Origin of the sequence: Gordonia ajococcus (assembly GCF_012974285.1) — a bacterium.
Taxonomy (GTDB): domain Bacteria; phylum Actinomycetota; class Actinomycetes; order Mycobacteriales; family Mycobacteriaceae; genus Gordonia; species Gordonia amicalis.
Window position 1 is genome coordinate 4603598 of sequence record NZ_CP052884.1, and the last position, 57671, is coordinate 4661268.

General features: G+C 68.3%; 48 protein-coding genes, 1 tRNA gene, 4 pseudogenes and 1 riboswitch (1 of these 54 cut by a window edge). Of the genes and pseudogenes, 33 read left to right on the forward strand and 20 right to left on the reverse strand.

From position 1 onward, the window contains the following. Positions 1-66 precede the first annotated feature (66 nt). The 5 genes from GAA2_RS20785 (at position 67) to GAA2_RS20805 (ending at position 3391) form a co-directional block, all read left to right on the forward strand. Positions 67-140, forward strand: a tRNA-Gly gene (locus GAA2_RS20785). Positions 141-598: 458 nt separating this feature from the next. After that, the gene (locus GAA2_RS20790) at positions 599-1303 is read left to right on the forward strand and encodes a Crp/Fnr family transcriptional regulator (protein ID WP_024497375.1); all 705 of its coding nucleotides are present in this window, start codon (positions 599-601) and stop codon (positions 1301-1303) included. A gap of 79 nt (positions 1304-1382) precedes the next feature. Beyond that, complete coding sequence (locus tag GAA2_RS20795; protein WP_024497376.1) at positions 1383-1952, forward strand: DUF6448 family protein; 570 nt, start codon at positions 1383-1385, stop codon at positions 1950-1952. After that, positions 1952-2371 (forward strand): signal peptidase I, encoded by a 420-nt coding sequence (gene lepB, locus GAA2_RS20800; RefSeq protein ID WP_081712367.1) that lies wholly within the window; start codon positions 1952-1954, stop codon positions 2369-2371. Before GAA2_RS20795 ends, lepB begins: the two co-directional genes overlap by 1 nt. A 249-nt stretch (positions 2372-2620) precedes the next feature. Further along, positions 2621-3391, forward strand: a complete 771-nt coding sequence (locus tag GAA2_RS20805; protein WP_159406000.1) for an NADPH-dependent F420 reductase — start codon at positions 2621-2623, stop codon at positions 3389-3391. A gap of 11 nt (positions 3392-3402) precedes the next feature. Here the strand turns inward: GAA2_RS20805 and GAA2_RS20810 are convergent, their stop codons facing one another. After that, positions 3403-4374: a LysR substrate-binding domain-containing protein gene (locus tag GAA2_RS20810; protein WP_191834545.1), complete on the reverse strand. Its 972-nt coding sequence runs from the start codon at positions 4372-4374 to the stop codon at positions 3403-3405. Positions 4375-4415: 41 nt separating this feature from the next. On the opposite strand from GAA2_RS20810, the gene GAA2_RS20815 reads away from it, so the two are divergent. Then, positions 4416-4802, forward strand: coding sequence for a DUF5997 family protein (locus GAA2_RS20815; RefSeq protein WP_024497380.1), 387 nt, complete (start codon positions 4416-4418; stop codon positions 4800-4802). Positions 4803-4821: 19 nt separating this feature from the next. On the opposite strand, the gene GAA2_RS20820 is transcribed toward GAA2_RS20815, so the two are convergent. The 4 genes from GAA2_RS20820 to GAA2_RS20835 all read right to left on the reverse strand — a co-directional run bounded on the left by GAA2_RS20820 (position 4822) and on the right by GAA2_RS20835 (position 8152). Continuing rightward, positions 4822-4998: a response regulator transcription factor gene (locus GAA2_RS20820; protein WP_375295681.1), complete on the reverse strand. Its 177-nt coding sequence runs from the start codon at positions 4996-4998 to the stop codon at positions 4822-4824. Positions 4999-5187: 189 nt separating this feature from the next. Next, entirely contained in the window at positions 5188-6498 is a 1311-nt protein-coding gene (locus GAA2_RS20825; RefSeq protein WP_191834546.1) for an amidohydrolase family protein, read from the reverse strand. Then, positions 6495-7475 carry a PDR/VanB family oxidoreductase gene (locus tag GAA2_RS20830; protein ID WP_191834547.1) on the reverse strand — a complete coding sequence of 327 codons (981 nt, stop codon included), beginning with the start codon at positions 7473-7475 and terminating at the stop codon, positions 6495-6497. The genes GAA2_RS20825 and GAA2_RS20830 overlap by 4 nt, the downstream gene beginning before the upstream one ends. An 80-nt stretch (positions 7476-7555) precedes the next feature. Next, a complete protein-coding gene (locus GAA2_RS20835) occupies positions 7556-8152 on the reverse strand; it encodes a helix-turn-helix domain-containing protein (RefSeq protein WP_006436689.1) in 597 nt (198 codons plus the stop codon). A gap of 254 nt (positions 8153-8406) precedes the next feature. Here GAA2_RS20835 and GAA2_RS20840 point away from each other — a divergent pair, with 254 nt between their 5' ends. From GAA2_RS20840 to GAA2_RS20900, 13 genes and pseudogenes are all read left to right on the forward strand, one after another. Next, positions 8407-9708, forward strand: coding sequence for an amidohydrolase family protein (locus GAA2_RS20840; protein WP_006436690.1), 1302 nt, complete (start codon positions 8407-8409; stop codon positions 9706-9708). A 14-nt stretch (positions 9709-9722) separates the two neighbouring features. Further along, entirely contained in the window at positions 9723-10517 is a 795-nt protein-coding gene (locus GAA2_RS20845) for an ABC transporter ATP-binding protein (protein ID WP_006436691.1), read from the forward strand. Beyond that, positions 10514-11392 (forward strand): ABC transporter permease, encoded by an 879-nt coding sequence (locus tag GAA2_RS20850; RefSeq protein WP_006436692.1) that lies wholly within the window; start codon positions 10514-10516, stop codon positions 11390-11392. The genes GAA2_RS20845 and GAA2_RS20850 overlap by 4 nt, the downstream gene beginning before the upstream one ends. A gap of 85 nt (positions 11393-11477) precedes the next feature. After that, positions 11478-12656, forward strand: a complete 1179-nt coding sequence (locus GAA2_RS20855; RefSeq protein ID WP_006436693.1) for a hypothetical protein — start codon at positions 11478-11480, stop codon at positions 12654-12656. Next, a complete protein-coding gene (locus GAA2_RS20860; protein WP_006436694.1) occupies positions 12653-13984 on the forward strand; it encodes an FAD-binding oxidoreductase in 1332 nt (443 codons plus the stop codon). Before GAA2_RS20855 ends, GAA2_RS20860 begins: the two co-directional genes overlap by 4 nt. Then, entirely contained in the window at positions 13981-14760 is a 780-nt protein-coding gene (locus tag GAA2_RS20865; RefSeq protein ID WP_006436695.1) for a creatininase family protein, read from the forward strand. The genes GAA2_RS20860 and GAA2_RS20865 overlap by 4 nt, the downstream gene beginning before the upstream one ends. Beyond that, on the forward strand, positions 14757-15368 hold the full coding sequence (locus GAA2_RS20870) for a pyridoxamine 5'-phosphate oxidase family protein (RefSeq protein ID WP_006436696.1): 612 nt from the start codon (positions 14757-14759) through the stop codon (positions 15366-15368). The genes GAA2_RS20865 and GAA2_RS20870 overlap by 4 nt, the downstream gene beginning before the upstream one ends. Then, the gene (locus tag GAA2_RS20875) at positions 15365-16777 is read left to right on the forward strand and encodes an amidohydrolase family protein (RefSeq protein WP_191834548.1); all 1413 of its coding nucleotides are present in this window, start codon (positions 15365-15367) and stop codon (positions 16775-16777) included. The genes GAA2_RS20870 and GAA2_RS20875 overlap by 4 nt, the downstream gene beginning before the upstream one ends. Positions 16778-17086: 309 nt before the next feature. Continuing rightward, on the forward strand, positions 17087-19303 hold the full coding sequence (locus GAA2_RS20880; RefSeq protein WP_006436698.1) for an MMPL family transporter: 2217 nt from the start codon (positions 17087-17089) through the stop codon (positions 19301-19303). 2 nt (positions 19304-19305) lie between these two features. Beyond that, a complete protein-coding gene (locus GAA2_RS20885; RefSeq protein ID WP_006436699.1) occupies positions 19306-19941 on the forward strand; it encodes a TetR family transcriptional regulator in 636 nt (211 codons plus the stop codon). 230 nt (positions 19942-20171) lie between these two features. Then, positions 20172-21452 (forward strand): hypothetical protein, encoded by a 1281-nt coding sequence (locus tag GAA2_RS20890; protein ID WP_191834549.1) that lies wholly within the window; start codon positions 20172-20174, stop codon positions 21450-21452. A gap of 178 nt (positions 21453-21630) precedes the next feature. Continuing rightward, a complete protein-coding gene (locus GAA2_RS20895; protein ID WP_191835032.1) occupies positions 21631-22794 on the forward strand; it encodes a phosphatase PAP2 family protein in 1164 nt (387 codons plus the stop codon). Between the two features lie 341 nt (positions 22795-23135). Further along, positions 23136-24405, forward strand: a pseudogene (locus GAA2_RS20900) (ABC transporter substrate-binding protein). A 180-nt stretch (positions 24406-24585) separates the two neighbouring features. Here the strand turns inward: GAA2_RS20900 and GAA2_RS20905 are convergent. Further along, positions 24586-25604 (reverse strand): annotated as a pseudogene (locus tag GAA2_RS20905) (IS481 family transposase). 129 nt (positions 25605-25733) lie between these two features. On the opposite strand from GAA2_RS20905, the gene GAA2_RS20910 reads away from it, so the two are divergent. The 5 genes and pseudogenes from GAA2_RS20910 (at position 25734) to GAA2_RS20930 (ending at position 30798) form a co-directional block, all read left to right on the forward strand. Continuing rightward, a complete protein-coding gene (locus tag GAA2_RS20910) occupies positions 25734-27692 on the forward strand; it encodes an ABC transporter permease (protein ID WP_191835033.1) in 1959 nt (652 codons plus the stop codon). Then, the gene (locus GAA2_RS20915; protein ID WP_159406014.1) at positions 27685-28578 is read left to right on the forward strand and encodes an ABC transporter ATP-binding protein; all 894 of its coding nucleotides are present in this window, start codon (positions 27685-27687) and stop codon (positions 28576-28578) included. The genes GAA2_RS20910 and GAA2_RS20915 overlap by 8 nt, the downstream gene beginning before the upstream one ends. Continuing rightward, a pseudogene (locus GAA2_RS20920) lies at positions 28575-29223 on the forward strand (ABC transporter ATP-binding protein). Before GAA2_RS20915 ends, GAA2_RS20920 begins: the two are co-directional and overlap by 4 nt. A gap of 44 nt (positions 29224-29267) precedes the next feature. Next, the gene (locus GAA2_RS20925; RefSeq protein WP_006436707.1) at positions 29268-29981 is read left to right on the forward strand and encodes a TetR/AcrR family transcriptional regulator; all 714 of its coding nucleotides are present in this window, start codon (positions 29268-29270) and stop codon (positions 29979-29981) included. A gap of 184 nt (positions 29982-30165) precedes the next feature. Next, complete coding sequence (locus tag GAA2_RS20930; protein ID WP_006436708.1) at positions 30166-30798, forward strand: hypothetical protein; 633 nt, start codon at positions 30166-30168, stop codon at positions 30796-30798. Here the strand turns inward: GAA2_RS20930 and GAA2_RS20935 are convergent. The 4 genes and pseudogenes from GAA2_RS20935 to GAA2_RS20950 all read right to left on the reverse strand — a co-directional run bounded on the left by GAA2_RS20935 (position 30750) and on the right by GAA2_RS20950 (position 35289). Next, positions 30750-32012, reverse strand: a pseudogene (locus GAA2_RS20935) (oxygenase MpaB family protein). The gene GAA2_RS20930 and the pseudogene GAA2_RS20935 overlap by 49 nt on opposite strands. A 54-nt stretch (positions 32013-32066) precedes the next feature. Further along, entirely contained in the window at positions 32067-33647 is a 1581-nt protein-coding gene (locus GAA2_RS20940; RefSeq protein ID WP_040004793.1) for an MFS transporter, read from the reverse strand. A gap of 110 nt (positions 33648-33757) precedes the next feature. Continuing rightward, complete coding sequence (locus GAA2_RS20945; protein WP_006436711.1) at positions 33758-33961, reverse strand: hypothetical protein; 204 nt, start codon at positions 33959-33961, stop codon at positions 33758-33760. A 143-nt stretch (positions 33962-34104) separates the two neighbouring features. Then, complete coding sequence (locus GAA2_RS20950; protein WP_006436712.1) at positions 34105-35289, reverse strand: ATP-grasp domain-containing protein; 1185 nt, start codon at positions 35287-35289, stop codon at positions 34105-34107. 233 nt (positions 35290-35522) lie between these two features. Here GAA2_RS20950 and GAA2_RS20955 point away from each other — a divergent pair, with 233 nt between their 5' ends. The 4 genes from GAA2_RS20955 to GAA2_RS20970 all read left to right on the forward strand — a co-directional run bounded on the left by GAA2_RS20955 (position 35523) and on the right by GAA2_RS20970 (position 38711). Continuing rightward, complete coding sequence (locus tag GAA2_RS20955; RefSeq protein WP_006436713.1) at positions 35523-36647, forward strand: DMT family transporter; 1125 nt, start codon at positions 35523-35525, stop codon at positions 36645-36647. 61 nt (positions 36648-36708) lie between these two features. Beyond that, positions 36709-37575: an SCO6745 family protein gene (locus GAA2_RS20960; protein ID WP_191834551.1), complete on the forward strand. Its 867-nt coding sequence runs from the start codon at positions 36709-36711 to the stop codon at positions 37573-37575. Next, positions 37572-38033 carry a nuclear transport factor 2 family protein gene (locus GAA2_RS20965; RefSeq protein ID WP_006436715.1) on the forward strand — a complete coding sequence of 154 codons (462 nt, stop codon included), beginning with the start codon at positions 37572-37574 and terminating at the stop codon, positions 38031-38033. Before GAA2_RS20960 ends, GAA2_RS20965 begins: the two co-directional genes overlap by 4 nt. Positions 38034-38042: 9 nt before the next feature. After that, positions 38043-38711: a phosphoribosyltransferase gene (locus GAA2_RS20970; RefSeq protein WP_006436716.1), complete on the forward strand. Its 669-nt coding sequence runs from the start codon at positions 38043-38045 to the stop codon at positions 38709-38711. Here the strand turns inward: GAA2_RS20970 and GAA2_RS20975 are convergent. The 6 genes from GAA2_RS20975 to thiO form a co-directional block, all read right to left on the reverse strand. Further along, positions 38653-41292: a LuxR C-terminal-related transcriptional regulator gene (locus GAA2_RS20975; RefSeq protein ID WP_191834552.1), complete on the reverse strand. Its 2640-nt coding sequence runs from the start codon at positions 41290-41292 to the stop codon at positions 38653-38655. The genes GAA2_RS20970 and GAA2_RS20975 overlap by 59 nt on opposite strands. 129 nt (positions 41293-41421) lie before the next feature. After that, positions 41422-42180 carry an ABC transporter permease gene (locus GAA2_RS20980; protein WP_006436718.1) on the reverse strand — a complete coding sequence of 253 codons (759 nt, stop codon included), beginning with the start codon at positions 42178-42180 and terminating at the stop codon, positions 41422-41424. Further along, positions 42177-43145, reverse strand: coding sequence for an ABC transporter ATP-binding protein (locus GAA2_RS20985; protein ID WP_191834553.1), 969 nt, complete (start codon positions 43143-43145; stop codon positions 42177-42179). The genes GAA2_RS20980 and GAA2_RS20985 overlap by 4 nt, the downstream gene beginning before the upstream one ends. A gap of 64 nt (positions 43146-43209) precedes the next feature. After that, positions 43210-44031 (reverse strand): thiazole synthase, encoded by an 822-nt coding sequence (locus GAA2_RS20990; RefSeq protein WP_006436720.1) that lies wholly within the window; start codon positions 44029-44031, stop codon positions 43210-43212. Next, positions 44024-44224: a sulfur carrier protein ThiS gene (gene thiS / locus GAA2_RS20995; protein WP_006436721.1), complete on the reverse strand. Its 201-nt coding sequence runs from the start codon at positions 44222-44224 to the stop codon at positions 44024-44026. The genes GAA2_RS20990 and thiS overlap by 8 nt, the downstream gene beginning before the upstream one ends. 2 nt (positions 44225-44226) lie before the next feature. After that, positions 44227-45303: a glycine oxidase ThiO gene (thiO, locus tag GAA2_RS21000; RefSeq protein ID WP_191834554.1), complete on the reverse strand. Its 1077-nt coding sequence runs from the start codon at positions 45301-45303 to the stop codon at positions 44227-44229. After that, positions 45297-45406: riboswitch (TPP riboswitch) on the reverse strand. It overlaps the preceding gene by 7 nt. Before the next feature lie 47 nt (positions 45407-45453). Between thiO and thiE the strand changes: the two genes are divergently transcribed. Both thiE and GAA2_RS21010 read left to right on the forward strand, forming a co-directional pair. Continuing rightward, positions 45454-46155, forward strand: a complete 702-nt coding sequence (gene thiE, locus GAA2_RS21005) for a thiamine phosphate synthase (RefSeq protein ID WP_248664673.1) — start codon at positions 45454-45456, stop codon at positions 46153-46155. Between the two features lie 452 nt (positions 46156-46607). Beyond that, positions 46608-46985: a hypothetical protein gene (locus tag GAA2_RS21010; RefSeq protein ID WP_191835035.1), complete on the forward strand. Its 378-nt coding sequence runs from the start codon at positions 46608-46610 to the stop codon at positions 46983-46985. Between the two features lie 63 nt (positions 46986-47048). Here GAA2_RS21010 and GAA2_RS21015 read toward each other — a convergent pair whose 3' ends face one another. Then, positions 47049-47531 (reverse strand): NUDIX hydrolase, encoded by a 483-nt coding sequence (locus tag GAA2_RS21015; RefSeq protein ID WP_096275034.1) that lies wholly within the window; start codon positions 47529-47531, stop codon positions 47049-47051. Between the two features lie 406 nt (positions 47532-47937). On the opposite strand from GAA2_RS21015, the gene GAA2_RS21020 reads away from it, so the two are divergent. From GAA2_RS21020 to GAA2_RS21030, 3 genes are read left to right on the forward strand one after another with little or no spacing between them, the layout of a single operon-like run. Further along, positions 47938-49383, forward strand: coding sequence for a hypothetical protein (locus tag GAA2_RS21020; RefSeq protein ID WP_096274764.1), 1446 nt, complete (start codon positions 47938-47940; stop codon positions 49381-49383). Further along, positions 49380-50411, forward strand: coding sequence for a glutamate ABC transporter substrate-binding protein (locus tag GAA2_RS21025; RefSeq protein WP_191834555.1), 1032 nt, complete (start codon positions 49380-49382; stop codon positions 50409-50411). Before GAA2_RS21020 ends, GAA2_RS21025 begins: the two co-directional genes overlap by 4 nt. Positions 50412-50417: 6 nt before the next feature. After that, the gene (locus tag GAA2_RS21030; RefSeq protein WP_191834556.1) at positions 50418-53087 is read left to right on the forward strand and encodes a serine/threonine-protein kinase; all 2670 of its coding nucleotides are present in this window, start codon (positions 50418-50420) and stop codon (positions 53085-53087) included. 100 nt (positions 53088-53187) lie between these two features. Here GAA2_RS21030 and GAA2_RS21035 read toward each other — a convergent pair whose 3' ends face one another. The 3 genes in view from GAA2_RS21035 to GAA2_RS21045 are tightly spaced (at most 15 nt apart) and all read right to left on the reverse strand, a layout consistent with a single transcriptional unit that may run on beyond the window. Further along, a complete protein-coding gene (locus GAA2_RS21035) occupies positions 53188-54405 on the reverse strand; it encodes an acetate kinase (protein ID WP_191834557.1) in 1218 nt (405 codons plus the stop codon). Then, positions 54402-56645 (reverse strand): phosphate acetyltransferase, encoded by a 2244-nt coding sequence (pta, locus tag GAA2_RS21040; RefSeq protein WP_191834558.1) that lies wholly within the window; start codon positions 56643-56645, stop codon positions 54402-54404. The genes GAA2_RS21035 and pta overlap by 4 nt, the downstream gene beginning before the upstream one ends. A 15-nt stretch (positions 56646-56660) precedes the next feature. Continuing rightward, positions 56661-57671 carry the 3' portion of an FAD-binding oxidoreductase gene (locus GAA2_RS21045; protein WP_191834559.1) on the reverse strand. It continues 615 nt past the right edge of the window, so only the last 1011 of its 1626 coding nucleotides appear in the window; its start codon lies off the right edge, out of view; the stop codon is at positions 56661-56663.

Sequence of the window (57671 nt, forward strand, 5' to 3'; positions counted from 1 at the left end):
CGCGCCGCTCGCGAAGACCCCGACGCCGGTTTGCTAGGCTTTCGGACGCGAGCCCAGCGCTCGCACGCCGATGTAGTTCAATGGCAGAACATCAGCTTCCCAAGCTGAATACGCGGGTTCGATTCCCGTCATCGGCTCCACCAGCACCGCCTTGGAGCGATGTTTCGCAAGTCTCGGCCGACACCTCAGAGTCGATCACACCGAGCTCCGCGTTGATCCAGTGGTGTTCGGTGTCGTCGGGTTCGCCTCGGCGTGAACGACTCTCAGCACCGGAACCGCCCCTAAGCACAACCTCCAAGACCTGTTCGAATCCTTTGGGCGTCACGTCCACTTCCACTGCCGTCTTCGCCGAGAGCCCGCGCGATCCAGCGCATCGCGGCGAGCTTCACCGCTGCGGGGGTATCGTCGTCGGTGGCGATACCGACGTTCAAGACCGGTACGTCGCCGAAGGCCCAGCACAAACCTGCCGGTAGTGGGCGGGGTTAGCCAGGTGCCCTTGCGAGGGGCGCAGGCGACGCCTCTCTTGCCGGGCGGGAGGCCATCGGGCCATGCACGACACTCCCACGACCGCTCGCACGCGCACCTACACTGAGCTTCGATGAACCGGCCGCACGAGCACCACCACCACGGTGAATCCTGCGTGGCCAGGGTTCCGCTGTTCTCCCGGCTGAGCCACGACCAGCAGGACGAGGTGGCATCGCTGGCACGACCTGTACGCGTGGGCCGCGGCGAGACTTTCGTGTGGGCGGGCCGGGACACCGCCAAGCTGTTCGTGGTGCACGAGGGCCTGGTCAAAGTCGGGCGCACCGCCGAAGACGGGCGTGAGGTCACGCTGCGCCTGCTGGGGCCCGGCGACGTCGAAGGGGAGGTCGGCTTTCTCACCGGTGCCCGGCCGGAGAACGACTACATGGCCCTCGAGAGCTCCACGATGTGCGTGTTCGACCACAGCATGCTGACCGAGCTCGTGCACCGTTACCCGGACATAGGGGTGGCGATGCTCCACTCGCTGGCGACGCGACTACAGGAGACCGAGCGGCGGCTCGCCGCCCGCACCCTCGTCGACGTCAGCGCCCGCATCGCGTCCTACCTCCTTGACCTGCCGGCGACGCGGAGCCTCGACGGAGCGCTGACCGTTCGGCTGCCCGTGTCCAAGAAAGACGTGGCCACCTATCTCGGCACCATCCCCGAGACGCTCAGCCGACGGCTCGCGGCGCTCGAGCGCGAGGGACTGATCGATGTGCGTGGTGCCGAGGTCGACCTGCTGGATCTCGAGGGCCTCGAGCGGCGGTCCGGCGGCTCTTGACCTAGGTCATGGAGCCAGGACGGACACCGGTCTAGTTTGGTGATTGCACCTGGTAGGCAACCAAGGAAAGGAGCCCGCCATGAGCATCAGCACCGCGGTCCACCGGCTTCTCGCGCTGTTCGCACGCGATGCCTCCGCCCACTGCGACACCGAGAACGGCCCAGCCGCCACCGACGGCCGCCGGGCGCTCGAGAGCGGGAACGTCAACATCGCGCTCAAGTGGGTCCAGCCCAGCGACGAGAACGAGATCCGGGCCGCTTTCGACAAGGTCCTGCGTGTCCGTGCCGCCGGCGGGGAGGCCCGCGAGGTGGCCGACCGGTGGTTCCTCGAGACCCTGGTCAGGGTTCACCGGGCGGGCGAGGGCGCCGGCTTCACCGGTCTCAAGCCCGCCGGCGAAGGCGTCACCGCGCAGGTCGCGGCAGCCGACGAGGCGCTGGACCTCGGCAGCATCGAGCCGCTGCGCGGACTCGTCGCCGACGACCGCTGGGACGAGCTCGAGCGCCGGTTCGATCGGGCCATGGCGCTCAAGGGCTTCGACACCGACGACCTGGACGCCGCTCGCGAGTACATGGACGCCTACGTCCGGTACTTCAAGTACGCCGAGGGTCACGAGCACGAGCACGGGCACGCGCACGCCGGGCACCACTGATGTGCCGGCTCACCAGGGTTCGGTCACACTCGATGGCGCCGACCCTGTCGGACGGGCGCTTCGCACTCACCAGGTCGCTCCGGCGATCGACCCCGATTCACCGGGGAGACCTGGTCGTGGTGGACCATGCCGAGACGGGCGGGCGGATCGTCAAGCGCGTGATCGGCCTACCGGGGGAGACCGTGGAGATCGACGGCGGCGCGGTTCGGATCGACGGCGTGCCGCTCGACGAGCCGTACGCCTCGCCCTCTTACTATCGCGGCATTTTTCACGTCCCCGCCGGGCACTACCTCCTGCTGGGCGACAACCGCGATGCTTCCGACGACAGCCGCACGTGGGAGCAGCCCTACGTCGAGCGGGCGGTGCTGACCGACCGACTGGTCGTAGTCCGCAATCCATTCGTCTCCAGGTCCCGCTGAGTCGATCGCGCTCCTCAACCCTCGCCCTTCGACGGTCCGGCGGGTGGCCGTAGGAGGGGCAGCGTCGGAGATGCCTTTATGCCGCGCGAGGCGTCGCCACGAGCCGTGCCTGCTGCACGTCCGCCAGGATGTTGATCCGCCGCTGCAGATAACGCGAGCTCAGAGTTGATACGGTCGTACCAGACGGAATGGTGAGCGTGCCCAGCACAGACGCCGGATGGTGGCTCACGTGACAGGCCACTGGGCTCGATGACATTCCACCACCTACTCCGCACGAAACCCGCGCACCGGGAATGCTCGGACCGCGACCACTGTTGCGCCCAGAGTCAACGACATCGTCGAAGAAGAGGTGCAGCAGTGAACATCGGGATCATCGGAGCGGGATTCATCGGCGGAACACTCACTCGTCGGCTCACCGAACTGGGACATGAGGTACGTGTTTCGAATTCTCGCTCACCCGAGACCCTTTCGGAACTGGCTGCCGAGACCGGCGCCACGGCGGTGTGGGCCGCCGAAGCCGCACACGACGCCGACCTCGTGATCGTGTCCATCCCGCAGAAGAACACCCCTCACCTGGCCGCCGGCATCGTCGACGCACGCAAATCGGGCGCACCGGTCATCGAGACCAACAACTACTACCCGCAGCAGCGCGACGGGAAGATCGAGGCGATCGAGAACGGCACCCCCGAGAGCGTGTGGGTGTCCGAGCAGATCGGTGCGCCCGTCTACAAGGTCTTCAACGGGATCTACTGGAAGCACCTGCTCACGAAGGGGCGCCCGGCCGGCGCCGAGGGCCGGATCGCACTGCCGATCGCCGGAGATCACCCGGGCGGAAAGAAGATCGTCTTCGGCATCGTCGACGAACTCGGCTTCGACCCGGTCGACGCCGGATCGCTCGCCGAGTCGTGGCGTCAGCAGCCGGGAACACCCGTGTACGGCAAGGACTTCGGCGTCGACGACACCATCACCGCACTGGCTGAGGCCTCGCCCGAGCGCACCGGGGAGTGGCGCGCCGCCTGACGTGCCGTCGGTCACCGCCGCTTCGGACGCACCCCGGGCTTCTTCCGTGCGCTCTTCCCCGGGATCTTCCCCGCGGACTCCCGCGCGGCACGCTTCGCGGCGGCCTTCTCCCTGGCCGATCGTTTCGGCGCCGGTTCGGATTGCCCCCGCGACGAAGTCGCCTTGCGACCGCGGACGATTCCGATGAATTCGTCGGCCAACTCGGTGGTCGGATCGGGCCACAACAGGCCGACGGTGCCGGTCGGCGCGTCGGACACCGGACGGTAGACGAGATCCTTGCGGTGATGTAGTCGCGCCAGGGACTGAGGCACGAGAAGGACACCGATACCGGCGGCCACGAGTTCGATTGCATCCCCGGTGGTTTCCGGACGGTGGTCGATCGCGGTGCCGGGACGACCTCGATACGCGGCGTCCTCGCTCCGCTCGGTCGGCGCTACTCGGCCAGCAGAACCACCCGCGTCCTCGCTCCGCTCGGTCGGCGCTACTCGGCCAGCAGAACCACCCGCGTCCTCGCTCCGCTCGGTCGGCGCTACTCGGCCAGCAGAACCACCCGCATCCTCGCTCCGCTCGGTCGGCGCTACTCGGCCAGCAGGGTCGACGAATCCCGACACCGGTTCGTCGAGTGGCCACAGGAACTGCTCGTCGGCGAGGTCGGCCAGCGTCAACTCGTCACCTGCAGTGAGCACATGATCCTTAGGAACCACGACGACGGTGGTCTCCTCATACAGCTCGATGGTGTGATGCGGTCCGGCCTCGCCGTGACGCAGCGCGTCGGGCAGGCGCGTGATCGCCATCTGCACACTTCCCTGTCCGATGGCGTCCGCGCACTCGGCAACCTCGAGGGCGACCAGCTCCAGCGGGGCGTCGGGTCGCCGCTCCTCCCAGATACGGACCCACTTGCCGGGGGTCACGCCGGGGACGTACGCCAATCGAAAGGCCGGAGACCCGGAAACGCCTGCCCGGTCGGGTGTGGTCACGACCAAAGGCTACCGCCCGATACCCTGGGGCAATGAGCTCGCAGTCGATGAAGCCGGCCACCGCCGCCAAGAAGCTGGACGTCTACCTGCCGGCGACCCCTGCCGAGTTCCGCGACGGTTCCATCACCCGCGCTGAACTCGCCGCCCTGCAGGCCGACCCACCGGAGTGGCTGAAGACCCTCCGCGCGGAGGGACCGCACCCGAAGAACCTGGTCGCGGCCAAGCTCGGCGTCTCCAACTCCGCTCTGGTCCGCAACGGGATCACCGAGGCGCTGACCACCGCGCAGATCAACGAGCTGCTGGCCGAGATGCCCGAGTGGCTGGTCGCCGAGCGCGCCACCCAGGTCGAGGTCCGGCGTGAGGAACGACGCGTCAAGTCGCTCCACGAGGACCAGCGCCGGGACCGCGAGGAAGCCGAGAACCCCGAGGACTGACCAGGCGGATCCCCTCCGGCTACCGCACCGGCCGCCGCCCCGGCACGACGAGTCCGCATTCATACGCCACCACCACCAGCTGTGCGCGGTCCCGCGCACCGAACTTCGTCATCGCCCTGTTCACATGGGTTTTCGCGGTCAGCACACTGATCTGCAGGTGCTCGGTGATCTCGGCGTTGCCGAACCCCTCGGCCATGTGGACGACCAACAACTGGAAAGAGGTTCCGCTCCAGACCAATCCGGGCGGACTCCACATCGTCGCCCTGGTGGGTGCCGCGGCCCCGGTCCCGTTGCGCTGACCTCGATACGCGGCGTCCTCGCCGCGCTGGGTCGTCGCTACTCGGCCGACAGGGGCATGACCCTGCACCCAGTCATGGGGCGCGGGTCATCCCGACAACCGCTCGTCGAGCATCGTCGTGAGGTCGTTCGCCAGCGCTCGCGAGTCCGCGGTCACCAGCACTCCGTCGCGGACCACCCAGCGGCCGCCGACCATCACGTCGCGGGGTCGTCTGCCGGGCCCCGCCCAGAGAAGACCGTCGAGCGCGTCCGGGACGCCGGCGTCAAACACATCGGAGCAGTCCCACACGCACAGATCCGCAGCCGCGCCGGGACGTAGGTGTCCGAGCTCGGGGCGGCCGAGGCCCGTGGCGGACCCCTCGGTCGCCATCGCGAGACAGTCGCGGGCCGACACCGGGTCGCCGATCAGTCCGGAGACCTGCATCGCCAGTCGCGCATCCGCGAGGAGGTGGCCGGCATCGTTGCTCCCGCCGCCGCTGGTACCGAGCCCGATGCGTACGCCGGCGCGGCCGAGGGCGGCCACGCGGGCGACACCCCACCCCATCGGCACATCACACCCCGGCGCGTGGGTGGCGTGGGCACCCGACCGCGCCACCAGATCCAGTTCGTCATCGGTGATCTCGCACAGGTGCGCGACGGTGACATCGGCGGCCAGCCAACCCCAGTCGTCCAGTAGTTCCAGAGGGCGCCGGCCGTACCTCTCGGCGGCGATCTCGACGTCGATCTGTTCGTTGGCCTGAGTTCGACGACGCAGTCCGAGACGTGCTGCAACTTCGGACAGTGCCGCGAAGGTCTCCGGCCCGTCGGCATGGACGCCCGACGGACCGACGGCGAGCTGGGTGAGGCCGTCGGGTGACACACCGTCGGTCGCCCCGTGCAGGTGTGCGTCATGGATGTCGACGACCGACTGTGCGGCCGACTCCGGGTCGTCTCGGGCGGTGCCGCGCACGAAGACCAGCCGTGCGCCGACGCGGCGGGCGGCGCCGATGGTCGCGCCCGCCATCGCGACCGGGTCCTGGTCGCGGGGCCACGTGAGGTGGTGGTCGGCGACCGTGGTCACCCCGCACAACAGGGATTCGGCGACACCGACTCCAGCCGCGGTGGCGGTGAGCTCGGGGTCCACCGCGGCCTCGGTGTAGCGCCGCGCCATCCCCGCGAGCCAGTCCCGCATCGGCCGGAATCGACCGTACGGACGTGAGCGAAAGGCACTCTGCAGCAGGTGATGATGGGCATTCACCAATCCGGGTGTGATCACGCACCCCAAGGTGTCGACGACCTCGGCATCCGATGGCGCCGGACCCGACGCGATGACCGCGCCGTCGACGACGATCGGGCCACGCGTCACGGTACTACCGTCCACCAGCACCGCTTCCGCCCCGGTGAGGACGGTCGGCCTCACAGCTTGAGCACCAGACGCCCGCTGGTACAACGTGATACGCAGATCATCATCGACTCGTTCTCGGAGCGTTCCTCCGGCGAGAGCACCGCGTCCCGATGGTCGACCTCACCGCTCACCACCCCGGTCTCGCAGGTGCCGCACATCCCCTCGCGACACGACGAGGGCGCCACCACCCCGGAGCCGTCGAGGGCTTCGAGGATCGTGCGGTCCTCCGGAACCGTCAGCGTCACACCGGACATCGCCAGCGACAGCTCGAACTCCCGGTTGGGAACACTCTCCGCGACCGCCGCCGTGAACCGCTCGGTGAACGAGTCCACCGCCGGTTGCGGTGCACACGCGTCGGCGATCGCGTCGAGCATCGCCGCCGGACCGCAGCCGTACACCGCGGTTCCCCGGGCCGACCCGGTGAGCGCATCGCTCAGAGTCAGCCGGCCCGACACCCGCGACTCATGCACGGTGACGTGGTCAGGATGAGCCGAGACGAGGTCGTCGGCGTACGCCATCTCCGCCCGCGTTCGCCCGATGTACAGCAGTCGCCACGGCCGGCCGGCCGTACGAGCCTCGTCGACCAGCGCGAGTATGGGGGTGATCCCGATCCCACCCGCGACGAACACGTACTCGAGAGCACGGGTGAGCGCGAAATGGTTCCGCGGCAGACTGATCCACGTCTCATCACCCACCGCGAGATCGTCGTGCACCGACACCGAACCGCCGCGGCCGTCGGCCCGGCGTTCGACCACGACCCGGTAGACCCCGGGATCGGCGGGACACAACGAGTACTGGCGCACCACTCCCGAGGGCGCGACGAGGTCGACGTGGGAACCCGCCGACCAGGCGGGGAGCGGGTCACCGGACGCGGCGGTCAGGACGAACTCCTCGACACGCTCGGCGACCGGCCTGCGCGCGGCGACGCGCACACGTAAGGGTTGCGCACGACCAGGAGAAGACAGTGCAACCCCGGAGGAAGACAGGGACATCGGTGGACTCCTCGATTCGGCGAGGCCCGTCCGGCTCCCAGCCACAGGAACCACACCCTCACCGACAGCCGCGACGATCGCTACGACGACGCCTGCACCACGATCAGATGCGCGACATCAGGGCCGACCAGTCGCCACCGATGAGGAATGCCGCCAGCGTAGTAAAGGCTGTCGCCGGTCCGCAATTCGACGATGCGGCCGTCGGACAGATCCACCTCGATCTCACCGGACACCACATGTAGCCACTCATCCTGCTCGTGCCGGTAGAAGTCGCCGAATTCCCTTGCACCCAAAGCATGTTCCTGGGGATAGAACGCCGCGTCACCGTTCACCAGCAGCCGGGCATGCCCGGCGTCGTCCCCCGTCTGCGGGAGCACGGCACCCTGATCGGCGCGCACGATCTGCGCGCCCGGGGGTGCGTCGGCCGGGGCGTTCCCGGCCCGTCCCGGGTCCGCGGCGAGCATGAGACTCACCTGCGTCGTCCCCAGCGCACGGGCGATGCGCTCCAGCGTCGTCATACTCGGCCGCGCGTACCCGCGTTCCAGCTGCGACAGGAAGGAATGCGAGATGCCAGCCTGCGCAGCTAGATTCGCAAGGGTCGTATCCTGCTGTTTGCGTCGCCGGCGGATCTCGGCACCCAGCGACGCCTGCGCCGCATCCGGCTCCTCCAGTGCCATTCGATGCACCTTTCACACTCCGGCGTTGGTTACACATCCGCAGCCGTGGTTAACAGCGAGGCAACAACACGTTCCTATATTCAGGGGTGTTGACGTGGTCAACAAATATCACGAAACCGCTCCCGCCGATCCCAGCCCCGGCGGAACCACCGAGACCGGCGCACCGAGGCGCCGAGATCGATCTCTGCCGCACAGCCCACGAGCGCAACGTCGCACTCACGTCCAGAACCACCGGCCGCCAACGGAGTTCACTCATGCAGGACACGCCGCACGGACCCGTGCACGGCATCACCGCGTCGTTGACCGACGGCACGCTCGCCGATGTCGAGCTGCTGTCCGGTCCCGACGGAGTGGTGCGCGTGGCGAGGATCGCGCCCGTCTCCGACCGGAACCCACGCGATCACACCGCCCGGGCCGACCCGCAGTGGCTCGATCTGCGCGACTTCGTCCTCACCGCGTCCGCCGCCGAACCGCACGCGCACCTGGACAAGGCCTTTTCGTGGACAGAGCTGAATCCGCCGCTCGGCGACCTCGATACGGCGATCACGGTCTGGCGAGCGGGAAGCGTCCGTCTCGACGAGGAGTCCTTCCGCCGGCGGGCGACGCGGGCGATCACCACCCTGCTTCGCAACGGGATCACTGCCGTCCGAACACATGTCGACGTGCCGCCCGGCCCAGACCCGCTCCGGGCCACCCGGGCGCTGGTCGGCGTCCGGGAGGCCATGCGCGACCTGGTCACGATTCAGATCGTCGCGCTGGCGAATCCGCTCACCCCGACCGAGGTCGTCGTCGAAGCACTCGACGCCGGCGCGGACCTGGTGGGCGGAGCACCGCACATCGCCGACGACCCGCGCGCCGAGGTGGCCCGGCTGGTCGGCCTCGCCGAATCCCGCGGAGTCGGCATCGACCTGCACACCGACGAGTTCCTCGACGGCGACCACCACACCATCGACCACTTCGCCGACCGCGTCGCCGACTGGCCCGCGGATCGTCTCCGAACCGCCGGACACTGCTGCCGTCTCGACACCATGCCTCTCGACGAACTGGAACGGGTCGCCGACGCCCTCGCCCGTGCATCGGTGTCGGTGGTCGCGTTGCCGATCACGAACCTCTATCTCCAAGGACGGCACGGCCCGTCGAAAGGACGGCGCGGTATCACCGCGATCGACGTGCTCCGCGATCGCGGTGTCCTCGTCACCGCCGGGGCCGACAACATCCGCGATCCGTTCAACCCGGTGGGACGCGCGGACCCGCTGGAGACCGCGTCGCTCCTGGTCACCGCCGGTCACCAGAGTCCCTACACGGCAATGTCACTGGTCACCGACGCTGCCCGTACCGCGCTCGGCCTCCCCGCCGGCGGACCCGTCGTCGGGGCACGTGCAGATTTCCTCGCGGTCCGGGGCACCGACGTACTCGACACCATCGCGACCGCCCCCGCGGACCGGGTGGTCCTCGTCAACGGTTCGATCGTGGCCCGCACCGAGACCACCACCTGGACCGCAGTCCCGGCCGAGTCCCGCGCCGGCGCCCCTGATCACGCCACACCGGCTCCCTAGGTCCTGGAGACGTCATGACCCCATCAGCGCCGACCCCCTCAGCGCCGACCCCGTCGGCCACACCCCTCGAACTCGGTCATCCGCTCGTCGGTTTCGAGCACGCCGAACTGACCTATCCAGACGGAACCCACGCTCTGCGGGACGTGAACCTGACCGTCCGGGAAGGCGAGTTCGTCAGCGTCGTCGGCCCCTCGGGATGCGGTAAGTCGACCCTGCTGCGACTGTCCTCCGGCCTGGAGACGATCACCGACGGGTACATGCAGTGCGGTGCGGACCGCATCGGTTACGTGTTCCAGGACGCCACACTCCTCCCCTGGCGGTCGGTCGCCGACAACGTCGCCCTGCTCGGCGAACTCGACGGTGTGCCGAAAGCGGAGCGGCGTCAGAGGATTGCCGCTGCGCTGGAGACAGTGGGCCTCAACGGTTTCGAGGATCATCTGCCGCACATGCTCTCCGGCGGCATGCGCATGCGTGTATCGCTCGCCCGGTCGCTCACCCTCGACCCCGACCTGTTCCTCTTCGACGAGCCGTTCGCCGCGCTCGACGAGCTGACCCGCGAACGGCTCGGGGTCGAGCTCACCGAGCTGTTCGCCGTCAAACGCTTTGCGGGCCTGTTCATCACCCACTCCGTGGCCGAAGCAGCATTCCTGTCCACGCGGGTGCTCGTGATGTCCGGGCGTCCCGGCACGATCGTCGACGAGATCGAGATCCCGTTCGACTTCCCACGCTCTCCGGACCTGCGTTTCGAGCCCGAGTTCGCCGCGATCGCCGGTCGGATCTCCCGCTCGCTGAGGGAGGCACACTCATGACGGTCCCCACGGGCACCACGCCCGCCGCCGACACCACGGCGGTCGTCGACACCGGCTCGACCACGGAGCTCGCCGTCGCAGCCGCACGCAAGCGTCGACCACGTTCCCGATCGTTCGTCTCGATCGCGGCGCCACTCGTCGTGCTGGGCATCGTGATCGGTCTCTGGTACCTCGTCACCTACGCGATCCTCGACGAGGGCAGGCGTTTCCTCATGCCGGCTCCGCACCGCGTGGTCACCGACGGCTTGTTCGGCACTGCCGCGCCGTCGATGTGGGAAGCCCTCGGCCGGACGACGACGGTGGCCCTGACCGGTCTGGCCATCGCCGCCGTCATCGGCATCGTGTGGGCGGTGGTGATGTCCCAGTCGCGCATGATGGAGACCGCGTTGTTCCCCTATGCGGTGGTGTTGCAGTGCATACCGATCCTGGCGCTGGTTCCCCTCGTCGGCTTCTGGTTCGGGTTCGGTTTCAGCGCACGGGTTTTCGTGTGTGTGCTCATCGCACTGTTCCCGATCGTGTCCAACACCCTCTTCGGTCTGCGGTCGGTGGATCGGCAGATGCGCGACCTGTTCGCACTGCATCACCCGAGCCGGCTCACCGTGCTGCGCAAACTCGAGTTCCCCGCGGCGATGCCCGCCATCTTCGCCGGACTGCGCATCTCCGCGGGCCTGTCCGTGGTGGGTGCGATCGTCGGCGACTTCTTCTTCAAACAGGGGAACCCCGGCATCGGCATCCTCATCGACAACTACCGGTCACGACTGCAATCCGAAGAGCTGTTCGCCTCCATCGTGCTCGCGTCGTTGCTCGGGGTCGTCGTCTTCTGGCTCTTCGGCCGGCTCGGCAACCGGATCGTCGGCCGCTGGTACCAGCGCTGACACGCCGGCCCGGCCCCCGCTCTCCCGCTCGTCCCGCTCGTACCTGTCCGTTCCCGACCGTAATCGGCTCTACCGAAAAGGAATCATGAACACACACGTCTGGCGTCGCCTGTCCAAGGCCACCGGGGTGATGGCCGTCGCCGCGGCCGTCGCCTTCACCGCGGCCTGCGGTTCCGACGACACCGCCGAGTCCTCCGGCTACACCGGTCCGATCGGTCCGGTCGACCTCAGCGCGAACTGCCCGGACAAGGTCGTCATCCAGACGGACTGGAACCCCGAGGCCGAACACGGCCACCTGTATCAGCTGCTCGGACCGGACCCGGTGATCAACGCCGGCAACAAGCGGGTGACGGGACCACTGTTCGACCGCGGCCAGTACACCGGCGTCGACGTCGAGATCCGCGCCGGCGGACCGGCGATCGGCTTCCAGTCGGTCACCTCGCAGATGTACTCCGACCCCGAGATCCTGCTGGGCTACGTCGACACCGACCAGGCGATCCAGAACTCCGAGTCGAACCCGACGGTGGCCGTCATGGCTCCGCTGGACATCAGCCCGCAGATGATCATGTGGGACCCGGCCACCTACCCGCAGGTGAAGGGCATCGGCGACCTCAAGCCGGTCGATGCGCGCGTGCTCTACTTCGAGGGCGCCACCTACATGGACTATCTGACCGGTTCCGGCGTCCTGTCACCGGATCAGGTCGACGGCAGCTACGACGGCACACCCGCGAACTTCGTCGCGGCCGGCGGCAAGACGGCCCAGCAGGGCTACGCCAGCTCCGAGCCCCAGCTCTACGAGGAGGAGGTGGAGGGCTGGAAGAAGCCGGTCTCCTACCAGCTCGTCCACGACGTGGGCTTCCCCACGTACAAGTCCGCGATGGCCGTCCGCGCCGGCGCTCTTGAGGAGAACACCGCCTGCCTCGAGCAGCTCGTCCCCGTCCTCCAGCGCGGCGTGGTCGACTACCTCGCGTCGCCCGAGACCGCCAACAAGGTCGTCCTCGACGCCGTCGAGCAGTACGACACCGGGTGGGTCTACACCCAGCGCAACGCCGACTACGCACTGGAGACCATGGCGCAGCTGAAGCTCATCGGCAACGGCCCGAACGGCACGGTCGGCGACTTCGACACCGCACGCGTGCAGCGGGTGATCGACGTGACCACCCCGATCTTCGACAAGCAGGGCACCCCCGTCGTCGAGGGCATCACCCCGGACACGGTCTCGACCAACCGGTTCATCGACACCTCCGTGGGGTTGCCGTCGTGACCTCCCCGGTGATCGCGGTCGGCACCGACGACGGACGACCCGACTTCGGTCCGGGCGACGTCGACGCGCTGGCCGACGATCTCCTGGCACTTCTCGGACCGCGCGGGATCAGCACGCTACCCCGCGCGCTGGAACGCGCAGGCCGGGACGGGTCGGGGATGAGCCCGATCCTGTCCGCGCAGGATCTCGGGACCCCCGACCTCGTGTGCTACCCGCGCACGGCGGAGGTGGTGCCCGCGATCGTCCGCGCGGCGGTCGCCCGGGGCGTTCCGGTCACCACCCGCGGGAAGGGCACCGGCAACTACGGGCAGGTGATCCCCCGGTTCGGCGGTCTCGTCCTGGACATGACCTCGCTCAACGGGATTCACGAGATCACCGATCAGACGATCACGGCCCAGGCAGGCGCGCGGATGATCAACCTGGAGCAGACCGCCTGGGGTTCCGGAAGTCAGCTGTGGATGTACCCGTCGACGGTGCAGTCCACGCTCGGCGGCTTCCTCGGCGGCGGGTCGGCCGGCACCGGCACGATCGTGCACGGTCGCAATCACGAGGGTTTCGTGACGGCGCTCGACGTCGTCTACGGCACCGAGGACGCCGAACTGGTGCACCTGGAAGGTGATGACGCACAGCCTTTCGTCCACACCTACGGGGTGGCGGGTGTCATCGTGAACGCCTCGGTGCGCGTCGAACCACTCCAGGAATGGCGCTGTGTGTACGCCAGTTTCGGGTCGACCCGGGAGGCCTTCGACGCCGCCCACCGGCTCTCGTCGATCGAGCCGAGACCGCGACTGCTGTCGGCGGACGGTCCCACCGTCGTCGAGGCGCTGCCCGCCGACCCCGCCTTCGTGCGGGGTCGCGCGAATGTCCGCGGAATCATCGACGCGAGAGCACTCGAGGAGTCCACCGATCTCATCGCCGGCGCCGGCGGCCGGGTCGAGGCGGTCCGCGAGGGCATCGCCGAGACGATCAAGCTGTCCACGCTGTCCTACAACCATCCGACCTGGTGGCTGCAGAAAGCGCAGCCGGACAGGTGGTTTCACATGGAGGTCCGCGGCGACGCACTGGTCACCCGCCTCGAGGAGGTGGAGAAGGTCTACGAGGGCGGGATGCTCCACCTAGAGGTCGGTCACGGGATGATGTTCGGGATGCTCAACGGGATCTACTGCAACGCACAGCAGGTCATCGACGGGGTCGCCGCCCTCGAGGAACTCGGGGTCGGCGTCCACTCACCTCACCAGTGGTACGTCGATCTCGACGCCGAACGCGTGCAGGCGCTCGCGGCCCGGACCGACCCGAAAGGCCTTCTGAATCCCGGGAGGTGGATGTGACCGCAGCGTTCGGGTCCCGCCGCTACGCCGAACTCACCACCGCCGAGATCGACTCCGCACTCTCCCGGGACTCGATCCTCGTCCTGCCGACCGGGGCGATCGAACCGCACGGCCCGCATCTCCCGCTGGCGACCGACCTCATCGTCGCCGAGGCCGTGTCGGCCGCCGTCGTCGGACGCGGAGCCGCAGCCGGACATGACGTCTGGCTGCTCCCCGCACTCGGTTACACCAAGTCCGACGAGCATGCCGCACTCCCCGGCACGATGTGGCTGCGACCGTCCACTCTGTTCGAGACCATCGTGGACATCGGGTCGTCGATGGCCGCGACCCCCGCACGACGGCTGCTGTTCCTCAATGCGCACGGCGGCAATTCGGCGCTGATCGAGGTGGCGGCACGTGAACTGCGTCGACGCTTCGGCCTGCAGACGTTCTTCACCTCCGGCCCCGGTCGGGCCGGCCCCACCGAACGAGGACTGGGGATCCATGCCGGGTGGGCCGAGACGTCGATGATGCTGCATCTGCGACCGGATCTCGTCCAGATGGACAAAGCCGTCGCCGCGGTGGCCGACGCGGTGGCCGATTCGAACCACGTCGGCTTCACCAAAGCCGTCAAGTTCGGTTGGCTGTCGACCGATTTCGCCGAGTCCGGGGTCATCGGCGACCCCACCGGGGCAGACGCCGCCATCGGGGCGGAACTCTTCGAGGAGCGCGTCATCGCCCTCGTGGATGCGCTCGCCGACATCGCGACCTTCGACCCCGGACGGGTGCGGCGATGATCACCAGCGGGGTGGAGTTCGGAAGCGATTGTCCGCCCGAGGAATACCGCACCATCGATCCCATGGTGTTGCTCCGACGCTGGCTACCGCCCGCCGACGCCGCCCCCGCACTCATGGCGCTCTCGACTCTCGGGCGCGACGGGTATCCGCGCGTGCGCCACGTGCTGCTCAGTGACGCCGACGACGCCGCGGTGTACTTCCACACCGACAGCCGGTCGTCGAAGGTGGCCGAGCTGGCCGAACTGCCACGGGCCGGGATCGCGGTGGCGTGGCCGCAGCGGGGACGCCAGGTGGTCGCGCACGGCATCGTGCGACGGCCGGCGGAAGACTCTCTCCGCGAGACCTTCTCGCGCCGCACCCGCTACCTGCAGCTGCTCGCCTGGTGCAACGATCACGAGATGTCGGCACTCCCCACCCACGGTCGGCATCGACGATGGGCGGAGTTCGACGCCACCCATCCGACACTGAGCCCGCCGGACACGTGGACGGGTTTCGCCATCGACATCCGCGAGATCGCCTTCTGGCGCGGCGATCCGGACGGCCCCTCGCAACGGGTCCGCTTCACCCGCACCGACCATTCCTGGACATCGGAGGTTCTTCCCGGATGACGGCCACGACCTTTCACAATGCGCTGATCCTGCCGGTCGCGGGAGACAAGCCCTGGTTCCGCGGATGGCTGACCGCGGACGCCGGCGGGCGGATCTCCGGCATCGGCGAGGGCGCCCCACCGGCGGATGCGCCGGGAGTGCGACACGACCTCGAGGGATGTTTCCTCGCACCGGGTTTCGTGTCGGGTCACAGCCACATCTACACCGGCGGCATGCGCGGTGTCGCCGCGGACAGCCCGCTCTACGAATGGGTGTCCCGCAACAGCCTGATGCTGCTCGGCGCCGACGCCGACGACCTCTACTGGATGACCCTGGCCGGCGGCCTGGACCACCTGTCGTCGGGTATCACCTCGGTGTACAACTTCACCCAGTCACGGGTGATCGCACTGTTCGACTACGAGAAGTCGGTGCTCCGCGCCGAACGGATCCACCCCGCCGAGTTCGTCAACCGCCAGGTCGACGGGTTGGCGGCGTCGGGTATCCGGTTCGTCACCAGCGTGCGACTCGACGACGAACAGCTCGCCGAGGACGAGGCCTTCCACGGATTCGACGAGGTCATGCGACATCTCGCCACCGTCGACCCGGCCCTGAACCTGGGCGGCTCGGTGTACGGCTCCGTCCAGTGGTCCTCCGCGCCGGTGACCGCCGAACGCGAACGCGCCCTGATGGATCGGTACGGCATCACCAACCAGGCCCACTTCGTCGAGACCGCGGAGCAGATCGACATCCAGCAGGCCAAATTCGACTGGTACGACGCCGCCGGTGTGCTCGGCCCCGATTTCGCGTTCGGTCACTTTGTGCATCCGACGGACCGGATGGTCGCGCGTGCGCGCGACACCGGTTCGTCCGTCGTCTGGCAACCGATGTCCAACGGTCGGCTCGGCTCCGGCATCGCCGACATCCCGCGCCTCCTCTCCGACGCCGTCACGGTCGGCATGGGTGTCGACGACCAGTCCTGCACGGACGTGTCGGATCCGTTCGAGAACATGCGCACCGGGCTGTTCCTGCAGCGCGGTCTGCGCAGCGATGCCGCGGTGCTGTCCCCGGCGGACGTACTCGCCCTGCACACCATCGGATCGGCCACCGCGATCGGGGTCGCCGACCGGGTCGGCTCCCTGGAGGTCGGGAAGTACGCGGATCTGGTCGTCGTCGATCCGTACTCACCGCACACCGGGCCGATCTGGGACCCGGTTGCCACCTACGTTCTCGGATGCGGACTCCGGAACCTGCGTGAGGTCTTCGTCGGCGGTCGGTCGGTATGGGCACGCGGCGTATCGGACCCGATGCGGTCCGAGGCCGATCTCGAACTCACCGAGCGGATGATCCGCTCGGCGGCCCGCTCGGGGATTCGCCCGGCCGTCTCCCCGCCTGCCGATCGCGCCCGGACTCTCGCCATCCGAAGCAGATGACCTGACCTGCACCTTCTGTCACCCCCGCACGGCGCGACACACCTCACAGCCGTTCGCTCACGGTGAGCGTCGACGCCACGGATGCGTCCGAAAAGCGCAATATGTCACAAATTTCCACTTGATACGCGTGACTAACGGAAGCGAGCAGGTCACCCTTGGTTCCGTGCCGGAACCGGGGGCCTGTGCAAAAGTGGTACTCAATAACTACTGTTAGTGACTAACACGTATGGCGGCAGTGCCATATGTCGCACGATCGGTCGGCACTGCCGCCGACCCCTGCGCTCGAAAACCGAAAGGGTTTACCACGCCATGGCGTCGTATCTGTTCAAGCTCGGGAGGTTCTCCTTCCGGCACAAGTGGGCCGTCATAGCGGTCTGGCTGATCGCGATGATCGCGGTCGTCTCGCTCGTCGGCGTGCTGAAGCCGAAGTTCGCCCAGGACTTCAGCCTGCCCGGAACCGATTCGGGCACCGCCACCGAGCAGGTGGAGGAGTACTTCCCGCAGGTCATGAAGGAGCAGGAACGCGCGTCCACGAGCATCGTCGTGGCCGCGAACGACGGCCTGCAGAACCACACCGAGCAGATCAACAAGCTGGCCGAGGATCTCCGCACGCTGCCGGACGTCATCGCCCCGGAGACCGTGGTGAACCCGGTGATGGCTGCTGCCGTCGACCCGGCCATCGCCGCGTCGGTCCTCGGCGACAACGATCGCGTCGGCCTGATCCAGGTCCGTCAGAACATCACGATCATGGACCTGACGACCGAGAACAAGGACCAGCTCGTCAAGATCCTCGACGAGAACCGCGGCAACGGCCTGCAGGTCGAGGCCACCGGCGCGCTGATGCAGGTGATGGAGCAGGGCGGCGCCGCCGAACTGATCGGCTTCGCCATCGCGTTCGTCGTCATGATCGTCGCCTTCGGCGCCCTGATCGCCGCGTTCATCCCGCTCGTAACCGCCATCGTCGGCGTCGCGATCACCATCATGCTGCTCACCCTGTCGGCCGAGCTGCTCTCGATCAACCAGTCGGCGACCGCCATCGTCACCATGCTGGGCATCGCCGTGTCCATCGACTACGCGCTGTTCATCGTGTCCCGGTACCGGGCCGAACTGAGCCGGGGCGGTGATGCGGCCGATGCCGCCGGCCGCGCGGTCGGAACGGCCGGATCGGCTGTCGTGTTCGCCGGCCTCACGGTCATCATCGCGGTCGTCGCCCTCGTGGTCATCGGCATCCCGATCATCACCCAGATGGGTGCCGGCGCCGCCGTCGCCGTCCTGATCGCGGTCGTCGCCGCACTCACGCTCATCCCGGCACTCCTCGGCGCGTTCGGTCGCTTCGCCTTCCGTCCGAAGATCCCGTGGATCAAGCACGCCGAGCAGTCCGAGGACGGCGACACCCTGGGCGTCCGCCTCGGCCGCACCGTCGTCAAGGCTCCGATCCCCTTCATCGTCCTCGGCCTGCTGGCTCTCGCCGCGGCCGCCATCCCGGCCACCAAGATGGAGCTGGGCCTGTCGCTGTCGACCGAGGACGAGGCACCGGCTCAAGCCTTGCTGAGCAAGGGTTTCGGTGAGGGCATCAACGGCCCGCTGCTCGTCATCCTGCACGACGCCGACGCCCCGATCGCGCCGGCCGCGGACGACGCCGTCAAGCACATCGCCACCCTGAAGGACGTCGTCAACCCCGACTCGCTCACCTGGATCGGCAACGAGGGCGGACAGAACGGCAACACCGCACTCATCACCGTGACACCGAAGAGCGCACCGTCCTCGCCGGCGACGCACACGCTGATGGAGAACATCCGCGCGTACGCACCGGTTGTCGACGAGCAGGGCGCCGAACTGCATGTCGGCGGACAGACCGCGATCATGTCGGATCTGTCGCAGAAGCTCGACGACGCGCTGATCCCCTATCTGATCGTCGTCGTCGGCCTGGCGTTCCTGATCATGATCGGTGTCTTCCGCTCCCTGTGGGTGCCGCTGATCGGCACGGTCGGCTTCATCTTCTCCGTGCTCGCGACCTTCGGCATCACAGTTGCGATCTTCCAGGAGGGCTGGTTCGGCATCATCTCGCACACCCAGCCGATCATCTCGTTCCTGCCGATCTTCCTCATCGGCGTGGTCTTCGGACTCGCGATGGACTACCAGGTGTTCCTGGTGACCCGAATGCGCGAGGAGTACATCCACGGCATGACCGCCAAGGAGGCCATCGTCGCGGGCTACCGGCACGGCGCCCGTGTGGTGACGTCGGCGGCGATCATCATGATCAGCGTCTTCGCCGCGTTCATGCTGTCCCCGGAGACGACCGCCAAGATGATGGGCTTCGCCCTCGCCTCGGCAGTCCTGTTCGACGCCTTCGTGATCCGCATGCTGGTCGTCCCGGCCGTGATCGCCCTCCTCGGCGACCGCGCCTGGACCCTGCCGCGCTGGCTCGACAAACTCGTCATCAACTTCGACATCGAGGGCGAGTCGGTCCGCCACCGCGGGCTCGCAGATCCGGACGACACGAAGACGCCGGTACCGGCGGGCTGACCGTGTCCACAGGACGATCCACCCCCGACGCCCCGGGCACCGGCCCGGGGCGTCGGCCCGGCTTGCGCGAGCGGCAGAAGATGCGCACGCGCAACGCCATCCGTGAGGCCGCTCTGCACCTCATCGCCGAGCACGGTTACGCGAAGACGACGGTCGAACAGATCGCCGAGGCCGCCGGTGTCTCCCATATGACGTTCTTCCGCTACTTCCCCACCAAAGAGCAGGTGGTCGTGGGTGGGGAGCATTTCGAGGCGGAGGCTCGTGCGATCGTCGAGTCGATGCCCCGAGGCCTCGGGCACTTCGACCTCATCCGTCGGCTGTTCACCGAACTGGACCGCCTCACCGCCGACGACCCCTGGGTGGGCAATCCCCTACGGATGCAACTGATCCGATCGGAACCACTGCTGCAGAAGACCTTTCACGTCGAGGTCGAGCGAACGATGGCCGGGATGCGACAGCTCCTCGCCGACTATCTCGGCCGCGACGCCGACGACTTCGCGCTCGGAGTGTTCCTCGACGCGGTGGCCGGCGTGACCTTCCGCCTCGCGGCCCAGGCCGAGGAGAGTTCCACGCAGCCGCAGATCGAGACGACCCTGCGGGCCATCGACCTTCTCGAGCAGGGTCTTCCGCTCGACTGAGCGGCCCCGCTGAAGACCCTCCCTGAATACCGCCGCCGGAAACCCCGTGGGATCCGCCCCCGAAATCCTCCCTCAGCAGGAATGTCGGATACACATAGTCGACGGCCGGCCTGGGGAGGGTCGATTCCAGGGGTGCATTTCAGGGACGGCGTTCTCGAGCGTTTCCGAATGTCGCAGTGCGCCGGTGTGACCCGGCCTACGATGAGCTGACCCGCGCAGGAGGGATCAGCATGCGACTCACCCGACGCCTCCAGATCAGGCTCTGGCCATGCACTCTCGCGGTCTCTGCACTGACATTCGCCCTCGCCGCGACATCACTCATCGCGGCCTCGCCGCCGACGGCCCGGGGTTTCGCCGAGGACATCTGCTACACGCCGGGAGCTCCACCGCACAGCTGCGGACCGCTGCCGGTCGTCTGTCCCCCGGACAACCCGAACGACCCGATCTGCGGGGCACGCGCCTTCCTCCGTTACGCCTACACGCTTCGCCAGCCGCTCGGCGGGCGCAGCCTGGTGCACACCGATTCCACGTACATCATCGCGCGCAAGGTCGGGTTCTCCGTGCGCGACGCCTACTGGATCGCCGCGTACAGCGAGGCGACCGACCTGGGCACCTTCGTTCCCCGTGACCTACGCGGAAATCTGCTGCCGAACGGAGCACTCACCACGAAGGACATCGGCGGCCTCGTACGCACCCACTTCGCGACCGGCGGCTTCCTGTTCCACTTCCTGCCGACCATGCGCGGGCCCCGATCCCCCCAGCCGAACGGCTTGCAGCCCAACGTGAACGACCCGCGGCACGAGGTGATGCTCACCCACATCCGCAAGTGGGCGATGGACGGCCCGGGCAGCGCCGCACCCCTGTGCACCGGCGGTTTCACGAACCGCACGGCCACCGGCGACTACGCCACCGGCGCAACTTGTTACGGCGGTGAGCAGCCTGTTCCGATCAACGGTCAGTACAGCCTCGTCGATCCGATGGACATCCCCTTCCAGAACATGACCGGCCGCCAGGTCATCTCCGACGGGGTGACCTCGGACCGCTTCGACTCCTACATCGGCAACCAGTCGGCCAATGCGCGGACCGGCATCTACATCCACGCGCTCGGCGACCGCATCTCGCACCACGTGTGCACCGACGAAGGACGCATCACCCCGCCGACGCCGCGCCAGCGCGCGTTCGACATCGACCTGTTGGTGCCGGGATGCGATCAGGGGCCGCACGCGGTGCGCCACGAGTTCGAAACCGGAGTGGACTTCGGCAAGCTCGAGCGGCAGGACCGCACGACCGAGGCGACGCTGTCCATGGTCTACGACGAGCTGGTGAACTTCGCCCGCCTCCGCGGCACCCTGGACCCGTCGGCGACCACGCCGGCCGCGAAGACCGCGGTCGTGACCAACGGCCTGCTGCCGGCCCTCGAGCGCCGCAACCCGGAAGCCCGTCTCCGCGCGGTCACCTCGGTCGGCTGTCGTCTCGGTGTGCCGGCCTTCCCCGGTAGCCCGGCCTGCTGACACCTCCTCCGTCGGGGGCCGCCTCATCGAGTCCGGCAGGAGGCACCCCGACGCCCCGGCCGTTTGTCCGGCGAACAACCTCTAGGATCGAGGGGTGACCCGCGACAGCGACGCCCGGCCCCGCACCAGTTCCGCACGTCGCCCGCGGCGACGGACCGTCGCGCGGTTGCTGGCGCCGCTGATCGCGACCGCTGCCGCCGTCACCGCCACCGCCGCACTGGTCGCCCCCACCCAGGCCGCACCCGCGAAGCCCGCACCGGCGCCGTTCCCGATCGGCGACCTGGCACGGCTCTACCCGTCGGACGTCTCCTCATTCCCCGGCGGCATCTACCTACAACCGATCGAGACGTTCAGCGCGCTGCGCCGGGACCATCCCGAGATCATGGCGCAGAACCTCGACAAGGTGGTGGCGATCAACCAGGCCGCGGCCGACGACCCCGCCCTGCAGCGACGCGCCCTCACCGACGCCCACGACGATCCGCTCGTGACGATGTCGGATGCGTTCGGGCAACAGCTCGGACGCCACTTCCGGGACGCACTGGCCGCCGGCCGGCTGCCCAAGTCCAAGGCGATCTTCAGCGACTACCTGGCTCGCGGTGGCGGCCTCGCCAACACGACACTCGTCGAGAAGTACGTGTTCGACAACGACCGTCCGTTCGTCGTCGCCCCCACGCGAATCCGGAAGTACACCCGCGCCGGCACGAACGAGTACGACGCCCTCGGAACCAATCCGTCCTTCCCGTCGGGACACGCGGGTATGTTCTTCTGGCGGGGAACCCTTCTCGCGCTGATGCTTCCCGAGTTCGCCCCGCAGTTCCTCACGCGCGCTTCCGAGGGTGGGTATCACCGCATCGTCCTCGGTGTGCACTACCCGCTCGACGTGATCGGGGGCGCGATGGTCGGGCAGGCGGCGGCCGCCGACCGGTGGAACGACCCGGGCTTCAACCGGCTGCTCCGCGCGTCCGCCGCCGAGATCCGTCGTGAACTCGAATGGCGTTGCGGCGCCCCGCTGCCCATCTGCATCGAGCAGGACACCCCGTATCTGACCGACGCCGAGGCCAGGCGCATCTACACCGATCGCATCACGTACGGCTTCGGTCGCGTTGCCTCACCCACCCATCGGATGGTCGTTCCGCAGCAGGCCGTCGACATGATCGCACCGGCCTTCCCGTCGCTGTCGGACGCACAGCGTCGTCAGATCCTCGTCGCGACCGCACATCCCGCCGGGTACCCACTCGACGACCAGCGGCCGGGACGCGCCTCCTGGCAGCGACTCGACCTCGTGCGGGCTTACACCGCGCGCGTGACCGTCGACCGCGACGGCGACGTCACCGTTCACTGACGACCCGCCCACTTTTTCTCACTGAATCGTTTGCCCCACTGCGCGTTGCGAACTCGCCGAACGCACCAGTTCGGCGTGCCGATCGGACCAGTGTGAGTCCAGTTTGCCGGAACAGCTTGACACCACCGTAAGGATACGGCTAATTCTCGGGTGGTCCACGTCACACCCGACGGGGACTCACCGCCCGTGACCAGGGCGGACGGTGCCGAATCTCGGATCCAGTCCGACGACTGGGTTAACGAACTCAATCACCCTCAAGCCCCGCCGGGGCGATGTCGTCATGCCCTCGTTCTCGGGCTGCTTCGTCGTGCCCGGAGATCATCGGGAAAGGCAGTCGAAACATGCGTTTGTCGAACTCTCGAAGAGCCGGTCGGTTGGCGGCGGTCGCTCGTCGCCGCGGCGTGCGTCTTCTCGGTCGTGTCGTGTAGCAGCGACGACGGCGGATCGGATGGCTCCGCCGCGGATTCCAGCGGCGCCAAGGCCTCCGGCGAAGCGATCAAGGTCGGGTTGTTCAACCCTTCGAAGGGCCCGGCCACCCAGCCCGGGGTCACGACCGGCAAGCAGGCGGCCGTCGACTACATCAACAACCAGATCGGCGGCATCAACGGCCGTCCCATCGAGATCGTCGACTGTGGCATCGACCAGACCGCACCCGAGTCGACGGTGTCCTGCGCCAACCAGTTCGTCGAGGCCGGCGTGGTCGCCGCGATCGACGGCTTCAACGCCGAATCCGCCGCCGCCGTACCGATTCTCACCGCCGCGAAACTCCCGCTGGTCGGCCAGATCCCGTTCAGCACCATCACCGGGGCATCGCCGGCGAACCGCGTGTACTTCGGTCCGCCGCCGGCTGCGTTCCTCGTCGGCTTCATGCAGCAGCTCAAAGCCGAGGGCAAGACGTCGCTGACCCTGGCGAACGCGGATCTGCCCCAGGCCCACCAGGTCTTCGACGGGCTCATGAAACCGCTCGGCGCACAGCTCGGCATCGACGTGAAGTCGGTCTACTACCCGCCGACCGGCCCAAACTTCACGCAGCTGGCCAGCCAGCTCGCCGAGGGCAATCCGGCCGCCGCCGGACTCATGACCTCCCCCAACGACAACGTCTGCACCAAGCTCGCACAGTCGCTGCGCTCGGTGAAGTACGAGGGGACCATGTTCATGGCCGCGTGCACCGACTTCATCGACACCCTCGGCGCGCAGGCCGTCGGCGCACAGACGTACTCTCCGTTCTGGCAGCCGCCCGCCCTCGACGCCACCCCAGCGGAGGTCAAGGGCAACCTGGAGACCGCACAGAAGTTCATCGACGATCAGAACGGCACCGCCGGCTTCTACGCCTACGGCACGTTCTCGATCCTCGCGGACTTCGCGACCACGGTCGGCAACGCGAAGCTCACCGAGTACACCGGACCGAGCGTCCTGCGCACCCTCAAGGCGATCAAGGACTACCAGTCCTTCATCGGCCCGAAGCTGACCTGCGGCAAGACGACGAGCCCGAACTGCACCACCGAGATGCTGCTGTTCAACGTCGTCGGTGACAAGAAGACCGAGCCCGCCACCGGCGGTTTCATCACCCCGCTCCCGGCAGCGCTCCAGCGCATCCCGGGCGCCTACTGAGCGATACACCGCGCGGTGGGGCGGGCCTCGACCCGAGGCGCGTCCCACCGCACCCGCTCTCCACGAACCGATCTCCGGGTGGCGCGTCCACCCGTCCGCGCCATCCGACCGCGTGAGATGCACGCGCCGAACGAATGAGTACGCCACATGGGCCAGTTCCTCCAGTTCGCCTTCCTCGGGCTAGCTGTACTGACCCGCCAGGTTGGGTACGCGGTCGGCGGGTGAGTCGCCTCTGAGTGCGGTGTGGCCGCGTTCGTGATTGTAGATGCAGGAACTCGTCGAAGGCGGCCACGCGTTCGGTCTCGCTGTTGTAGGGGCGGGCGGAGGACCCATTCCTCTTGCAGTGTGCGGTTGAATCGTTCCACCTTGCCGTTGGTTTGCGGCCGGTACGGTCGTGTCCATTTGTGTTTGATCCCGTTGTCGGCCAATCGTTTCCGGAACATTCTGGACCGGTAACAGGACCCGTTGTCGGTCATCACCCGTGTGGTCGTGACGCCGATCGAGGCAAAGTGGGCCAAGGCCCGGGTCATGAACGCGGTCGCGGTTTCCTTCTTCTCATCAGCGAGGATCTCCGAATAGGCGTATCGGGAGTGATCATCGACGGCGTGGTGCAGGTAGGCGTATCCCAGGTTGGGGCGGCCATGCACGGTGCGGGGCCGGGACGGATCGCGATGGGCACTGGAATTGCGGCCGCCTCGGGCGCGGCCGTGCACGCGGTGCCCACCACCGTCGGGGATCCTGCCCAGCTTCTTGATGTCGACGTGGATCAAGTCCCCGGCAGCTTCGCGTTCATACCGGCGAACCTCACGTCGTCGTGCACGCACCGGTGCTCCGGTGGCCGGGTCGGTCCACGACAACCGCACACACTGGTACCGGGTGAGGATGCGGTGGACTGTGGACACGTTCAACCCCAGGTGGAACCCGATCCGAGCTGGTCCCCAACGGCGCGACACGCGTAACCCCACCACCCGGCGTTCCCGGCGACGGGTGGTGCGATGCGGGCATGAGCGGGGCCGGCTTGAGCGGTCAACCATCCCTGCGGGCCCGTGGTCGCGGTAGCGGTCGGCCCACCGTTTGGCCGTGGTCACCGAGACATTGAAACGGTCCGCGGCACGCCGCAGCGGCCACCCATCCTCGACAACACACCGAGCCAGACGCAGCCGGCCAGTCGGGGACAACGGTGAATTACGGTGAGACATGAAGACCTCCGGGTTGAGGAGCGGTTCTTAGACAGCTCCACACCTCACTCGGAGGTCTTCCCTATGTCACGCCGACTCGCCGAACCCCGTACCTAACGTCCCGGGTCAGTACAGCTAGCCGCCGGTGCCATCTATTCGGTACTCGCGTCATCCCTGGTCGGCATCTATGCCGCCACCGGCATCATCAACTTCGCCCAGGGGGCCATCGGCCTCTACTCGGTCTATCTCGTCGCGGCGTTACGCGCGGACGGGAGTCTCGTCCTGCCCATCGGCACCGTGAGTCTCGGCAGTGAGGACAACCCCACGTCGATGGAACTGGCACTGATCCTCGGTGTGGTCAGTGCCGTGGTCTGGGCGTTGCTGGCACATGTCCTCGTCTTCCGGCCCCTGCGACACGCGCCCGTGCTGGCGCAGGTGGTCGCGTCGGTCGGTCTCATGTTGTTCCTGCAGGCCCTCGTCCAGTTGCGCTTCGACACGGAAAACCTCTTCGCCCAGTCGATCCTGCCGGAAACCACCGTCGAGATCGGCGGTGCCGTCGTCAACGTCTCCGATCTGATCCTCGCCGGCGTCGCCATCGCGGTGTCCCTGCTGCTGTGGGCCTACTTCCGGCTCACCACCCTCGGTGTCGCGACGCGCGCCGGGTCCGAGGACGAACTCGCCGCCCGCCTGTCCGGCTACTCCCCCGACCGTCTCGCCGCCATCGTGTGGGCGATCACCGGCGCGGCAACGGGTCTGATCGTCGTGCTCGCCTCGTTCACCATCGGGCTGACCGTCACGAGCTACACGTTCTTCGTCATCCCCGCGCTCGCCGTCGCCCTGGTCGGGCGGCTGACGTCCTTCGGGATCGCTTGCGCCGCAGGCCTTGTGCTCGGGGCCTTCCAGTCGGTCATCTCCTGGCTCGCCACCAAGAGCTGGTGGCCGGAATGGGCGCAGTCCGGGCTCGGCGACGCCGTGCCCTTCGTCATCGTCGTCGTCGCACTGTTCCTCCTCGGCGGCCGTATCCCGTCGCGCGGATCGCTCGGCGAGGTGCGCATGCCCGCGGTGCGCATCCCGCGCATCCGGATCATCCCGACCGTCGCGATCATCGCAGCCGTCGTCATCGCGATCCTGCTCACCTCCGGCACCTGGCGGTTCGGCGTGGTCACCTCGGTGATCCTCTCCCTCATCGCCCTGTCGCTGGTTCTGCTGACCGGTTACCTCGGCCAGATCTCGTTGGCGTCCATGGCCTTTGCCGGTGCCGCCGGATTCGCCCTGTCGAAGCTGACCACCAACTGGAACGTGCCGTTCCCGTTCAGCATGCTGTTCGCGGCACTCATCGCGACCGGTCTAGGCGTGTTGGTCGGCGTCCCGGCCCTCCGCATCCGCGGCGCGCAGCTCGCGGTGGTGACCCTGGCAGCGGCACTGGCGATCCAGAGTTTCGTGTTCAACAACCCCGCCATCACGGCATTCGAGGGCAACATGATCGCCGACCCGACGATCTTCGGCATCGACCTCGGGGTACGCGACGGCACCAATCTCGTCACCCTTCGGTTCGCGCTGATGGTCCTCGTCGTCGTCGCGATCGCCACCCTCGTCGTCCTTCGGTTCATGGGCGGCTCGACCGGCCGCGCGTTCCTCGCGGTCCGTTCCAACGAGCGCGCCGCGGCGTCGGTCGGGATCAACGTCGCCGCAACGAAACTCCTCGGCTTCGCCCTGTCGGCCTTCCTCGCCGGCATCGGCGGCTGTCTGATCGGTTACAGCCGCGGGCAGCTCTCGGCCGGTTCGTTCACCGTCATGATCGGCCTGACCCTGCTCGCGATGACCTACGTCGGCGGCATCACCTCGTTCGCCGGCGCCGTCATCGCCGGCATCATCGGTCCGCTCGGCGTCGGCTATGTGTTCCTCACCCAGACCCTCAGTCTCGGTGAGTACTACGAACTCATCGCCGCCGGCAGCCTCCTGCTGATGGCTGTGCTCAACCCCGTCGGCGTGGCCGGGGCGGCGTCGGAACTCGGTGACAAGATCCGGGCCCTGCGGCACCGGAAACCAGACCCCAAAACCGAGGCGCCCGGCGCGGCGCAGAGCACACAGGCAGGTGTCCATGTCTGAGTCGACCGCATCCGATACCGCCGTCCTGGACGGGACCGCGCTGCTCCGAACCGGCGGGCTCTCCGTCCGATATGGCGGAGTCAGCGCCAATTCCGATGTCGACATCACCGTCGGCGCCGGCGAGATCGTCGGACTGATCGGCCCCAACGGCGCGGGCAAGACCACCTTCGTCGACGCCGTCACCGGGTTCACCAAGGCGACCGGCACGGTCTCACTCGCCGGTGAACGCCTGGAGAAGGCGTCGCCGCACCGTCGGCGCCGAGCGGGTATGGCACGCACGTGGCAGGCCGGTGAGCTGTTCACCGACCTCACCGTCTCCCAGAACCTGGCCGTCGCCGTCCAGCCCGTCGGTCTGCGCGCGATGCTGTCCGACGTCGTCAACGGTTCGCGGCCGCCCGCCGAGACCATCGATCGGGCACTCGACCTGGTCGGCCTGCGCGACGCCGCCGATCAGCTGCCCGGCGAACTCACTCTGGGACAACAGAAGTTGGTGGGCGTCGCCCGGGCGCTGGTCGGTGGGACACGGCTCGTCCTGCTCGACGAGCCCGCCGCGGGCCTCGACACCCACGAGAGCCGTGACTTCGGCGCCGAACTGCGGCGCATCGCCGCCACCGGCATCGGCATCCTGCTCATCGACCACGACATGTCGCTGGTCCTGGACGTCTGCGACCGCCTCTACGTGCTCGACTTCGGAAAGGTCATCGCCAGCGGCACACCCGCCGCCATCCAGGACGACCCGGCGGTGATCTCCGCCTACCTGGGAAGCCCGGAGGTCGACCCGGATGTCGTCGCCGAACTCGACGCGGCGGATTCGTCCGGTGCCCCATCCGATCCCGCCACCGGCACCCAACCCTCCCCCACCGACGCGCCCGAGGAGAACCGATGAGCACCGACACCTCCGCCGCGAAGCCCGTCCTCGAACTCGACGACATCACCGTCGGGTACGGCGGTGTGCCGGCGGTACGCGGTCTGAGTGCCTCGGTCCGCCCCGGGGAGATCCTCGCCCTGCTCGGGCCCAACGGTGCCGGCAAGACGACGACCCTGCTCGCCGCCGTCGGCGCACTGCCGCTGATGTCGGGCTCCGTCACCGCGCTGGGCGAGCCGATCGACCACCACATCGAACGCAACGCACGCCGTGGCGTGACCCTGGTCCCCGACACCCGCGGTCTCTTCCACAAGCTGTCGGTCTCGGACAACCTGCGGCTCGCCAAATGCAAGAACGGCACCGACCTCGACACCGTCTTCGAGTACTTCCCGAAACTGAAGACCATGCGTTCGCGGCACTGCGGCAACCTCTCCGGCGGTGAGCAGCAGATGCTCGCCCTCGCCAAGGCCCTGCTCGCGCGTCCGCGGGTGCTGCTCATCGACGAGATGAGTCTCGGCCTGTCGCGCGCTCGGGATCGCCGACTCGGCGATAGTCCTGCATCACGGCCGGGTGGCCCTGTCGGCGAGCGCCGCCGAACTGCGCAGCAGACGAGACAAGGTGGAGGCCGCGTACTTCGGCCGCACCATCGAAGAACAGGCCTCCTGAGACCGGTCGCGACGAACGACACCACCGACGAATCCGGGGACGACGTGGTCATCGCCGACGATCAGAACACCGACGATCGGAACGCGAACGGGACCGACGGGTCCGCTCGCCGGCGCGTCGGGCGTGACCGCCCGGCGCGCAGCACCCGCAACCGCCCGACCGACGAGGAGTTGCTGGACGCCGCCTGCGAGGTGATCGCCGAGGTGGGCGCCGACCGCGCGACCATGACCTCGATCGCTGAACGCGGCAGCACCACGCGGGTGACCCTCTACGCCCATTTCGGGTCCCGCGACGAGCTCGTCTCACGCGTCATCGCCCGCGAACTCGACATCTTCACCTCGTTCATGTTCCGCGTCTACGACGAGAGCGAGGACATGCCCTACGGGGCGCGTGCCCGCCATTCGGTGCGGTGCCTGTTCGATTACGCCCGCAATCACCCCGCGGGCCTCCGCGTGCTGATGGGACGCAGTGAGGGCGGAGGCGGCAACCGGCGCTTGTACGCGGCGCTCGAACCGCGTATCTCCGCCCGGCTCCGAAAGAACTACGCCGAACAAGGCGCCGACATCGCGGCAAGCGCGGACACGCTCGCGTCCCTGCTGCTGGGCATGAGCCTCGACGTCGCGCACCGTGCGCTCATCGTCGACGGCGCCGGCATCGACGAGGCGTGTGACCTCGCGGTCACCGCCACCATGGCCGTACTCCGGGACGTCCGGCCGGAACAACTCCAAGCGCTCGACGCGTCCCTCGAACAGCGCTGACAGCCGGATCACCCGGCGTCGCCCGCACGATCGGCGGCCGGTCCCGGGCCCGTATCCAAGACCCGGACAAGTCGACCCCAAGTTTCCCGCAAGCGGGTCGGGCGATTCTTTCTCCTGTCACACGAACCCCCGCGGTCGAACCGCCCCGGTACCCCGGACCACGGCCGCCCAGGAGAGGAACACCATGTCGCGTCCGCAGAACATCCAGTCCGACACCGATCAGCTCGAGACCGAGGAGATCGGCCCGCTTCCCGGCCCGCGCCGGCCGCTGTGGCAGATCGGTCGCCGCGCCACCGTCATCGTGGCCTGCCTGGGCTTCAGTGCCCTTGCGGCGTGCAGCTTCAGCGTCGGCACCCAGACGGTCGAGGAGGCCTCCGACATCGATGTCGGCGAGTGCCTGCAGATCGGTGAGGAGGAAGGCGACGGCAAGGTGGCCGCCACCAAAGAGGACTGCGAGGGCACCGAGGGGCTGACATTCTACGCCGCCGACAAGGTGAGTTCCGGTGCGGAATGCACCGCCGACTACACCTCGAGCCTCACCTTCAGCGGAGGTGACGAGAAGCTCTGCATGACACCGAATTTCGCGACTGACACCTGCTATCAGATCCCACTCAACGGCGGAGACCTCGCCGACTACCGCGAGGTCGGATGCAGCACCTCGCCGGTGGCGAACACGATCATCGCCAAGACGGTCAGCCGTGGCGACGGATCGATCACCTGCCCCGGGGATCAGACGAGGTGGACCTTCACGCAGCCGGCGTCGATCGGTTACTGCCTGACCGAGGATGTCACCGCCGCAGGCGAATTCGGCGGCTGAGTCGCCGGTTCGGCCATCGGCGGCTGGCCCGACGATGCGGAGTTCGTCGCCGCGTCGACCAGGCCGTGACCGACCCGGTAGTCGGCGCGCATCCGGGCCATCTCCGCATCGCGCACGCGATAGGCCTTCTCGATCCGCGCACGGGCTCGCCGTGCGCCGCCCCGGCGCTGTGCCGAGCCGGCCAATGCGAGGGCCGGACCGACCCGACCGAGAACGTGCTTGATCGTCCCGTCCGGGATACCCAGGGCGTCCGCGTCGTGGTCGCCGATGAACACCCGCTGCAACCCGTACATGACGGTGGTGGCCAACCGGTTTCGCAGGACACGCGGGCCGGGGAGCACGTTGGCGAGTTCCGGGACGAGATAGTCCTCGGTGAGCGCGACCACGAAGTCGTGATCATCGGGTCCGGGTCCCGGCGACGTCAGGCGATACAGCTCCTCGATGCGGACATGATCGGCCTCGCAGCTCGGATTCAGTTCTGGACTCATGCCGACGACATGCCCGACGTAACGCCAGAGATGGTAGATGTCCTCGAGTTCCCGATCGGTGAACCGGACCCCGAGGGTGTGCATGGCGTCGATCGCGATATGCCCGAACTCGGCGATCGTGAAGGCCATGTACGGCTGTGGAATCGGTACACCCCAGGCCTTTTCGTCCCAGTCGCCCCGCTTCCACAGCATCTGCCGCACATGCGCGTGGATCATTCGGACCCGCACGGTGTACGCGAAACCGTCTCCGTCGCGGCGCATCCCGCCCGGCGTGATGACCTGGCTGAGCCACTCCCCGACCTCCACCGACCGCATCGCCGGCTGCGACACGTAGCGCCCGGTGATCGCGAGCGGCTTGGCGGCGATGGTGTTCCCCGCTCCGCGTACCAGTGATGCCGCACCCAGCACGATGCCGAGCGGTGCGGTGTTGACGATGAGCGCATCCGCGGCCCGGGCCATCCGATCGTGGTCGGCCCAGGCCGGCTCGTCGTCGAGGAAGGCGAACAGCGCGCGCATGGAATCGGTGGACTCGTCGAGCGAGGAGATCCCGTGGGCGAGTGCGTTCCGCAGCACGGAGGTCGTCGACCCGCCCGGGTGCGAGTCGGCCGCGACCGCCTCGGCGAGGGGATCGGCGAGCCACATCTGGTCGAGCTAGACCCGCCCGGCCTCGCCATAGCGCTGCACCGCGAGGTCGGCATTCACCAGATCAGACGGGATCGATTCCATGGAGTAATGAGAACACGGGCGTTGCCACTTTCCGAAGACTTTCCGGATGACGGCCTACAGACTTCGCTGCTTCGCATACTCCGCCATCGCCGCGCGCTCGCCGTCGTGCTTCGGGTAGAAGAAGAACACGATCGTGGCGCCCGCCAGCACGATGGCCGCGGCGGCGCCGTAGGCGCGGTTGTCTCCGTGCACGAAGGCGTCCCGGGCGGCGCCGATGATCTGGTCGGCGTACTGCGGATAGCGTTCGGCAAGCACCTCGGCGCTGGAGAAGGACTTGGTGAGTGCGATTTCGGTCTGCTCGGTGATCTGGTCGGCCTGCGGCGACGCCGCGATGGTCTCCCGCAGCTGGTTCGCGTAGCCGGCGGTCAGGATGGCACCGAGTGTCGACTGCAGGATGGCCCCGCCGAGGTCGCGCTGCAGATCCGACATGCTCGACGCCATACCCGCCCGCTGGACGGGAACCGATCCGGTGAGAGATTGCGAGGCCGGGGTCCCGGCCAGTCCCACACCGACACCCACGAGGACGTAGACCAGGCCGACGTGCCAGAAGTGGGCGTGGGAGTCCCAGGTCAGCATCGCGAACACGAGCCCGGCCACGATGAAGGCGTAACCGGACAGCAGGGTGAACCGCGATCCCATGCTCTGCACGAGTTTGGCCGACTGCGGCGCGACGATGACCATCGCACCTGCGGCGGGCAGGATCGTCGCGCCGGCGGCGAGGGTCGAGTAGTCGAGCACGTTCTGCATGTACTGCTGCCCGATGAACATCGCGCCCATCAGCGTGCCGAAGACGATGAGCCCGCCGACCGCGGCGACCCAGAAGGTGCGTCGGGCCGCGATCCGGAGGTCGAAGAGCGGAACACGCACGCGCAGTTGCCGCCACACGAATCCGGCACCGGCGACGACCGCGATCACAGCGAGGATGTAGACCTGGAGCCGCTGATCTCCGTTGGGCGCGAAGTTGATCGCGAGGACCAGCGCGCCGACCATCACGATCGAGACGACACCGCCGAGGTTGTCGACGACCGCCGCCTCGTCACCGGTGTCGGTGGGCACCAGCCGCCACGCCGCCGCCAACGCGAGAACGGCCAGCGGCAGGGTCACCAGGAACACCGCGTGCCAGCTGAACACCTCGAGCAGCGCACCCGACATCAACGGGCCGAGTGCCGAGATCGCCCCGCCGAATGCCGACCAGGCGGCGATCGCCCTGGTGCGCCTGGGTCCCGACCACAGGGCGGTGATCACCGCGAGGGTCGTCGGGAAGGCCAGGCCCGCAGCGATACCGCCGACCAGGCGGGCACCGAAGAGGACCTCGATGGTGGGCGCGAGCCCGGCCACGAGCGACGCCGGGATCGACAGTGCCATGCCGAAGACGAGCATTCGTTTGCGGCCGTGGCGATCTCCCAGCGCACCGAAGTACAACACCGATGCGGCGAGGCCCAGCGAGTACCCGACGGCTATCAGGTTCAGTTGCGTCGAACTGGCGTCGAGATCCTTGCCGATGTCGGGCAGAGCGACGTTGGCGACCGCGAGATTGATGTTGGCCACGCCCGCGACGAGGATCAGCGCGATGAGAATCGCACGCGCGCGTGCCGGTGCCGTGCCTGTTTCGACCTCGGGCGTCGTCGACGTCATCGGTGAATCGTACGTGCGGAAGCACTGCCCGAGCAGGGCTTCCACGCGTCAGCGGCACGGAATTGCCACGCCCCGGGCACCGAACAGCCCGGGGACGGGATCGTCGTGTGTCAGATGCAGACGCTGAACGACAAGGAGCCGAGCGGAATGTCCAGGCAGATCGCCAGCGAACCGACGGCCTGTTGCGGCTGGATCGGTGGCGACTGGGCGGGCGCAGCCGACGCCGCCGGCACTCCGGCGAGTCCGAGTGTGCACACCGCGGCCACCGTTGCGGCACCGACGGTCAGACGACGGGTGATCGTTGACTTGTTCATGATTGAGCCCCCTCGAGCACATTTCCCCCGCACCGAGACCTGCTCACGTGACCCATCGCCGCAGGTGGTGCTGGGTCCTGAGTCTACGCCGCGGCGTGCCCGATCGCGTCCCACATCTTGGGGACATTCGAGGAGGACCGGGCTCAGAGGCTGATGCGCAGACCGTCCCACTCGTGGTCGTGCATGAACCCCTCGGCGAGTCCGACCCGGTACTTCGCACAGCTGCGCAGGATGCCCGCGTATGCGAACGGGAGCATCACCGCCGGCATCTGGTCGCCGGGCCGGGTGATCACATCCGATGCCCCGCGGAAGTCGCGGATGAACTGGCGGAGGGACCTGCCGTTTCGGGAGGGGGCACGCCAGCCGTAGAGCATCATCCCGAGTCCGATCATCCGGTCGACATCCGTTGCGGGGGTGATGATCTCGGTGTCGGGATCGGAGGTGCCGAGGAAGGCGCGGTCCACGCCGTCGCCCGGGGAGAACATCATGATCCCACTCGTCGCGCGCGGATTGCACTCGATGCAGAACAGGTCCTTGTCAGGGCCGTCCTCGATGAAGTCGAAGCCGATCTGCCCGGTGAAGTCGACTCGCTCGACGATGTCGGCGACCCACGCCTGGATGCGCGGATGGTCGACGGACCGGAAGTTCAGACATGAACTGCCGTCGATGGCGTAGTCGACCGGATAGGTGGCGTGCGCGTAGATCCGGCCCTCGTGGCACACCGAGTAGGTGCAGTACTTGTCGCCCGAGATCCACTCCTGCGCGACCCACGGGTTCTGCTCGTCGTGCTCGAGCCAGGTCAGCGGATCCCCGGGCTGCACCTTGTGCACCTTCTGCGAACCGCGCGAGTAAGACCGCTTGAGCGCGAAGGGCTTGTCGAAATCGAGCGATCCGGCGTCCTCTGGTCCGGCGACCCGCGCGAACTTGCGCGTCGGGGTTCCGAGTTCGACGAGCAGTTCCTGGAATTCGTACTTGTGGTGCAGCCGGTTCTCGATGTCGAAATCGGAGAGGAAGAGCCGGCATCGCGGCGGAAACAAGTCCGCGAGCATCGCGATGATGTCGGTCTCCTCGTGGACCGGGATCACCATGTCGACGTCGTTCTCCTCGACGATCCGCGCGAGCGCACGACAGTACGCGAGCGGTTCGAACTTCGGCGGCGGAACACGGTGAAAGTCGCTCACCCCGTTGGAGAATCTGCTGATCGCGACGGCCACCGAATCGACGGTCGTCACCCGGTGGCCACCCGCGGCCATGAGCCGTGCGAGTTCCAGGGAGAGGAACGACCGACCGAAAGTGATCAGTACATGAGCTCGTCCGGCGCTGTCCACTCGACAGAGTGTAGGGGGTACCGGGTGCCCGGGCGCGACGCCTCGGTTCCCGTGCCTGTTGAACGGAATTCGGACACCGCGGGAATATTCGGTACCGATCTGTCGGTTCGACCTGTTAGTTTGCGCTCGACCGGTCTCTTCGGGCCGGTCGGACGCGTAGTGGCACGCGATCGGGTTGGACGACGGACCGGATGTTCGGCGAGACCGGGCGTCCGGACCGGGTTGGAGGTGGCATGCAACTGTTCGTGGTCGGTGTCATCGCCGCATGCCTTGCCGCCGTCGCCTACGGGATGTCGACGGTTCTCCGTGCGCTCGGCGCGCGCCGGGTCGCCGCGACGGCCGCCGAGGAGGGCAAGGGCATCACCACCGGGACCGGTGCCCCCACCATCTCCTCGACGATGTCCACCTTCGTCGATCCCGCCTTCATCCTCGGCACCACGATGGTCGTCATCGGTTTCGCCGGTGGATCGCTCGCCGCGCGGTTCCTCCCGCTGTTCCTGTCGCAGACCATCGTGTCCGCGAACCTCGTCGTCACGGCACTCCTCGGGACGATCATCCTCAACATCGCGCTGCACACGCGCGAATGGGTCGCCATCTGGCTCGTCGTGATGTCGCTGTGCCTTCTCGGTGTCTCGTCGTCGCACCACACCGGCGGCGGTGAAGAGATCGGCTTCCACTGGGGCCTGTTCCTCGTGACCCTCGCGCTGTGTGCGTTCGCCCTCGTCGGCGTCTACAACCTCGGTTCGGCCGCGGCCGCCATCGCCGGCGGTGCCGCGGCCGGTCTGCTGTTCGGCATCATCGCCATCGCCGTGCGCATCCTCGGCGGCGTCGAACCGTTCGATCCCGTCGCCCTCCTGACCGACCCGGCGGCATGGACGATCGCCACGGCGGGCGCGGTCGGCTTCTACGTCCAGACCGTGGCCCTGCAACTGGGTGCGGTCAACGGTGTGACCGCAGTGCTGGTGGTCGGCGAGACCGCCGGCCCGAGCCTCGTAGGCGTCGTGTTCCTCGAGGACACCGCCAAGCCGGGACTCGGCTGGCTGGCCATCGTCGGCTTCGTCGGCGCGGTCATCGGCGCCGTGCTGGTCGCCTGGTACGGCTCGGTCGACCCCGATCACCTCGGCGAGGCCCCGCCGATGAAGGGCGGCTGGCGCCGCGGCCGCGAGGAGCCGGAGGACGAAACCGACGGGCTTCCCGACGACTTCGATGCCGATGAGTTCGAAGCAGAGGCCTTCGAAGAGGACTTTCGCCGGGAACCGTTCGAGCCCGGCCCGCTCGCCGAGGCCGTCGAGCCGCACCCGGGTGACCCCGGGTCCGACCACCGGTCCGCCGGCAGACGGGACTCGCAGCGCAACTGATCGGGACGTATCTCCCCACCAGATGGTTGACACCCGTTCCACCGGTGGAGATGGTGGGGTGATGACGCCCACCGCGACGGAGTCGCTCGCCCGCCTCGCCTACGAGACCCTCGAACCCTTCCACGTCCTCGCCTACTTCAACCCGGGACTCGGCCGGGCACAAGAGGACACCGGTCTCGACGGCCACGCGTTCTACGTCGGCGCCCGCGGAGCTCCACTCGGTCCCTGCGCCGCCCCGGTTGTCTCCGCCGCCTTCTACAACTTCAACCCCGAACTGATCGCCAAGTCGTGGAACGCCGCGATCGACGCCGGTCTCGACCGCGTCCACGAACGTCGCCACGCGATGCTCGACGATTCCCTGCGAGAGATCCTGGGTGATTCCGCCGACGACGCCCTGCTCGACGAACTCGCCTCCGAGTACACCGAACTCGCCGTCGGCCTGCCGCTCGGCGGTCGTCCCCTGACGGCCGCGTGGGCTTCGGCACCGATCCCGGACACGCCGCGCCTGCGGCTGTGGCAGGCGACCGCGATCCTGCGGGAATGGCGAGGCGACAACCACATCGCGGCCCTCGTCCTCCACGGACTCAACGGATTCGACGCGGCCGTCTTCCATGAGGCCCAGCTGCCCGATCCGGAGGTGAAACGCCGGGTCATGGGCAAACGCGTCGTGCTGCTCACCCGCGGCTACTCCGAACAGGACTGGGAGGACAGCGTCGACCGGCTCGTCGAAGCAGGCCTCGCCGAACGCGTCGACGACGGTCATCGCCTCACGGCACAGGGCGCCGCGGTGTACGACGACATCGAGGCGACCACCGACGCCGCGGGTGAATCCCGGTGGGCCGGGACCGCCGAGTTGCTCGAGCGGACCCGTCCGATCGTCAAGGCCGTGATCGGCGCCGGGGTCCTGCCCGGAACGAGGCGCAGATGAGTGGCCACGCCGAGGATGTGCGCGAGATCGAGAGCCTCAAGTACCGGTACCTGCGGGCACTCGACACCAAGGACTGGACCACGTTCGCCTCGACGCTCACCGCGGACGTGACCGGCAACTACGGCGCGACGCTGTCCTTCGGCACCCGGGACGAACTCGTCGGATACATGGAGGCCAACGTCGGGCCGTCGGTCATCACCGAGCACCGCGTGGCCCACCCGGAGATCGAGATCTCCGGCGACACCGCCCGCGGCCGCTGGTATCTGCAAGACCGGGTGATCGTCGTGGACTTCTCGTTCATGCTGATCGGCGCCGCCTTCTACGACGACACCTACCGCCGGACCGAGGACGGCTGGCGCATCAGCGCCACCGGCTACGACCGCACCTACGAGGCCACCATCGGACTGGTCGACCTGCCGAGCTTCGCGCTCGAGGTCGGCCCGGCCGTACGAATCTGAGGACGTGACATGTCTGAGCGAGTCTTCTCCGACCGGGTGGCGGCGGGACGAGCCCTGGGTGAGCGGGTCGCCGAGGTACTGCGGGCACGCCCCGACACCCGCACGGCGAGGCCGGTGGTGATCGGACTGGCCCGCGGCGGTGTGCCGGTGGCACGCGAGGTCGCCGATGCGGTCGACGGCGATCTCGACGCCCTGGTGGTACGCAAGATCGGGGCACCGGGGCATGCGGAGTTCGCGATGGGGGCCCTCACCGCCGGCCATCTGGTGGTCAACGACGACATGCCCCGGCGACTCGGGGTGTCGAGCGCCCAGTTCGACGCGGCCGCCGACCGGGAACGCCGCATCCTGCACGACCGCGAAGCGCTCTACCGCAGCGGCCGGCCGCCGGTCGAGGTCGAAGATCGGGTCGTGGTGCTGGTCGACGACGGCCTCGCCACCGGCTCCACGATGGCGGTGGCCATCGACGCGCTGGACGCGGCCGGCGCGTCGCGGCTGATCGTGGCCGTGCCCACGGCACCGTCGGATTCGGTCGGCCGGCTCATCGACCGCGGGGTCGACGAGGTCGTCGTGCTGACCATGCCCGAACCGTTCGAGGCGGTCGGACTCTCCTACGAGGACTTCAGTCAGGTCGACGACGATGAGGTGATCGCATGTCTGGATCGCGATCACCGGCCTTGAGCAACAACCTGGCGATGCCCTCACGATCGGTGACGTCCAGTTTGGTGGACGCACGGTAGAGGTGGCCCTCGACGGTGCGTACCGAGACCGTGAGCCGTTGCGCGATCTCCTTGTTGGACAGTCCTGCCGCAACGAGATTCGCGATCTCGCGTTCACGCGCGGTCAACGGGAGCGGTTGTGCCGCGGCGATCAGTGCGGGCGTGCGCAGTCCGCCGCACTCCGACGCGAGTCGATTGGCCGACGCCGCCGAGGCCACGGTCGCCGACCGTGCGCCCGCCGCGTCGTGCAGAACACTCGCCTGCGCGGCCGCGTCGGCTGCCGACAGCCGCACGCCCAGTGCCTCCAGATCGGCTGAGCACAAGTCGAGTTCGACCGCGTCGCCGGCGGCGAGAGCGGTTGCGTGCCGGGCGTAGAGCGGCGCCAGCGGACCGTCGACCAGTCCCGCGAGTTCGGTGAGACGCTCGGCGACGCCGGCATCGCCGAACCGGGCCGCAGAGTGCAGTGCCTCCGCCTCGACGGCGAATTGTCCCGACTCCCTTGCTTCTTCCGCTGTCCGGTGAACCAGCGCGACGGCTCGTGAGATGGTTCCGGCGGCCGCCGACTGCCAGGCCTCGGCGATGTCGAGCATCGGACCGAAGATCGCGACGTGCTTGCCGTACCGCGCCCGGGCCTTCTCCAGGACCTCGGCGGCACGGTCGGCCTGACCGAGCGCACTCAGCGCCTGGATCAGGAAGATGTGAGCCGGGAAGTTCCACGACTCGGAGAACTTCCCGCTGTCCAGGATCGCGAGGGTCTGCTCCATCCGCCGGGTCACGGAGACACATGCACCGCGCGAGAGCTCCACGGCGGCAACGAGAATCTCCGACATCGCCCAGCCCAGGTACTGCGCGGTCTGTGCGGCCGTCATGAACCGCCCGGCCGCCGCATCCGCGTCGTCGAGCCGACCGGTCAGCGTGAGGGCGAGGATCTCGCCGAAGCCGGTCGGGAATCGGAGCAGACCATCGACCTCCACCTCCCGGGAGTGCGCGGCGAGGGCCTCGACCTCGTTCCCGCAGCCCGCGACCGCCCTGGCGAGACTGCCGCCGAACACCGCCCATTCGATCGCCCAGGGCAGCTTCCGCTTCTCGGCGAAGACGCTGTCCGAGAGCGAGATCGCCTCACCGATGCGGTTCTCGAACAGCGCGCATGCCGAGGCGATACCGGTGACGATCGGGACGAGCGCCGGCCGCATGTCCCGCGTGCGCAGCATCTGCAGGATCTCGTCGGCGCGGTCGGCGTCGCCCAGCGCCCAGAAGGCGTTGCCGATTCTCAGGTTCCCCCACAGCAGGAGTTCTCCCTCGTCGAGATCGCCCGGCGAGAACCCCGAGAGGATCTCCTCGGCCTCGTCGGGATGGCCCTGCCACATCCGGGCGCGGGCAAGCAGTTCGGCGACGTCGACCCCGGCGCCCTCGTCCAGGGCCGCCCGCGCGAACCGTTCGCCGAGCGAGGTCTGCGCGAGTTTCAGGGCATCACTCGCCGCGGTCCGGACGAGCGACAGGTCGATGTCGACGTCGCTCTCGATGGCGAGGTCGGCGAGCCTGATCCGCTCGGCAGGGGTGTTGGTGGGACGCGACCTCAGCGCCGCGACGAGGTTGCCGCGCAGACGCCGTGACGACACCAGGCCGAGCCGGCGGCGGATCACCTCACCGAACAACGGATGGAGGAAGGCCACATCCAGTCGGCGACCGTCCCGCGTGATGCGGACGAGTCCGGCGATCTCGGCCTCCTCGACCGCCTCCTCGCCGGCGAGTTCGGCCAGCACGTCGATGTCGAGCGGTTCGCACAGGCTCAGGTACTTGAGCGCGTTGAGAACCGAGGCGTCCAGTTGTTCGATGCGTCCCTCGAGCAACGATGCGAGTTCGGAGGTGATCGCGGCGCGCCCGCGCAACTGCCAGACCCCGTTGACCTGTCGCAGCGTGTTCGCCTCCCGGGCACCGTCCACGAGATGCCTCAGGAACAGTGCGTTCCCACCGGACGCCTCCCACATCTGGGTGGCCGAATGTTCCTCCAGCTGCCCGCCGAGGACCGATTCGATCAGCTCGACACTCTGCTCTTTGGTGAACGGCGACAACGTGATACGGGTGAGGTGGTTGTCCTTCCACAGCGACGTCACGGCATCGGGCACCGCTTCACCGCTACGGACGGTCGCCACGATGTGCACCGCCCGATCGATCGCGAGCTGGTGCAGCAGGGTCGCGGACAACTCGTCGAGCAGGTGCGCATCGTCGACGCCGATGACGACGTCACCGTCGGCGAGCAGTGACTCCCGGGCTGCCGCCAGATAGCTGACCGGATCGCTCGACGTCGCGGGTCCGACGAGATGGGCGAAGACCCCCAGCGGAATCGATCGCGCCGACTCCGTCCCGGCCACCCACCGCACGCCGGTCGGCAGTTCGGCGGTGGCATGCCGGGCGAGGGTGGTCTTGCCCACCCCCGAATCGCCGGTGAGCACGACTCCGCATCCGCTCGTCTTCCCACTGAGCGCAGCGAGGATCGTGCGGAACTCGCGCTCGCGCTCGACCAGCGGCCACGTGGTGGACATGACAGGGGATTTTAGTCCGCACCGGAGCTCCGCGTGCTCTGACGAATCGTCATGGACATGTCAGCAGGACGCGCAATGCCATGTTCCCGCCGCGCTTGTGGCGGACGGTGGGGCCGTCAAGTCCGCGAATCACGCATCCCGGGCATTGGTCACGATGATCGCGATCGACAAGAGGATCGCGGTGAACGTGGCGAAGTACACCAGCGAGCCAAGGGCATTCCAGTGAAAGGTGTCGTTCCCACCGGACAGGAAGTTCCACCCGTTGAGGAAGGGCAGGAACGGCGTGATGTTCTCACCGATGCGCGGGAGCACCGAGAGGATGCGTTCGAACGCGAACATCCAGCCCAACACGATGGCCACCGCGCCGGCGGAATGCCGGACCAGCGCACCCACCGCGAGCCCGATCAGCGCACACAGCATCGCGAACACCGGCGTGCCCCAGAGCTGTCGTACGGTGTCCGGCCCACCGAGCGCGATGCCGTTGCCGGTGAGCGCCTGCCCCAGGACCACCCCGAGGAGACCCACGACCGCTGCCACCACGAAAGTGAGACCGCCGAACACCACGGTCTTCGCGAGAATCACCAGCGGCCGTCGGGGGGTCGCGGCGAAAGTCGTTCGGATGGTGCCGAATCGGTATTCGGTGGTGACACCGAGGACGGCCATGATCGCGAAGATCGCCACGCCGAACTGGTTCACGCCGACCAGATAGTCGATGGTCCGGGTGTCGACCGACGCGGGGTCGGCATAACCACCGGACAGCAGCCAACCGAGCAGCGCCGCAACGCCGATGCCGAACACGACCACCATCGCCAGGCACCAGTACGGGGACCGGGTGCTCGTCAGTTTGATGCGTTCGGCGTCGATCGCCGCAAGCGCCGGGCCGATCATCGCCGACCCCCTTCCGGAGTGGGAGAACCGGATTCGACGGGCCGGAAACCGTCGCCCCCGTGATAGTCGACGGCGTGTGCGGTCATCGACATGAACACCTCCTCCAGCGAGGCCGACTCGGCGGCGAGTTCGTGCAGCGTCACACCGGTCGCCGCCGCGATGTCACCGACCCGGTCGGTCGTCGTGTCGGGCACCCGCATCACCGGCCGCCCCTGGGCGTCGGGCGCACCCGGTGCCGGCGCGCGTCCGGCCTCCACCAAGGCGGTGTGCAACCTCTCGAGTTCGGGTCCGCGCACCCGCACCGACTGCCGTGCCCTTCCGGTGAACTCGCCGACCGAACAGTCGGCGATCAGTCGTCCACGCCCGATGACCACGAGATGGTCTGCGGTGAGCGACATCTCGGTCAGCAGGTGGCTGGAGACGAGTACGGTGCGTCCTTCAGCGGCCAACTGCCGCATGAACCCGCGTATCCAGACGATGCCCTCGGGATCGAGCCCGTTGACCGGTTCGTCGAACAGCAGGGTGTGCGGGTCGCCCAGGAGCGCACCGGCCAGTCCGAGCCGCTGCGACATGCCGAGTGAGAATCCGCCGGCCCGTTTGCGGGCCACCGACGTCAGTCCGACCGTCTCGAGCACCTCGTCCACCCGGGACACCGGAATCCGGTTGCTCGCCGCGAGCCACCGCAGATGTGACCGCGCGGTGCGGTTGGGGTGAACCCAGTGTGCGTCGAGCAACGCACCGACCTGACGGAGCGGATGGTCGAGGTCGCGGTACTGCACGCCGTTGATGGTCGCGGTCCCCGAAGTGGGGCGGTCGAGACCCAGCATCATGCGCATCGTCGTCGACTTACCCGCGCCGTTGGGCCCCAGAAAGCCGGTGACCCGTCCCGGGTTCACCTCGAACGTGAGATCGTCGACCGCGCGCTGACTCCCGAAGTCCTTGGTCAGATTCGTTACCCGCAACACGACACGACCATAGCCGCCCGCCCTTCGAGCGGGATGGCTCCTCTCGCCGAGAACTCGATTCGGGTCACGCGTGATCGGGCATCGGTGACGACGCCTGCGCCCAGAACCTCTTGGGAATCCGCCCTGCCCGCGCCGCGAGGCGGCCCGCGATCACCGCATGCCGCATCGCCGAGGCCATCCGCTCGGGATTCTCCGCACGTGTGACCGCGGTCGCGAGAAGCACCCCGTCACAACCGAATTCCATGGCGAGGGCCGCATCGCTGGCGGTACCGATACCCGCGTCGAGGATGACCGGGAGCGGGTCGTCGGAGGCGGTCGCACAGTGGTCGACGATCATCTCGATGTTGTGCGGGTTGAGGATTCCCAGTCCGGTGCCGATCGGCGAACCGAGCGGCATCACCGCGGCGACACCGAGGTCGGCGAGTCGCGCGGCGAGAACCGGGTCGTCGTTGGTGTAGGCGAGCACCACGAAGCCGTCGGCCACCAACGAGGCCGCGGCGTCCACGAGTTCGACGGCATCCGGCATCAGGGTGCGCTCGTCGGCCACCACCTCGAGTTTCACCCAGTTCGTCTCGAACGCCTCCCGGGCCAGCTGCGCGGTGAGCACCGCCTCGGCGGTGGTGTGGCAGCCGGCGGTGTTGGGCAGGACCGCGATGCCGAGACGGCGCAGCAGGTCGAAGACACCGGTCCCGGACGCGGCGTCGACGCGACGTACCGCCACGGTCGTGAGTTCGGTTCCCGACGCCACGAGGGCCCGCTCCAGGCTCGCGAGGTTTGTCGCGCCACCGGTTCCGGTGATCAGACGAGAAGAGAACTCGCGGCCGCCGATCCGGAGCGGGTCGGCGTCGGAACCGCCGGCGACGTCGACGACCTCGGACTCAGCCACCCTGCACCGCTGTCACGATCTCGACGACCGCGCCCGTGGTCATCGTGTGCTGCGACCACTGTCCGCGCGGGACGACCGCACCGTCGACGGCCACCGCGATCCCCCGGTCCGGTAGGCCGAGGCGGGCGACGACGTCCCCCACCGACACGTCGTCGCCGACGTCGAGGTTCTCTCCGTTCACGGTGATGGTCACGGTCATGCTCCTTCCAGAATTCCCAGCACGTTGTCCGCGGTGCCCGGCGCGAGGACGATGCCGTTGCGCCCGTGTCCGGTCGCGACCACCGTGCGGTCGTCGACCCGCTTCACGATCGGTAACCCGTCGGCGGTGCACGGCCTCAGTCCGGCACCCGCCTCCACCAGCTCGTAGGTGCGCAGACCCGGCATCACCTCGATGGCGTCGGCGAGCAGATCGGCGACACCACCCGCCTGCGGGGTGCGGTCCCCGAAGCCGCCGGCCTCGTATTGCGTTGCGCCGACCACGATCCCGTCCTCGCGTGGCACCAGGTACACCGCTCGGCCGTGGAGCCGGGCACGGACCACGTGCCCGGGCGGCGGCACCGACCACCGCGTCCGGCGCAGTCTCAGGATCTCCCCTTTCGCCGCGTGGAGCGGCACGTCGGGAAGCAGTTCCGCCGTGCCGAGTCCGGCGGCGAGAAGGATCTGGTCCCGCGGGCCGGCATGTTCGTGGACGTCGGCCAGGCTGCCCACCCGCGCCTCGGTGAATCGCACCCCCGCGGCGGCCCCTACGCTGCGCAGGGTCGCCAGCAGACGACGGTTGTCGATCGACCACTCGCCGACCGCCCGGTAGCCACTGACGAGCCGCGAACTCAACGACGGCTCCAGCGAACGGATCTCGCGACCCGTGACCGTGCTGAGCGTGGCGTCGGTCCGCGGTTGTTCGGCCCAGACGAAGTCCGCGAGATGCTGCAGGTACTCGGCGTCGGCGGCGGACGCGGCGACGAACAGGGAATCGGTGGCCGTGACGATCGTGGGGTCGCCGAGCCGCTTCACCAGCGTCGGCCAGCGCCGCACCGACTGCACCGACATCGCGAGCGCCGCTTCTTCACCCGGATGCCCCTCGCCGAGCGAACCGAGCATGCCGCCCGCCACCCACGACGCCCGCTCCTCGTGCCCGGCGTCGACGACGCGGACCTGCCAGCCCGCATCGGCGGCAGCGAGCGCACAGGTCAGACCGATCACGCCACCGCCGACGACGGTCAGCGCACGGTCGGGCTGCTCCGGGTGGGGTTGTTCCTCGACAACATGGCTCACGCCAGATCACCTTCCTTCGCCGGAATGACCCGGATCAGGTTCGACGGTCAGCGGAGGGTCCGCACTCTCAGCCCGGCCGGTCCGGGCTCCCGTGTGTTCTCGCGGTCCACCCTACGCCCGGCCCGCACCGACGCGGCTAGCCTGGTCGCCGTGACGACTGCCCCCGAATCGCGTGCTCGCGAACTGCGCCGCCGCCTGGACTCCGCCCGGCTCTACCTGTGCACCGACGCGCGGCGTGAACGCGGCGACCTGCTCGAGGTCGTGAACGCCGCCCTCGCCGGCGGCGTCGACATCGTGCAGCTTCGCGACAAGGGGTCACCCGGGGAGAAGAAGTTCGGCACTCTCGAAGCCCGCGAGGAGCTCGAGATCCTCACCGCGATGCGGGACGTCGTCGACGCCCACGGCGCATTGCTCGCGGTCAACGACCGCGCGGACATCGCCGCACTGTCGGGCGCCGACGTCCTCCATGTCGGACAGGGTGACCTGCCGCCACGGGTCGCGCGCCGGATCGTCGGCCCCGACACGATCATCGGTGCATCCACCCACGACCCCGGGCAGGCCGCAGCAGCGGCCGCCGACCCCGACGTGGACTACTTCTGCGTCGGCCCGTGCTGGACCACCCCCACCAAACCGGGTCGGACCGCCGCCGGCCTCGATCTGGTGTCGACGACCGCCGTTGCGATGTCGGAACCCGGGACTCCGCACAAGCCGTGGTTCGCCATCGGCGGCATCGATGCCCCGCGGGTGCCGGAGGTGACCGCGGCCGGAGCGCGCCGCATCGTCGTGGTCCGGGCGATCACGGCCGCCGCCGACCCTGCCGCGGCGGCCGCGGAGCTCCTCGCACGGCTGTAGCACCCGGGTCCGGAAAACCGCCCCGAGAAACCGCCCCGGTAAAGCGCCCTCCGGGGCGGCGCCACGTGCATATCGTCACCGGTCACGCTCTGGAGGGCGTGTTCCAGGGGTCGATTTGAGGGGCGGATCTCCGGGGCAGATCTCAGGCGCGAAACCCGTTTGCCGCCCTCGCCACCGAGGGCTATTCTGGACCGATCATGATGTGGATCAAGCGCGCGCTCGTAACCCGCCGCAGCGGGGTCTGATTCTGACCGACCCCCCGCTGCGGGTCGGTTGCGCGCTCTTGTCGGTCATCTCTTCTTCGACCGAAATCGGCTTTCGAGATGCATCCTCTTCATCTGCCTCACCCATCCTTCTCACGACACGGACACGCGACCGCGCCGTCGGCCGACCCCATCACCGAACACTTCGGCCGTCCGCTGCCCGCGGGTATGCGCGAGGAGGTCATCGGGATGAGCTGGCAACGATTCACCGACGAATATGCGAGCGGCGGCACCATCCGGCTCGGATCGTGGTCGGTCGCACCGACCCGTCAGGACCTCGTCGAATGCCGCGCGACCATCGCGATCGCCGATCGCATCATGTCGTGCAGCGCCGTCGCCGCCGGACCGCTCGGCGCGATGACCTCGATCCTCTACGACCTCGGCGCGCCGGTTCAGATACTGCGGCTGCACCAGCGCGAACTCGACGGTTCGATCGCCACCTTCCTGCTGTGTGAGAACAACGGCAGGCAGGTGTGGGCCTTCGGCGAGGGCAGCACCGGGGACGAGGCGAACATCGCGGCACTGATCTCCGGCGCGAACCGGCTGCTCGGACCCGCGGCGGCGTGAAGCCCGACCTGTGAAGTTCGGCGTCGTGAGGTCCGACGGTGTGAAGTTCGACGGGCCGAACCGCTATCCCTGCGGGTCGAGCGCCGCGATCCGTTCGCGCAGCGTGGGCCAGGCCAGACCGAACGCCGGGTGCAGCGGGAGCTGATCGACGTGCTTCTCCTCCACCCAGCGCAGTTCCGTCGACTCGAAGTTGGCGATCGTGCGCACCGGCTCGTCTGTCTCGGCGATGACCGTCGTGTAGGTCCAGCCGCCGGGTGATTCGTGGGTGATGACGGCGGCGACGACCCGAAGGTCCTCGCCGTTGATGCCGGCTTCTTCCTCGGCTTCCCGAATCGCGGTATCGATGGCGCCCTCGTGCGAGTCCCGGGCGCCGCCGGGCAGCGCCCAGGTACCACCCTGATGCGACCACGCGGCGCGATGCTGGAGCAGAACGCCCGTCACGCCGTCGGCCAACGGCGCCCGGAGCAGCAGACCTGCTGCGCCGTGAACACCCCAATACCGTGAACCGTCGGGATCGATCACCCAGCCGTCGCCGTCTCCGCGCACCACGCCTCCTTGCAGACCCGACGAGGGGATCGCCGGGGTTCCTCCACCGTAAGTGAGACATGCCCGACCTGCCAGGGCGATGGCGATCCATCCGTTGGATCAGTGAAACCAATCCGCGTACCGCAGCGAAACGAATCCGCGTACCGCGGTGACACCGATCCGCGTACCGCGGCAAGCGGGTCCACGCGGCGAAGAACTCCACCCCGCCGCCCCGAGGCCTCCGGAGTGGCGACCGCGTTGAAGGGAGGAACCCACCGGAGATGGCATAGGCTGAAACACGCACGACCCGGTGAGCGATGACCCCGTTGAGTCATTTCTTCAGACAGGTCGCGGGAGCCGGAACGGGGGCCGGCGACCGAGCGGCCGCACCGGAGACGATCCAGCGTTCGAGAAGGGGATCAGCTAGGTGACCGGCGATGCGTCCTCCGTGCGGACGGCACTCACCCGTGGCGGTCGCACGTTCCGTCCCGCCCAGTCGTCGCCGCCGATCCGCCAGGTCCTCGCCGATCGTCGCGAGCTCGTCGCGACCGCCCGCGAACGTGCGCAGTCACCGTTCCAGACGCTCCGGCACTATTCGGGCACCACACCGGGCAAGCTGATCATCATCTGCGTCATCCTGTTCCTCGGCTGCCTGTCCACCGGTCTGTACGCCTCCACCGTGCTCGAAGACCGCACCCAGACCCTGCAGCGCCTGATCGATCGCACCGAACCGCTCGCCGAGGCCGCGCAGGTCCTGTACAGCTCCCTGTCGATCGCCGACGCGTCCGCGAACGCGGCATTCATCTCGGGCGGTCTGGAAACTCCTGATCTGCGGCAACGCTACTCAGATGCCCTGGCGACGGCCGCGTCGTCGTTGATCCTCGCGACCGGCACCTCCAGCGAGCCGGGGCCCGGGATGGCCCAGGACGCGACCGAGCGTGCCCTGTCGTCGGACCTCGACACCCTCTCGACGTCGATCCCGGTCTACAGCGGACTCATCGAGACCGCCCGCACCAACAACCGGCTGGGCAATCCCGTCGGATCGGCGTACCTGGGCCAGGCGTCGTCGCTGATGCAGGACAAGATCCTGCCGGCCGCCCAGCGCCTCTACGAGCGGCGGTCGATGGCGATCGCCGACCCGCAGCATTCGCTGACCCGCCCGCCGTGGACGGTCTACGTCCCGCTGTTGCTGCTGCTCACGGCGATGGTGCTGACATCCCGCTACCTGGCGCGCAGGACCCGCCGTCGCTTCAACCTCGGACTGGTCGCCGCGATCGGCGCGCTCACCCTGGGGACGGTGTGGCTGCTGGCGTCGGGCCTGATGTCGGTCGCTGCGACCAGCAACGCCCGAACCGACGGCGCCGACCCGCTTCGCGAACTCACGGCCGCCCGCATCCTGACCCAGCAGGCCAGATCGGCCGAGACCCTGGCCCTGATCCGCCGCGGCGACCAGGGCGGACTGGAACGGACCTTCGCCGCGACGACTGCCAGGATCGACGGCATCGTCGACGACGTGCGCACATCCGAGGAGACCGGTTCGGTGTCGGCGGAGCAGCTCGACAAGGTGAGCTCGGCGCTGGCGGAGTGGAAGCGCACCGATGCCGGCGTCCGGCGGTACATCCAGACCGGCAACTTCGACCGCGCCCGGCAACTCACGGTCGGGGACGGGCTGAACAGTTCGGCACGCGCGTACACCGCCGTCGACACCGCCCTCGTGGACGCGATCACCACCGCGCGGACGTCGTTCCGCGACGACATCAACACCGCCCAGCGCGTACTCGGCTTCACCGGGACCGGGATACTGCTGCTCTCGGTCCTCGCCGCCATCGCGATCGTCGGCGGACTCGTCCCCCGAATACGGGAGTACCGATGATCGCTCGCCGACTCGCCCGCCGCCGGTTCTCCCACTCCGGACCCGTCCGCCCGCGCCGTCCGGTGGCGGCGGCCGTCCTGCTGCTCGTGGCATTTGTCGCGACCGGTTGTGTCCGGTTCCCCGCCGCCGAGTCACCGCCCCCGACCGCGACCGTCGGCCCGCTGGTGCTGCCCGGCGTCCAGACCGACGTGCCCATCGAACCGCCGCCGAGTTCGGAGGCGTGCAACGCCACCCTCACCCTGCGTCCGCCCGCACAGATGCCCGCGCCCGGCCGCATGCCGCCGAATTCGACGATGGCCGGGATCTTCGAACGCGGCCGGCTCATCGTCGGACTCGACATCGGCTCCAACCTGTTCAGCTTCCGCGATCCCATCTCGGGCGACATCCAGGGCTTCGACGTGGACATCGCGCACGAGATCGCGGGCGCGATCTTCGGTGACCCGCGGCGCGTCGAGTTCCAGGTGCTCAGCTCCGCACAGCGGATCGACGCGTTGCGCGACAAGACCGTCGACGTCGTCATCAAGACGATGAGCATCACCTGCGACCGGCTGCGCGACATCAGCTTTTCCGCCCCGTATTACGTTGCGTCCCAACGCATCCTGTCGTTCCGCAACTCGAACATCGCCGGACCGGCCCAGCTCGCCGACAAGCGGGTCTGCGCAGCCCGCGGCACCACCTCGATCGGCCGGATGCAGTCCATCCAGCCGCGGGTCCGGATCGTCAGCACCACCACCTGGGCCGACTGCCTGGTGCTGATGCAGCAGGGACAGGTCGACGCGGTGACCAGCGACGACGCCATCCTGGCCGGGCTGGCCGCACAGGACCCATGGGTCCGGGTCGTCGGTCCGAGCCTCGGGGAGGAGTTCTACGGCGTGGGCATCCCCAAGGGCGAGGACGACATGATCCGCTTCGTCAACGGTGTGCTCGAACGCGCCCGCGCGACCGGCCGCTGGCAGGAGATCCGCGACCGGTGGCTGACCATCCTCGACAGTGGATTCGGCGCACCGCAGCCGTACTATCGGGATTGATCGCGCATGGACTTCGCCGGCGAACCATCACAGACAGACCGTCACGGTCCCGACGACCGGGACGGGCCCGCTCCCGACACCCCGGAGGAGATCGGTACCCAGCGCGTCTCCCTCGCCGACCTGATGGGTGACGACGACCCGGTCACCGACCGGCACACCCGTGACGGGCACATCATCGACGGGGGCACCGCCGATGGTGGCACCACGAACGGGGACACCACGGACGAGGGCACCACCGATCAGGTGGTCGAGGTCGGTACGCAGAAGGCCGATCTCGACGCGCTGATGGCCGAGACCGACGACACCACGGAGCCCCGCGCCATGCCCGACCCCGGCGCCGTATTCGACACCGAAGTCGGAACACAGGCGGCCACCCCCGCCTTCACGGTCGGCATCGCGCCACCGGACCGATTCGACGGCCGGACCGATCGGGTGGTCCGCACGCGGGCGACGCCGAGCACGGAGCCGGATTCCGGACCACTCGGACGGCGACTCGTCCCGCGCCGACGCCCCCCGGTCCACGAACGTCGACTCGGCAGCGGACTGGTCGAGATGCCGAAGATCACCGACATCGAACCCGAGGACGCGGTCATCGACGATCCGGTGATCGTCGAGGGCAAGCGATTCTGCTGGCGCTGCGGCAAACCCGTCGGCCGACTCGAGGGCGAAGGGGAAGGTCCACCCACCGGAGACTGCGCCAACTGTGGTGCGCGGTACTCGTTCGTGCCCGGTCTCGCCCAGGGGACGCTGGTCGCCGATCAGTACGAGATCGCCGGCGCGATCGCCCACGGCGGACTCGGATGGATCTACCTGGCCATCGATCGCAACGTGAGCGACCGGCCCGTCGTTCTCAAAGGCCTTCTGAACTCGTCGGATTCGGAGGCGCAGCGCGTCGCGGTGGCCGAGCGTCAGTTCCTGGCGTCGGTGAACCATCCCGGCATCGTCAAGATCTACAACTTCGTCGAGCACGTCGCCGACGACGGCGAGCGCTTCGGCTACATCGTCATGGAGTACATCGGCGGTCAGACGCTCAAGCAGATCACCTCGGGTGACCACGAGAAGGGGCTGCTGTCCGTCGAACAGGGTCTCGCCTACATCCTCGAGGTGTTGCTGGCCGTCGGCTACCTGCATTCGGTGGGTCTGGTCTACAACGACGTCAAACCCGAGAACATCATGGTCGGGAGCGACGAGGTCAAGCTCATCGACCTGGGTGCCGTCTCGCCGATCAACGGCTACGGACACCTTTACGGCACACCGGGTTTCCAGGCACCGGAGATCGTCAAGACGGGACCGCAGGTCGCCACCGACATCTACAGCGTCGGACGCACTCTCGCGGTGCTGACCGTGCCGATGGAGATGCGCAACGGCCGGTACGTCGACGGACTCCCCTCCCCCACCGAGACCGCCGTCTTCCGCGACAATCCGTCGTTCTACCTTCTGCTGCAACGTGCCACCGCGCCCGACCCGGCCGACAGGTTCTCCTCCGCGGAGGAGATGAGCACCCAGGTGCTCAACGTGCTCCGCGAGACGGTCGCGGTACACACCGGTGTGCCCCGGCCCTCCCTGTCCACGGTCTTCACCCCGCAGCGCTCGACGTTCGGCACCGACCTGATGCTCGCCCCGGTCGACGGCTTCTTCGACCCCGACCAGGCCGCCTTCTACGATCCGGTCGACATCGCCACCGCGCTCCCCGTGCCCCTGGTGAACCCGCTGGACCCCGCCGCGAGCCTGTTGACCTCGGCGGCCCTGTCGGATCCGCGGCAGACGCTCGACTCGATCAACACCGCACGCGCAGAAGGGTTCGCGTCGATGTTCGGTGGCCGTCCGGTCAAGAACGCCCACCCCTCGCTGGAGATCGACCTGGCCGAGGCCCGCGCCCACCTACAGCTCGACGACGTCGACACCGCTCTCGCGCTGCTCCGCGATGTCCGTGAGCACCACGGCGATTCGTGGCGGGTGGACTGGTACATGGGCATCTGCGCGCTGATGAACGACGAACCCGAACTGGCCTACGAACGGTTCGACGAGGTACTGGGGGCGATGCCCGGCGAAGTGGCACCGAAGCTCGCGGTGGCCGGAACCGCCGAACTGATCGGCCGGTGGCTCGCCGACGAGAACGGGTCGTCGAAGTCGGCCGACAGGATCTCCCGGCTCTACGACGTCGCGCAGCATCACTACCACGATCTGTGGCTGACCGACCACAGCATCGTCACCGCCGCCTTCGGCCTGGCCCGCCTCGCCGTCGCGGCCGGCGACTACGACGGCGCGATCCGTCCCCTCGACGAAGTTCCCGCCACCAGTAGGCATTTCAACACCGCCCGGGCGACCGCGATCATCGCCCTGGTGCACGGTCGTCCCACCTCGGAGGTCACCCGGGAGCAGATCGTCGAGGCCGCACGACGACTCGAGCAGATCCCGGACTCCGAACCACGCAAGTCACGGATGCTGTTGATCGTGCTCGGCACCGCCCTCGGCTGGATTCACGACAATCCCGACGCCGAGAACGCCGACACCGAGCCCTCGACACTCCTGGGCTTCCCCTTCACCGAGTACGGAATCCGCACCGGCACCGAGAGATCCCTGCGCCAGCTCGCACGTCAGACCCGCAACAACCGCGAGCACCGGTTCATGCTCGTCGATCTGGCGAACTACGTGCGGCCGAACACGCTGTTCTGACCTCGACACGCGGCCGGCGGTGCGGCGACGAGGTCGATGGCTGCGGCCACCCCTCCGCTCCCTGAGGCGCGAGGAGCGGGGGCCGGTCCGCTCACACCAGCTACCCGGCGGGCAGTGCTGCGACCAGCGCCGCCGACTGCCGCGCGATCGCGAGCTCTTCGTTCGTCGGGACCACCAGGACGTCGATCACGCTGTCGTCGGCGGAGATCCGGCGCGCCGATCGGTCGGCGGCCGTGTTGCGGTCCGGGTCGACGACGATTCCGAAACGCTGCAACCCGTCGAGTGCGTCGGCGCGGACGCGTGCCGAGTTCTCGCCGACGCCGGCAGTGAAGGTGATCGCGTCGAGCCTCTCGAGGGCGAAAGTGTAGGCGCCGAGGTAGTGCCGCAACCGGTGGATGTAGACGTCGTAGGCACGGCGGGCGTTTTCGTCACCGGCATCTATCAACTCGGCGATCGAGCGGAAGTCGTTCTCGCCGCACAGTCCTCGGAGTCCGGACCGATGGTTGAGCAGGGTGTCGATCTCGTCGACGGACAGCCGGACCACGCGGTTGAGGTGCAGCACGAGGCCGGGATCGATGTCGCCGCTGCGGGTTCCCATCACGAGACCCTCCAGCGGGGTCATCCCCATGCTGGTGTCGACGGGCTGTCCACCCGAGATGGCCGACGCCGACGCCCCGTTGCCGAGATGCAGCACGATCTGGTCGATATCGGCGAGATCCTTCCCGAGGAACTCGGCGACGCGGCCCGACACGTACTCATGACTGGTGCCGTGGAATCCGTACCGCCGGATGGCGTGTTCGGCCGCCACCTCGCGGTCGATGGCGTAGGTCGCGGCCGCGGGCGGCAACCCGTGGAAGAAGGCCGTGTCGAACACCGCGACCGACGGCACGTCGGGAAGCAGGGCCCGGGCCGCCTCGATACCCACGACATTGGCCGGATTGTGCAGCGGCGCAAGGGGCGAGATGCGCTTGATCTCCGAGATCACCCAGGAGTCGACGAGTGTCGGCTCGTAGAACGACCGGCCGCCGTGCACCACGCGGTGCCCGACCGCCGCCAGGCCCGCGTGCACCAGGTCGGTGCCGTTGTCGGCGAAGAATTGTTCGGCACGCAGGACCGCCGTCAGATGATCGGGTAGCGACACCGACTCGGTGACCGTCTCGCCGTTCTGTTCGTGCGTGATCGACGAACCGGCGTCGCCGATGCGTTCGGCGATCCCGTCCGCGAGGACGACGCCGGTGTCGGGCTGGACGAGTTGGTATTTCAGCGACGACGAGCCGGCGTTGAAGACGAGGACCGCGCCGGCGGTGCCGGCGCTCAACGCGCCTCTCCGGTGGCGACCTCTTCGGTGCCGGCATCTGCGGTGCCGGCCTCTTCGGTGGCGACCCCATCGGTGCCGGCCTCTTCGGCGTCCACCTGCTGCGCCTGGATCGCGGTGATGGCGACCGTGTTGACGATGTCGGACACGAGCGCGCCACGGCTGAGGTCGTTGATCGGCTTGTTCAGGCCCTGCAGCACGGGGCCGATCGCGACGGCACCGGCGCTGCGCTGCACCGCCTTGTACGTGTTGTTGCCGGTGTTCAGATCCGGGAAGATCAGTACCGTCGCCCGTCCGGCCACCGGGGAGTCGGGCATCTTGGTCTCCGCGACCGACGGTTCGACCGCCGCGTCGTACTGGATGGGACCCTCGACGAGTAACTCCGGCGCGCGTTGCCGCACGAGTTCGGTTGCGGTCTTGACCTTCTCGACGTCGACACCCGATCCGGACGTGCCGGTGGAGTAGGACAGCATCGCCACGCGCGGATCGATGCCGAAGGCGGCGGAGGTCTGCGCCGACGAGATGGCGATGTCGGCGAGTTGCTCATCGGTCGGGTCGGGGACGATCGCGCAGTCGCCGTAGGCGAGCACCTTGTCGGCCAGGCACATGAAGAACACGCTCGACACCGTCGAGACCCCCGGCTTGGTCTTGATGATCTCGAACGCCGGCCGGATGGTATGGGCGGTCGTGTGCGCCGCTCCCGACACCATCCCGTCGGCGCGCCCGGTGTGCACCATCATCGTGCCGAAGTAGGAGACGTCGATCACCTTCTCCCGCGCGCGGTCGAGTTCCATGCCCTTGTGCTTGCGGAGATCGGTGTAGATCCGGGCGAACTCGTCCAGGTACTCCGAGGTGGCCGGGTCGATGACGGTTACCCCGGCCAGGTCGAGTCCCAGCTCGATTGCCCGCTCCTGCACGGCATCCGGGTCACCGAGCAGCGTGAGGTCGGCGACCCCGCGGCGGAGGAGCCGACTCGCCGCCCGCAGGATGCGATCGTCATCGCCCTCGGGGAGCACGATGTGCTTGCGCTGTGCCCGTGCACGGGAGATGAGCCGGTACTCGAACATCTGCGGGGTCACGACCGACGGGACATCGACGTTGAGGTTGCGCATGACCACCTCGGGATCGACGTGGGTCTCCATCAGCGCCAACGCCGCCTCGATCTTGCGTGCCGACCCGGCGCCGAGCCGCCCACGGGTGTGGGCGGCGGTCCGCGCGGTGTCGTAGGTGCCGTGCGGGCAGCTGATGATCGGCAGCGTCGGCTTGAGTCCGCTGACCAGCGCCTCGATCATCGGATGTGGTTTGAGCCCACCGTTGAGGATGATGCCCGACAGCCGCGGGAATCCCTGTGCCGTATTGGCGTTCACGAGGGCGAGGAGGACGTCGGAGCGATCGGCGGGCGTGATGACGACCGTGCCGTCGGTGAGGCGCTCCAGAATGTGCTCGACGGTCATGCCGCCCACCATCACCCGCAGCGCCTCGTGGTCGAGGAGTTCCTCGTCGCCGCTGTACAAGGTGGCGCCGAGCGACTCCTTCAACTCACCCATGGTGGGCGCGAACAGGATCGGCTCCTCGGGGAGGCACAGGCTCGGCACCCCGGTGCGGCGCAGCGTCGCCCGGATCTCGTCGAGCCGATCAGGGTCACAGCGGTTCGCGACCATGGCGATCGGTGTGGCATGGGCGGCGCCGACCTCGGCGAGCAACCCCTCGGCGAGGTCGGCGATCTCCGCCGGGGACCGGTCGATGGCTTTCAGTGCGAGCACCATCGGCGCCGACAGGTTCGCGGCGATGCGTGCGTTGAAGCTCAGCTCCGACGGGGTGCCGACGTCGGTGTAGTCCGAGCCGACGATCACCACGCGGTCGCACCGCGTTGCCAGGGCATGGAAGCGGGCGACGATCTCGCCGATCGCGGCATCCGGGTCGTCGTGGACCTGCTCATAGGTCACGCCGAGGCAATCCTCGTAGGGAACGTCCACGGAGTCGTAGTCGATCAGGAGATCGAGCAGCGGGTCCCGCTTGTCTCCGTCGGCGCGGGTGATCGGGCGGAAGACGCCGACTCGGCCGCCGGTCGCCGCGAACAGGGCCAACAGCCCCAGCGCGACCACGGATTTCCCGGTCTCCCCTTCTGCCGAGGCCAGATAGATGCTGGTCGTCGATTCACTCCCGGCACCTCGATCACCGGCAACTCGATCTCCAGCAGAGCGGTCGGAAACGGCAGCGTCGGTGGCCATGCGCCCCAGCATAGTGGCGCCCGGTGATCAGATCAGGATGCCAGGATTACAGACGCCGTCGGGATCGACGGTCGCCTTGACCGCCCGCAACGCCTCGAGTGCCAGCGGACCGATCTCGTCGTGGTAGGCGTCGCGATGGTCGCGACCGACGGCGTGATGGTGGGTGATGCTCGCCCCGGCGGCCCTGATCGCGTTGTTGGCCGCGGTTTTCGCCGACGCCCACTCCGCGATCGGATCGGCGCCGAGCGGTGCCACCACGGTGAAGTACAGCGACGCACCGGAGGCGTAGACGTGGCTGATGTGGCACATCACGAGTGGAGGTGTGCCCGATGCGGTAAGGGTGTCGGTGATCGCGGCGGTGACCGAGGCGCGCAACTCGTGCAGCTTCGACCAGTAGGTCACTGTCTCCAGGGTCTCGACCAGCACTCCGGCGTCGAGCAGCGGGTCACGCAGGTAGGGCCCGGCGAAACGTCCTGTGCGCCAGGACTCTCCGGGGCCGCTTCCCAGGGCCGTACCGCCGGCGTCGACGAGCACCTCCGACGCGGCGTCGCGGCGCCGGCGCACCTCCTGATCGCTGCCCTCGTATCCGGTGATGACCAGGCAGCCCGTCGAATCACCGCCGAGCTGCGCGGGATCGGCGAGATTGATCGCGGTCTCGACCTCGTCGGACAGCCGGATCACGGTGGGCAGCGGGCCGTCCTGGGCGAGTCGTCGCAAGGCGGTCGCGCCGTCGGCGAAGGAGTCGAAGCGCCAGCCGTCGAAGAGCCGGGTGGCCGGGACGGGACGGATCCGGACCCGGACGCCGGTGATGACGCCGAAGGCGCCCTCGGAGCCGAGGATCAGCTGGCGGAGGTCGGGTCCGGCCGCGGACCGTGGTGCCGTGCCGAATTCGAGGGTGCCGCGCGGGGTGGCGAGGACGAGCCCCTCCACCATCTCGTCGAAACGGCCGTACCCCGCCGACGACTGGCCCGCCGACCGGGTCGCCGCGTACCCGCCGATCCCGGCTCCCTCGTAGGACTGCGGGAAATGTCCGAGCGT

What these genes read in the sequence shown, in the direction of transcription:
- GAA2_RS20840 (WP_006436690.1), top strand. Translation starts at nt 8,407, where the DNA reads ATGCAGGACACGCCGCACGGACCCGTGCACGGCATCACCGCGTCGTTG.
- GAA2_RS20820 (WP_375295681.1), bottom strand. Translation starts at nt 4,998, where the DNA reads ATGGCCGAGGGGTTCGGCAACGCCGAGATCACCGAGCACCTGCAGATC.
- GAA2_RS20850 (WP_006436692.1), top strand. Translation starts at nt 10,514, where the DNA reads ATGACGGTCCCCACGGGCACCACGCCCGCCGCCGACACCACGGCGGTC.
- GAA2_RS20890 (WP_191834549.1), top strand. Translation starts at nt 20,172, where the DNA reads ATGCGACTCACCCGACGCCTCCAGATCAGGCTCTGGCCATGCACTCTC.
- GAA2_RS20945 (WP_006436711.1), bottom strand. Translation starts at nt 33,961, where the DNA reads ATGAACAAGTCAACGATCACCCGTCGTCTGACCGTCGGTGCCGCAACG.
- GAA2_RS20940 (WP_040004793.1), bottom strand. Translation starts at nt 33,647, where the DNA reads ATGACGTCGACGACGCCCGAGGTCGAAACAGGCACGGCACCGGCACGC.
- GAA2_RS21030 (WP_191834556.1), top strand. Translation starts at nt 50,418, where the DNA reads ATGGACTTCGCCGGCGAACCATCACAGACAGACCGTCACGGTCCCGAC.
- lepB (WP_081712367.1), top strand. Translation starts at nt 1,952, where the DNA reads ATGTGCCGGCTCACCAGGGTTCGGTCACACTCGATGGCGCCGACCCTG.
- GAA2_RS20955 (WP_006436713.1), top strand. Translation starts at nt 35,523, where the DNA reads ATGCAACTGTTCGTGGTCGGTGTCATCGCCGCATGCCTTGCCGCCGTC.
- GAA2_RS20855 (WP_006436693.1), top strand. Translation starts at nt 11,478, where the DNA reads ATGAACACACACGTCTGGCGTCGCCTGTCCAAGGCCACCGGGGTGATG.
- GAA2_RS21010 (WP_191835035.1), top strand. Translation starts at nt 46,608, where the DNA reads ATGAGCTGGCAACGATTCACCGACGAATATGCGAGCGGCGGCACCATC.
- GAA2_RS20790 (WP_024497375.1), top strand. Translation starts at nt 599, where the DNA reads ATGAACCGGCCGCACGAGCACCACCACCACGGTGAATCCTGCGTGGCC.
- GAA2_RS20965 (WP_006436715.1), top strand. Translation starts at nt 37,572, where the DNA reads ATGAGTGGCCACGCCGAGGATGTGCGCGAGATCGAGAGCCTCAAGTAC.
- GAA2_RS20930 (WP_006436708.1), top strand. Translation starts at nt 30,166, where the DNA reads ATGTCGCGTCCGCAGAACATCCAGTCCGACACCGATCAGCTCGAGACC.
- GAA2_RS20835 (WP_006436689.1), bottom strand. Translation starts at nt 8,152, where the DNA reads ATGGCACTGGAGGAGCCGGATGCGGCGCAGGCGTCGCTGGGTGCCGAG.
- GAA2_RS20830 (WP_191834547.1), bottom strand. Translation starts at nt 7,475, where the DNA reads ATGTCCCTGTCTTCCTCCGGGGTTGCACTGTCTTCTCCTGGTCGTGCG.
- GAA2_RS20805 (WP_159406000.1), top strand. Translation starts at nt 2,621, where the DNA reads ATGACATTCCACCACCTACTCCGCACGAAACCCGCGCACCGGGAATGC.
- GAA2_RS20875 (WP_191834548.1), top strand. Translation starts at nt 15,365, where the DNA reads ATGACGGCCACGACCTTTCACAATGCGCTGATCCTGCCGGTCGCGGGA.
- GAA2_RS20915 (WP_159406014.1), top strand. Translation starts at nt 27,685, where the DNA reads ATGTCTGAGTCGACCGCATCCGATACCGCCGTCCTGGACGGGACCGCG.
- GAA2_RS20795 (WP_024497376.1), top strand. Translation starts at nt 1,383, where the DNA reads ATGAGCATCAGCACCGCGGTCCACCGGCTTCTCGCGCTGTTCGCACGC.
- GAA2_RS20870 (WP_006436696.1), top strand. Translation starts at nt 14,757, where the DNA reads ATGATCACCAGCGGGGTGGAGTTCGGAAGCGATTGTCCGCCCGAGGAA.
- GAA2_RS20845 (WP_006436691.1), top strand. Translation starts at nt 9,723, where the DNA reads ATGACCCCATCAGCGCCGACCCCCTCAGCGCCGACCCCGTCGGCCACA.
- GAA2_RS20815 (WP_024497380.1), top strand. Translation starts at nt 4,416, where the DNA reads ATGAAGCCGGCCACCGCCGCCAAGAAGCTGGACGTCTACCTGCCGGCG.
- GAA2_RS20880 (WP_006436698.1), top strand. Translation starts at nt 17,087, where the DNA reads ATGGCGTCGTATCTGTTCAAGCTCGGGAGGTTCTCCTTCCGGCACAAG.
- pta (WP_191834558.1), bottom strand. Translation starts at nt 56,645, where the DNA reads ATGCTGGGGCGCATGGCCACCGACGCTGCCGTTTCCGACCGCTCTGCT.
- GAA2_RS20975 (WP_191834552.1), bottom strand. Translation starts at nt 41,292, where the DNA reads ATGTCCACCACGTGGCCGCTGGTCGAGCGCGAGCGCGAGTTCCGCACG.
- GAA2_RS20960 (WP_191834551.1), top strand. Translation starts at nt 36,709, where the DNA reads ATGACGCCCACCGCGACGGAGTCGCTCGCCCGCCTCGCCTACGAGACC.
- GAA2_RS20970 (WP_006436716.1), top strand. Translation starts at nt 38,043, where the DNA reads ATGTCTGAGCGAGTCTTCTCCGACCGGGTGGCGGCGGGACGAGCCCTG.
- GAA2_RS21025 (WP_191834555.1), top strand. Translation starts at nt 49,380, where the DNA reads ATGATCGCTCGCCGACTCGCCCGCCGCCGGTTCTCCCACTCCGGACCC.
- GAA2_RS20980 (WP_006436718.1), bottom strand. Translation starts at nt 42,180, where the DNA reads ATGATCGGCCCGGCGCTTGCGGCGATCGACGCCGAACGCATCAAACTG.